58 protein-coding genes, 7 tRNA genes and 1 pseudogene (1 of these 66 only partly in view) are annotated in these 56,508 nt (G+C 48.8%); 24 read left to right on the top strand and 42 right to left on the bottom strand.

Annotation, left to right across the window (positions count from 1 at the left end; genetic code table 11):
* The 3 genes from dnaX to J3L11_RS07350 form a co-directional block, all read right to left on the bottom strand.
* Positions 1 to 120 carry the beginning of a DNA polymerase III subunit gamma/tau gene (dnaX, locus tag J3L11_RS07360; protein WP_207570612.1) on the bottom strand. 2,301 nt of this gene lie to the left of the window's left edge, so 120 of the gene's 2,421 nt are visible here — the first part of the coding sequence; it begins with the start codon at positions 118 to 120; the stop codon falls past the left edge of the window.
* A gap of 120 nt (positions 121 to 240) precedes the next feature.
* On the bottom strand, positions 241 to 792 hold the full coding sequence (apt, locus tag J3L11_RS07355) for an adenine phosphoribosyltransferase (protein WP_133038690.1): 552 nt from the start codon (positions 790 to 792) through the stop codon (positions 241 to 243).
* 156 nt (positions 793 to 948) lie between these two features.
* Complete coding sequence (locus J3L11_RS07350) at positions 949 to 1,344, bottom strand: YbaN family protein (protein WP_189617404.1); 396 nt, start codon at positions 1,342 to 1,344, stop codon at positions 949 to 951.
* Positions 1,345 to 1,498: 154 nt separating this feature from the next.
* On the opposite strand from J3L11_RS07350, the gene dusC reads away from it, so the two are divergent.
* Positions 1,499 to 2,431 carry a tRNA dihydrouridine(16) synthase DusC gene (gene dusC / locus J3L11_RS07345; protein WP_207570611.1) on the top strand — a complete coding sequence of 311 codons (933 nt, stop codon included), beginning with the start codon at positions 1,499 to 1,501 and terminating at the stop codon, positions 2,429 to 2,431.
* 138 nt (positions 2,432 to 2,569) lie between these two features.
* Positions 2,570 to 2,908 carry a TraR/DksA family transcriptional regulator gene (locus tag J3L11_RS07340; protein WP_133038687.1) on the top strand — a complete coding sequence of 113 codons (339 nt, stop codon included), beginning with the start codon at positions 2,570 to 2,572 and terminating at the stop codon, positions 2,906 to 2,908.
* 98 nt (positions 2,909 to 3,006) lie between these two features.
* On the opposite strand, the gene ndk is transcribed toward J3L11_RS07340, so the two are convergent.
* The 11 genes from ndk to trmJ all read right to left on the bottom strand — a co-directional run bounded on the left by ndk (position 3,007) and on the right by trmJ (position 11,042).
* Positions 3,007 to 3,438 carry a nucleoside-diphosphate kinase gene (ndk, locus tag J3L11_RS07335; protein WP_133038686.1) on the bottom strand — a complete coding sequence of 144 codons (432 nt, stop codon included), beginning with the start codon at positions 3,436 to 3,438 and terminating at the stop codon, positions 3,007 to 3,009.
* Between the two features lie 181 nt (positions 3,439 to 3,619).
* Positions 3,620 to 3,817 (bottom strand): Fe-S cluster assembly protein IscX, encoded by a 198-nt coding sequence (gene iscX, locus J3L11_RS07330; protein WP_133038685.1) that lies wholly within the window; start codon positions 3,815 to 3,817, stop codon positions 3,620 to 3,622.
* A 102-nt stretch (positions 3,818 to 3,919) separates the two neighbouring features.
* Positions 3,920 to 4,255, bottom strand: coding sequence for an ISC system 2Fe-2S type ferredoxin (gene fdx / locus J3L11_RS07325; protein ID WP_133038684.1), 336 nt, complete (start codon positions 4,253 to 4,255; stop codon positions 3,920 to 3,922).
* A gap of 8 nt (positions 4,256 to 4,263) precedes the next feature.
* Positions 4,264 to 6,123 carry a Fe-S protein assembly chaperone HscA gene (gene hscA / locus J3L11_RS07320; protein WP_207570610.1) on the bottom strand — a complete coding sequence of 620 codons (1,860 nt, stop codon included), beginning with the start codon at positions 6,121 to 6,123 and terminating at the stop codon, positions 4,264 to 4,266.
* 82 nt (positions 6,124 to 6,205) lie between these two features.
* Positions 6,206 to 6,730, bottom strand: coding sequence for a co-chaperone HscB (hscB, locus tag J3L11_RS07315; RefSeq protein WP_189617407.1), 525 nt, complete (start codon positions 6,728 to 6,730; stop codon positions 6,206 to 6,208).
* 26 nt (positions 6,731 to 6,756) lie between these two features.
* Positions 6,757 to 7,083: an iron-sulfur cluster assembly protein IscA gene (iscA, locus tag J3L11_RS07310; RefSeq protein WP_242695130.1), complete on the bottom strand. Its 327-nt coding sequence runs from the start codon at positions 7,081 to 7,083 to the stop codon at positions 6,757 to 6,759.
* Between the two features lie 14 nt (positions 7,084 to 7,097).
* Entirely contained in the window at positions 7,098 to 7,481 is a 384-nt protein-coding gene (iscU, locus tag J3L11_RS07305) for a Fe-S cluster assembly scaffold IscU (RefSeq protein WP_133038681.1), read from the bottom strand.
* 35 nt (positions 7,482 to 7,516) lie between these two features.
* Positions 7,517 to 8,731 carry an IscS subfamily cysteine desulfurase gene (locus tag J3L11_RS07300; protein WP_133038680.1) on the bottom strand — a complete coding sequence of 405 codons (1,215 nt, stop codon included), beginning with the start codon at positions 8,729 to 8,731 and terminating at the stop codon, positions 7,517 to 7,519.
* A gap of 84 nt (positions 8,732 to 8,815) precedes the next feature.
* Complete coding sequence (gene iscR / locus J3L11_RS07295; RefSeq protein ID WP_189617408.1) at positions 8,816 to 9,277, bottom strand: Fe-S cluster assembly transcriptional regulator IscR; 462 nt, start codon at positions 9,275 to 9,277, stop codon at positions 8,816 to 8,818.
* A 192-nt stretch (positions 9,278 to 9,469) separates the two neighbouring features.
* Complete coding sequence (cysE, locus tag J3L11_RS07290; RefSeq protein ID WP_189617409.1) at positions 9,470 to 10,291, bottom strand: serine O-acetyltransferase; 822 nt, start codon at positions 10,289 to 10,291, stop codon at positions 9,470 to 9,472.
* A 13-nt stretch (positions 10,292 to 10,304) separates the two neighbouring features.
* Positions 10,305 to 11,042: a tRNA (cytosine(32)/uridine(32)-2'-O)-methyltransferase TrmJ gene (trmJ, locus tag J3L11_RS07285; protein WP_189617410.1), complete on the bottom strand. Its 738-nt coding sequence runs from the start codon at positions 11,040 to 11,042 to the stop codon at positions 10,305 to 10,307.
* Positions 11,043 to 11,189: 147 nt separating this feature from the next.
* On the opposite strand from trmJ, the gene suhB reads away from it, so the two are divergent.
* The 5 genes from suhB (at position 11,190) to J3L11_RS07260 (ending at position 14,074) form a co-directional block, all read left to right on the top strand.
* Positions 11,190 to 11,990: an inositol-1-monophosphatase gene (gene suhB / locus J3L11_RS07280; protein WP_133038676.1), complete on the top strand. Its 801-nt coding sequence runs from the start codon at positions 11,190 to 11,192 to the stop codon at positions 11,988 to 11,990.
* A gap of 184 nt (positions 11,991 to 12,174) precedes the next feature.
* Entirely contained in the window at positions 12,175 to 12,579 is a 405-nt protein-coding gene (locus J3L11_RS07275) for a phosphate-starvation-inducible PsiE family protein (protein WP_189617411.1), read from the top strand.
* 125 nt (positions 12,580 to 12,704) lie between these two features.
* Complete coding sequence (locus J3L11_RS07270; protein ID WP_189617412.1) at positions 12,705 to 13,007, top strand: PilZ domain-containing protein; 303 nt, start codon at positions 12,705 to 12,707, stop codon at positions 13,005 to 13,007.
* A 70-nt stretch (positions 13,008 to 13,077) separates the two neighbouring features.
* Entirely contained in the window at positions 13,078 to 13,746 is a 669-nt protein-coding gene (locus J3L11_RS07265) for an AAA family ATPase (protein WP_189617413.1), read from the top strand.
* Positions 13,733 to 14,074 carry a replication protein RepA gene (locus tag J3L11_RS07260; protein ID WP_207570609.1) on the top strand — a complete coding sequence of 114 codons (342 nt, stop codon included), beginning with the start codon at positions 13,733 to 13,735 and terminating at the stop codon, positions 14,072 to 14,074. Before J3L11_RS07265 ends, J3L11_RS07260 begins: the two co-directional genes overlap by 14 nt.
* Before the next feature lie 8 nt (positions 14,075 to 14,082).
* Here the strand turns inward: J3L11_RS07260 and J3L11_RS07255 are convergent, their stop codons facing one another.
* The gene (locus J3L11_RS07255; RefSeq protein ID WP_189617415.1) at positions 14,083 to 14,325 is read right to left on the bottom strand and encodes a YecH family metal-binding protein; all 243 of its coding nucleotides are present in this window, start codon (positions 14,323 to 14,325) and stop codon (positions 14,083 to 14,085) included.
* Between the two features lie 148 nt (positions 14,326 to 14,473).
* On the opposite strand from J3L11_RS07255, the gene J3L11_RS07250 reads away from it, so the two are divergent.
* From J3L11_RS07250 to J3L11_RS07240, 3 genes are all read left to right on the top strand, one after another.
* A complete protein-coding gene (locus J3L11_RS07250) occupies positions 14,474 to 16,141 on the top strand; it encodes a sensor histidine kinase (protein WP_189617416.1) in 1,668 nt (555 codons plus the stop codon).
* Between the two features lie 2 nt (positions 16,142 to 16,143).
* Complete coding sequence (gene btsR, locus J3L11_RS07245) at positions 16,144 to 16,854, top strand: two-component system response regulator BtsR (protein ID WP_189617417.1); 711 nt, start codon at positions 16,144 to 16,146, stop codon at positions 16,852 to 16,854.
* 224 nt (positions 16,855 to 17,078) lie between these two features.
* Positions 17,079 to 18,524: a carbon starvation protein A gene (locus J3L11_RS07240; protein WP_189617418.1), complete on the top strand. Its 1,446-nt coding sequence runs from the start codon at positions 17,079 to 17,081 to the stop codon at positions 18,522 to 18,524.
* An 87-nt stretch (positions 18,525 to 18,611) separates the two neighbouring features.
* On the opposite strand, the gene J3L11_RS07235 is transcribed toward J3L11_RS07240, so the two are convergent.
* The 8 genes from J3L11_RS07235 to J3L11_RS07200 all read right to left on the bottom strand — a co-directional run bounded on the left by J3L11_RS07235 (position 18,612) and on the right by J3L11_RS07200 (position 25,889).
* Complete coding sequence (locus tag J3L11_RS07235; protein ID WP_207570608.1) at positions 18,612 to 19,526, bottom strand: siroheme synthase; 915 nt, start codon at positions 19,524 to 19,526, stop codon at positions 18,612 to 18,614.
* A gap of 80 nt (positions 19,527 to 19,606) precedes the next feature.
* Positions 19,607 to 19,924 carry a DUF2007 domain-containing protein gene (locus J3L11_RS07230; RefSeq protein WP_133038666.1) on the bottom strand — a complete coding sequence of 106 codons (318 nt, stop codon included), beginning with the start codon at positions 19,922 to 19,924 and terminating at the stop codon, positions 19,607 to 19,609.
* Positions 19,925 to 20,173: 249 nt separating this feature from the next.
* Positions 20,174 to 21,121 (bottom strand): protein translocase subunit SecF, encoded by a 948-nt coding sequence (gene secF, locus J3L11_RS07225; protein WP_133038665.1) that lies wholly within the window; start codon positions 21,119 to 21,121, stop codon positions 20,174 to 20,176.
* Between the two features lie 12 nt (positions 21,122 to 21,133).
* Positions 21,134 to 22,987 (bottom strand): protein translocase subunit SecD, encoded by a 1,854-nt coding sequence (gene secD, locus J3L11_RS07220; RefSeq protein ID WP_207570607.1) that lies wholly within the window; start codon positions 22,985 to 22,987, stop codon positions 21,134 to 21,136.
* 17 nt (positions 22,988 to 23,004) lie between these two features.
* On the bottom strand, positions 23,005 to 23,340 hold the full coding sequence (yajC, locus tag J3L11_RS07215; RefSeq protein ID WP_133038663.1) for a preprotein translocase subunit YajC: 336 nt from the start codon (positions 23,338 to 23,340) through the stop codon (positions 23,005 to 23,007).
* Positions 23,341 to 23,367: 27 nt separating this feature from the next.
* Entirely contained in the window at positions 23,368 to 24,492 is a 1,125-nt protein-coding gene (gene tgt / locus J3L11_RS07210) for a tRNA guanosine(34) transglycosylase Tgt (protein ID WP_133038662.1), read from the bottom strand.
* A 139-nt stretch (positions 24,493 to 24,631) separates the two neighbouring features.
* Positions 24,632 to 25,669: a tRNA preQ1(34) S-adenosylmethionine ribosyltransferase-isomerase QueA gene (gene queA / locus J3L11_RS07205; RefSeq protein WP_207570606.1), complete on the bottom strand. Its 1,038-nt coding sequence runs from the start codon at positions 25,667 to 25,669 to the stop codon at positions 24,632 to 24,634.
* A gap of 58 nt (positions 25,670 to 25,727) precedes the next feature.
* Positions 25,728 to 25,889, bottom strand: a complete 162-nt coding sequence (locus J3L11_RS07200) for a hypothetical protein (RefSeq protein ID WP_207570605.1) — start codon at positions 25,887 to 25,889, stop codon at positions 25,728 to 25,730.
* A gap of 133 nt (positions 25,890 to 26,022) precedes the next feature.
* On the opposite strand from J3L11_RS07200, the gene J3L11_RS07195 reads away from it, so the two are divergent.
* A complete protein-coding gene (locus tag J3L11_RS07195; RefSeq protein ID WP_189617426.1) occupies positions 26,023 to 26,619 on the top strand; it encodes an ACP phosphodiesterase in 597 nt (198 codons plus the stop codon).
* 45 nt (positions 26,620 to 26,664) lie between these two features.
* Positions 26,665 to 27,318: an RluA family pseudouridine synthase gene (locus tag J3L11_RS07190; RefSeq protein ID WP_207570604.1), complete on the top strand. Its 654-nt coding sequence runs from the start codon at positions 26,665 to 26,667 to the stop codon at positions 27,316 to 27,318.
* Between the two features lie 14 nt (positions 27,319 to 27,332).
* On the opposite strand, the gene J3L11_RS07185 is transcribed toward J3L11_RS07190, so the two are convergent.
* The 6 genes from J3L11_RS07185 to J3L11_RS07160 form a co-directional block, all read right to left on the bottom strand.
* On the bottom strand, positions 27,333 to 27,728 hold the full coding sequence (locus J3L11_RS07185) for a hypothetical protein (protein WP_189617428.1): 396 nt from the start codon (positions 27,726 to 27,728) through the stop codon (positions 27,333 to 27,335).
* A gap of 244 nt (positions 27,729 to 27,972) precedes the next feature.
* Positions 27,973 to 29,199, bottom strand: coding sequence for a serine/threonine transporter SstT (gene sstT / locus J3L11_RS07180; protein ID WP_207570603.1), 1,227 nt, complete (start codon positions 29,197 to 29,199; stop codon positions 27,973 to 27,975).
* A 124-nt stretch (positions 29,200 to 29,323) separates the two neighbouring features.
* Entirely contained in the window at positions 29,324 to 30,214 is an 891-nt protein-coding gene (locus tag J3L11_RS07175; protein ID WP_207570602.1) for a chemotaxis protein CheV, read from the bottom strand.
* Positions 30,215 to 30,317: 103 nt separating this feature from the next.
* Positions 30,318 to 30,761 carry a hypothetical protein gene (locus J3L11_RS07170; protein ID WP_207570601.1) on the bottom strand — a complete coding sequence of 148 codons (444 nt, stop codon included), beginning with the start codon at positions 30,759 to 30,761 and terminating at the stop codon, positions 30,318 to 30,320.
* 81 nt (positions 30,762 to 30,842) lie between these two features.
* Positions 30,843 to 31,364 carry a methylated-DNA--[protein]-cysteine S-methyltransferase gene (locus J3L11_RS07165; RefSeq protein ID WP_207570600.1) on the bottom strand — a complete coding sequence of 174 codons (522 nt, stop codon included), beginning with the start codon at positions 31,362 to 31,364 and terminating at the stop codon, positions 30,843 to 30,845.
* The gene (locus J3L11_RS07160) at positions 31,361 to 32,893 is read right to left on the bottom strand and encodes an AlkA N-terminal domain-containing protein (RefSeq protein WP_207570599.1); all 1,533 of its coding nucleotides are present in this window, start codon (positions 32,891 to 32,893) and stop codon (positions 31,361 to 31,363) included. Before J3L11_RS07160 ends, J3L11_RS07165 begins: the two co-directional genes overlap by 4 nt.
* 178 nt (positions 32,894 to 33,071) lie before the next feature.
* On the opposite strand from J3L11_RS07160, the gene J3L11_RS07155 reads away from it, so the two are divergent.
* On the top strand, positions 33,072 to 34,913 hold the full coding sequence (locus tag J3L11_RS07155; protein WP_278250721.1) for an ABC transporter ATP-binding protein: 1,842 nt from the start codon (positions 33,072 to 33,074) through the stop codon (positions 34,911 to 34,913).
* 350 nt (positions 34,914 to 35,263) lie between these two features.
* Entirely contained in the window at positions 35,264 to 36,892 is a 1,629-nt protein-coding gene (locus J3L11_RS07150; protein ID WP_207570598.1) for a methyl-accepting chemotaxis protein, read from the top strand.
* Positions 36,893 to 37,100: 208 nt separating this feature from the next.
* Here the strand turns inward: J3L11_RS07150 and J3L11_RS07145 are convergent.
* The 8 genes from J3L11_RS07145 to gltX form a co-directional block, all read right to left on the bottom strand.
* Positions 37,101 to 37,176: transfer RNA gene (locus tag J3L11_RS07145), tRNA-Ala, on the bottom strand.
* A 28-nt stretch (positions 37,177 to 37,204) separates the two neighbouring features.
* Positions 37,205 to 37,280, bottom strand: a tRNA-Glu gene (locus tag J3L11_RS07140).
* A gap of 61 nt (positions 37,281 to 37,341) precedes the next feature.
* A tRNA-Ala gene (locus tag J3L11_RS07135) sits at positions 37,342 to 37,417 on the bottom strand.
* A gap of 26 nt (positions 37,418 to 37,443) precedes the next feature.
* Positions 37,444 to 37,519, bottom strand: a tRNA-Glu gene (locus tag J3L11_RS07130).
* A gap of 86 nt (positions 37,520 to 37,605) precedes the next feature.
* A tRNA-Glu gene (locus J3L11_RS07125) sits at positions 37,606 to 37,681 on the bottom strand.
* 89 nt (positions 37,682 to 37,770) lie between these two features.
* Positions 37,771 to 37,846 (bottom strand) — tRNA-Glu (locus J3L11_RS07120).
* Between the two features lie 15 nt (positions 37,847 to 37,861).
* Positions 37,862 to 37,937: transfer RNA gene (locus tag J3L11_RS07115), tRNA-Ala, on the bottom strand.
* Positions 37,938 to 38,037: 100 nt separating this feature from the next.
* Positions 38,038 to 39,447, bottom strand: a complete 1,410-nt coding sequence (gltX, locus tag J3L11_RS07110) for a glutamate--tRNA ligase (protein ID WP_207570597.1) — start codon at positions 39,445 to 39,447, stop codon at positions 38,038 to 38,040.
* 393 nt (positions 39,448 to 39,840) lie between these two features.
* Here gltX and J3L11_RS07105 point away from each other — a divergent pair, with 393 nt between their 5' ends.
* The 5 genes from J3L11_RS07105 (at position 39,841) to J3L11_RS07085 (ending at position 46,198) form a co-directional block, all read left to right on the top strand.
* Entirely contained in the window at positions 39,841 to 40,869 is a 1,029-nt protein-coding gene (locus J3L11_RS07105) for a TRAP transporter substrate-binding protein (protein WP_207570596.1), read from the top strand.
* Between the two features lie 48 nt (positions 40,870 to 40,917).
* Positions 40,918 to 41,574, top strand: a complete 657-nt coding sequence (locus J3L11_RS07100) for a TRAP transporter small permease (protein ID WP_189617436.1) — start codon at positions 40,918 to 40,920, stop codon at positions 41,572 to 41,574.
* Positions 41,571 to 42,968, top strand: a complete 1,398-nt coding sequence (locus J3L11_RS07095; protein WP_189617437.1) for a TRAP transporter large permease subunit — start codon at positions 41,571 to 41,573, stop codon at positions 42,966 to 42,968. Before J3L11_RS07100 ends, J3L11_RS07095 begins: the two co-directional genes overlap by 4 nt.
* Before the next feature lie 69 nt (positions 42,969 to 43,037).
* Positions 43,038 to 44,837 carry an ATP-binding protein gene (locus J3L11_RS07090; protein ID WP_133038721.1) on the top strand — a complete coding sequence of 600 codons (1,800 nt, stop codon included), beginning with the start codon at positions 43,038 to 43,040 and terminating at the stop codon, positions 44,835 to 44,837.
* Entirely contained in the window at positions 44,834 to 46,198 is a 1,365-nt protein-coding gene (locus J3L11_RS07085) for a sigma-54 dependent transcriptional regulator (protein WP_133038647.1), read from the top strand. The genes J3L11_RS07090 and J3L11_RS07085 overlap by 4 nt, the downstream gene beginning before the upstream one ends.
* Here J3L11_RS07085 and J3L11_RS07080 read toward each other — a convergent pair.
* A complete protein-coding gene (locus J3L11_RS07080; RefSeq protein ID WP_207570595.1) occupies positions 46,182 to 47,435 on the bottom strand; it encodes an MFS transporter in 1,254 nt (417 codons plus the stop codon). The genes J3L11_RS07085 and J3L11_RS07080 overlap by 17 nt on opposite strands.
* 145 nt (positions 47,436 to 47,580) lie before the next feature.
* Between J3L11_RS07080 and J3L11_RS07075 the strand changes: the two genes are divergently transcribed.
* Positions 47,581 to 48,462 carry a LysR family transcriptional regulator gene (locus J3L11_RS07075; protein ID WP_133038645.1) on the top strand — a complete coding sequence of 294 codons (882 nt, stop codon included), beginning with the start codon at positions 47,581 to 47,583 and terminating at the stop codon, positions 48,460 to 48,462.
* 44 nt (positions 48,463 to 48,506) lie between these two features.
* Here the strand turns inward: J3L11_RS07075 and J3L11_RS07070 are convergent, their stop codons facing one another.
* The 3 genes from J3L11_RS07070 to tyrR form a co-directional block, all read right to left on the bottom strand.
* The gene (locus J3L11_RS07070; RefSeq protein ID WP_133038644.1) at positions 48,507 to 48,968 is read right to left on the bottom strand and encodes a hypothetical protein; all 462 of its coding nucleotides are present in this window, start codon (positions 48,966 to 48,968) and stop codon (positions 48,507 to 48,509) included.
* 10 nt (positions 48,969 to 48,978) lie between these two features.
* The gene (locus J3L11_RS07065) at positions 48,979 to 51,087 is read right to left on the bottom strand and encodes a S8 family serine peptidase (RefSeq protein WP_207570594.1); all 2,109 of its coding nucleotides are present in this window, start codon (positions 51,085 to 51,087) and stop codon (positions 48,979 to 48,981) included.
* A gap of 414 nt (positions 51,088 to 51,501) precedes the next feature.
* Positions 51,502 to 53,040 carry a transcriptional regulator TyrR gene (gene tyrR, locus J3L11_RS07060; RefSeq protein WP_207570593.1) on the bottom strand — a complete coding sequence of 513 codons (1,539 nt, stop codon included), beginning with the start codon at positions 53,038 to 53,040 and terminating at the stop codon, positions 51,502 to 51,504.
* 343 nt (positions 53,041 to 53,383) lie between these two features.
* On the opposite strand from tyrR, the gene galU reads away from it, so the two are divergent.
* From galU to J3L11_RS07040, 4 genes are all read left to right on the top strand, one after another.
* On the top strand, positions 53,384 to 54,292 hold the full coding sequence (galU, locus tag J3L11_RS07055) for a UTP--glucose-1-phosphate uridylyltransferase GalU (RefSeq protein ID WP_207570592.1): 909 nt from the start codon (positions 53,384 to 53,386) through the stop codon (positions 54,290 to 54,292).
* Positions 54,292 to 55,305 (top strand): UDP-glucose 4-epimerase GalE, encoded by a 1,014-nt coding sequence (gene galE, locus J3L11_RS07050; protein WP_207570591.1) that lies wholly within the window; start codon positions 54,292 to 54,294, stop codon positions 55,303 to 55,305. Before galU ends, galE begins: the two co-directional genes overlap by 1 nt.
* Positions 55,305 to 55,781, top strand: coding sequence for a ferredoxin-type protein NapF (napF, locus tag J3L11_RS07045; RefSeq protein ID WP_207570590.1), 477 nt, complete (start codon positions 55,305 to 55,307; stop codon positions 55,779 to 55,781). The genes galE and napF overlap by 1 nt, the downstream gene beginning before the upstream one ends.
* Before the next feature lie 125 nt (positions 55,782 to 55,906).
* A complete protein-coding gene (locus J3L11_RS07040) occupies positions 55,907 to 56,323 on the top strand; it encodes a polymer-forming cytoskeletal protein (RefSeq protein ID WP_207570589.1) in 417 nt (138 codons plus the stop codon).
* 24 nt (positions 56,324 to 56,347) lie between these two features.
* Here the strand turns inward: J3L11_RS07040 and J3L11_RS07035 are convergent.
* A pseudogene (locus J3L11_RS07035) lies at positions 56,348 to 56,508 on the bottom strand (IS630 family transposase); the annotation flags it as partial.

Here is a 56,508-nt window from a genome sequence, read left to right as displayed (position 1 = left end):
AGCATGATGCAGACGTTGCTGGCTCAACGCATTGGTCAGGGCGTGCAGTACGTGAGACTGCCCAACCACCTGTTCAAAACTGGCAGGTCGCCACTTACGGGCTAATACCTGATAGGACATGAAACTCCCCAGAATAGCTTTACATTCATATTACGGGAGCAAGCTCCACGGATCGCCAAACAATAACATGTGCCAATCTGACATGCTACCCAGGCGATCCGGGACCGGGAATAAAGAAGACTATTCTCCTTCAAATTCACACAGTTTCAGCACTTCTAATCCCTGTGACTGCAGGCGTTTTTCACCGCCAATATCTGGCAGGGAAATAACAAATGCGGCATGACTCACTTCCCCCCCAAGACGACGAATAAGCTTTACGGTAGCTTCAATAGTGCCGCCGGTGGCGAGTAGATCATCCACTACCAGTACCTTGTCCCCCGGCACAATCGCATCAACGTGCATTTCCAGCGTGTCGTGACCATATTCCAGTTCATAGGTTTCAGCAATGGTTTCACGTGGCAGCTTGCCAGGTTTGCGCACGGGGACAAACCCGACACCTAATTCCAGCGCCAACGGTGCGCCGAACAGAAAACCACGGGCTTCAGTACCGACAACTTTGGTAAAGCCAAGGCCTTGGTAATGCTCTAAAAATGCGCGGATAGTGGTCTGATAGGCAATCGGATCTTCCAGCAAACTGGTCACATCACGAAACAGGATCCCGGCTTTCGGGTAGTCAGGAATAGTTTTAATGCTTTGCTTAATCAGCGCTAAGCTGTCGGGGTTAATAGCCATAGTTTCAGTACTTAATTTCCCGGAATATACCGGCTTCATACAACAAAAAAGTCCACACCAAGGTGGACCGCGTTTCTAAATCCGGCTAAAGCTTAAGCCGCTTTGCAGTCAGTTGCAACAGCGATTATCCGATTGTGTGCCACATCGCAACATCGTCTACTCCGGGTCATAGACCGACGATTTTCCAGCATCGGCAACGACGGGAAGTCGCCATAAAAAAGCAACCAAGATCAAACAGATAATTGCAAGAAAAAGCTTGAGCCACAGCACAGACACCAGCCAAATACTCAAACTAAAACTAGCGATAGTCATCACCAATGCCCGGCGTTTTAAAGGCAAACGCAGTCCGCGCTGCTGATGCCAATCGCACAATGCCTGAGCAAACCATGGATGCTGATGCAACCAGCGATGCAGTTCCGGGCTGGAGCGGGCAAAACAAAACCCAGCCAGCAATACAAAAGGCACCGTTGGCAGCAGTGGCAATACGATTCCCGCCATGCCTAACAACAGACTAACGATTCCCAACCCCAGCAACACACTGCGTTTTATCATAGGTCACAAATAGCAATAGTTTTCATTTAACGGATATCTTAACAACAGTGTCTGAAGTAGCAAAGTGACTCGCCACTGCTTATGGAAAGCACTTCGGAAATCCGCCACAATCAGGTAGAATGCGCGCCTTTATCCGTATAGTGGAACAACCAACGTGAGAGTCATTCTGGCCCCAATGGAAGGGGTGGTCGATCATACGATGCGTGAACTTTTGTCCACCATTAATCCTTACGATTTAATGGTGACAGAATTTGTCCGCGTGGTGGATCAATTGTTACCAGAGAAAGTCTTTTTACGGATGTGTCCAGAACTGAATAATGCCGGATTTACCCAGAGCGGCACTCCGGTACGGGTACAGCTGTTAGGGCAGGAACCCGAGTGGATGGCCGAGAACGCCGTTCGCGCTATCAAGCTTGGCTCACATGGGGTTGATGCCAATTTTGGTTGCCCAGCGAAAATGGTTAACCGCAGTAAAGGCGGTGCTGTATTACTACAATATCCAGAGCAAATTTATCGTATAGTGAGGGCCATGCGCCAGGCCGTGCCCGCCGAGCACCCCGTCACCGCCAAAATCCGCTTAGGCTATGAAGACAAGAGTCTGTTTATGGAAAATGCGCTGGCAATTTATGAAGCCGGAGCCACTGAACTGGCGGTTCATGCCCGCAGTAAAGTGGATGGCTATCGCCCGCCAGCATACTGGGAATACATTACCGACATCCGCCAACGGTTGCCAATTCCTATCATCGCCAACGGCGAGATCTGGAACCGCGAAGATGCGCTGCGCTGCATGTCTCAAACAGGCTGCGACAGCGTTATGGTTGGCCGCGGCGCCATCACCCTGCCGAATCTGGCAGCGCATATTAAAAACAACGAGGCCCCTTATAGCTGGCAACAAACGCTGGCATTGCTGATGGAATATACCCGTCAGCAACAAAGTGTCCCCCGCAATGATTATTTCCCCGGGCGAGTCAAACAGTGGTTCAGTTATCTGAATCGCCAGTACAGCCAAGCCGATACGCTGTTTCGCGAACTGCGACTGCACAAAACCACTGATGCGGTTGTTGCCGTGTTGGCAAGCGCTGCCTGAACAGCACACTTTGTTGTTGTAAACCTTGCTTTTGATGGGTATCACGGGAAATCTAAAGCGGATTTGATCCGCATCATAGTTGACCCACCATTGCCAATTAGACTAATAGGTCCATAAGCAAGCAAAAGGCGGTAAAGAGTGAGTGGTTCCCTGATCAGACAACGATTGTCTGCAATTGAGAAGGATCTCAGAGTCGCAATCACTGAGCTTAACGCTGACTGGGCAGAATGGTCTATAGGCGAGATCATTGATGCCATGGTCGGTGCCGAGCTGTGCCATCATCCGCTGTATAATAGGCTCAATCGACTGGATGCTGCCCAGTGTCAGTTAGATCTCGGGCTGTATGGTTTATGTGCCGATTGTGAAAATGAGATAGAACCTGAAAGGTTGGCTATGGATCCGACTGAGCAGCGGTGTCAGCACTGCTCTGAGCAATATGCCCATGAGCATCGCCAGGAACTGCGGCTCAGCCATTAACTCAGGTCACCTATGGACAAACACAATCTTAAAATAAATGGTCATTGCTCCAACAATAAAAAAAGGCGCTTTAAGCGCCTTTTTTTATTTCGTAGCAATTAACGGGTACGTGGGCAAATTTCATCAGCAGCGAAGAAATAAGCAATTTCACGTTCGGCAGAAGCCAGAGCGTCTGAACCGTGAACCGCGTTTTCGTCAATACTATCAGCATAATCAGCACGCAGAGTACCACGAGCAGCCTGAGCTGGGTTAGTTGCCCCCATGATTTCACGATTCGCAGCCACGGCATTTTCGCCTTCCAGCACCTGCACCATGATTGGACCAGACGTCATGAAGCTTACCAGTGCGCCAAAGAAAGGACGTTCACTGTGTTCAGCATAGAAGCCTTCAGCCTGCTCTTTGGTCAGGTGTACCATCTTGGCCGCAACGATTTTCAGGCCAGCGCTTTCAAAACGGTTGTAAATAGCACCGATGTGGTTTTTGGCAACAGCATCAGGCTTGATAATAGAGAAAGTACGTTCAATCGCCATGACTAGGATCCTTAATCAGCGAGTTTCAAAATTCGCGCGGATTATACGCAATAACGGCGACAAATCCTAATCCAATCTCACAAACTACAAGGATTATGCGAGTTTGCGACTAAATCCACCAAAGCTAACGTGTTAAATGTGGCAGCAGAAGGATTAAAAAACCTTACGTCACGATTTTTCGTTACTTTTCATCCATCCAGCATTGCAGAATGGCTTCCAAGATCTGCTCATTACACCGCTGGGGATCATCATCAAAATCATCCAGCGCCAAAATCCACTCATAGAGGTCGGTAAAACGCACGTTCTGTGGTTCTACCTCAGGATAGGCTTCGAGCAATTCCAGAGCCACATCCAACGAGTCAACCCATTTCAAAGACATAGGGCCTCCAATTTCACTTATAACTATCTGATGACATTATAGCGTTGACGTTATTTGTCACATCAAAACAAAGCCGGTCTTAGACCGGCTGTGAGAATTTTATCAACCTTCGCTGACCTGATTCACCGTATATTTGGGAATTTCCACCACCAAATCGTCATCTGCGACCTTGGCCTGACAAGACAAACGACTTTCTGGTTCCAGTCCCCAGGCTTTATCGAGCATGTCGTCTTCTAGATCGTCACTCGGTTCTAGGTTATTGAAGCCTTCGCGCACAATCACATGACAGGTGGTACACGCACAAGATTTTTCGCAGGCGTGCTCTATCTGAATACCATTGCGCAAGGCCGCATCCAGGATTGATTCACCGGTTTTGGCTTCTACCACAGCACCATCAGGGCATAACTCCTCATGGGGCAAAAACACTATCTGAGGCATGATTTCACCTATATCTTGTCAACCGACTGACCTTTCAGTGCGGTCTTAATTGAATTATCCATCCTTCTGGCAGCAAAGTCCTGGGTTACTGCATCCACTTTCTCTATCGCTGTCTTGATATCATCGGCATTGTCACCGGTAGCCGCCACATCCAACGCCTTAATCGCGTTATCAATTAGTGCTCGCTCCTCAGCGGCAAGCAGGTTGCCATCCTGCTGCAAGGCAGAGTTTAGCGATTCAATTACCCGTGCCGCTTCTACTCGCTGCTCGGTGAGCATACGCAGTTCAATGTCAGCCTTAGCATATGTCATCGAGTCTTTGATCATGCCGGCAATCTCATTTTCAGAAAGCCCAAATGAAGGTTTCACCTGGATACTAGATTGCACGCCAGTGGACTTCTCCATAGCGGTCACACTCAGTAAACCATCGGCATCAACCTGGAATGTCACCCGGATATGCGCGGCGCCAGCGGCCATTGGCGGGATACCTTTTAACGTAAAGCGCGCCAGCGAGCGGCAATCAGCCACCAATTCGCGTTCACCTTGCACGACATGGATCGCCATCGCCGTCTGACCATCTTTAAATGTGGTGAATTCTTGGGCTCTGGCAACCGGAATAGTGGTGTTACGTGGTACTACCTTTTCCACCAACCCTCCCATGGTTTCAATACCCAACGACAAGGGGATCACATCCAGCAACAGCAATTCCGAATCGGGTTTATTGCCGACCAGGATATCGGCCTGAATCGCCGCACCAATGGCGACAACCCGGTCTGGGTCAATGCTGGTCAGCGGTGGTTTACCAAAAAACTCACCCACTTGTTCCCGCACCAACGGCACCCGAGTCGAGCCACCAACCATGACGGTTTCTAGCACATCGCTGGCATCAACCTTGGCATCTCGGAGCGCTTTACGGCAACTACTGATGGTCTTACGTACAAATGGCAGAATAAGCGCATCGAAATCGCTACGGGAGATGTCACACTGTAACTGTTGTTCTGCAACTTTTAATGCGGCAGTTACACTATCTGACTGACTCAGCGCTTCTTTCACACGCCGAGCCTCCATCAGCAACTGGCGCTCCTGTTGACGGTTGAGTTCAGTAACGCCCATCCGCTGCCGCAATGCCTCCGCTAGCAGATGGTCGAAATCATCACCACCAAGACGAGAGTCACCGCCAGTTGCCAACACTTCAAATACGCCGCGGTTCAGTCGCAGGATGGAGATATCGAAGGTACCACCACCAAGATCATAAACAGCAATAACACCTTCCTGCCCAGAATCCAGCCCATAAGCGATAGCGGCTGCAGTGGGTTCATTCAACAGCCGCAAAACTTTTATGCCTAGCAAATTGGCCGCATCTTTGGTCCCTTGGCGTTGAGCATCATCAAAATAGGCCGGGACGGTAATCACCACGCCTTCCAGTTCGCCCCCCAAGGTTGCTTCTGCGCGCGCAACTAAGGGCCGCAGGATCTCCGCTGACACTTGCACCGGATTCACTTTACCGGCACTGGTGACAAACACTGGCAAACCATTTTCGCTGGCTTCAAAATGATAGGGGAAACGCTGTTCACCTTGCTGTACGTCGACGAGTGAGCGTCCCATAAAGCGCTTGACTGAAACTATGGTATTTTCGGGATCCAGTGCTGAATTAGCCAAAGCGGCTTCGCCCACGGTCAAGCCGTCAGCGCCAAAATGCACTACCGAAGGCAGCGCATGTCGGCCAGCCTCGTCGGGTAACGTTGTGGCCTGGCCACTACGCACTGACGCCACCAATGAATTAGTGGTTCCCAAGTCAATGCCAGCCGCGAGTTTGTGTTGATGAGGTGCGGCCATCTGGCCGGGTTCAGCAATCTGCAAAAGTGCCATAATGTTCCATTCTTCGTTAAAAAAATGGCCCAATCATATTGAGCCAATTCAATGTGCTTCGTGCCAGAAAACCCGAGACGGACTAGTCGTACATAGCGTCCTGAATGCGCGTCAATTCATCTTGTAATTTTGCCATGAATTTCAGTTTTCTGACTTGATCTGCTGCCAACATTGCAGAGGATGCCTGGGTATCGACTAACTGTTTGCTCAGATTATCCAGCAGCTGTTGTCGATACTGGGTGAATTCAGCTTCCAGTGCTGCAATATCTGCGTCAATATTGTCACTATCACGCAATTCAGCCAAAGCTTCGCGCCATTCCAACTGCTGCATCAAAAAACCGCTATCTTTCATGGTGGTTGATTCATTGTCGATATCAACTCCCCGCAGCAACAGCATATGCTCAGCGCGACGGATAGGATCTTTCAGTGTTTGATAGCCATCATTCACTTGGGCCGTTTTTGATATTGCTAACAACTTCTGCTGCTCACCGGCGTTAGCAAATTTATCGGGGTGCACAGTTTTTTGCAGTTCCCGATAACGGTTAGACAATTCAGCAATATCAACATCAAAACGCTGAGGGATCTCAAACAGTTCGAAGTAGTTCATAAGCGTACTACGGTTACCGCGCTAGCTTACACAGTGAAGCTTTCGCCACAACCACACTCCCCTTTGGCATTCGGGTTATTGAACTTAAACCCTTCATTGAGACCTTCTTTGACAAAATCCAGCTCAATTCCCTGCAGATAAATCAAACTTTTGGCATCCACAATAATGTTGACACCATTCATCTCAAATACCTCATCGTCTTCGTTAAGTTCATCTACGAATTCGAGGACATAAGCCATACCACTGCAGCCAGAGGTTTTTAAGCCCAAACGCAGACCTATGCCCTTCCCACGATTTTGCAGAAAAGTACGTACTCTGTCCGCCGCTGCAGGCGTCATTGATATTGCAGCCATGTCAACTCCCGGCATTACTTCTGTTGCTTGGATTTATATTCTTCCAACGCCGCTTTGATAGCGTCTTCTGCCAGGATTGAACAGTGGATCTTCACCGGCGGTAATGCCAGTTCTTCAGCAATATCAGTATTCTTGATTGCGGCGGCTTCTTCTACAGACTTACCTTTCACCCATTCAGTGACCAGTGAGCTGGAGGCAATCGCGCTACCACAACCGTAAGTTTTGAATTTGGCATCTTCAATAATGCCATTGTCATTAATCTTCAGTTGCAGCTTCATTACATCACCGCAAGCTGGCGCCCCGACCATACCGGTCACAACGGAAGGATCATTCTTGTCGAACGTGCCTACGTTGCGAGGGTTTTCATAGTGGTCAATTACTTTTTCACTGTAAGCCATATTACCGCTCCAAATTCATCTGTTTGCTGGGAAAATTAGTGGGCTGCCCACTTCACCTGATTGAGGTCTACCCCATCCTTGAACATCTCCCACAAAGGAGACATCTCCCTCAGCTTGCCGATAGAACTCTTGATGGTTTCTATCGCATAATCAATCTCTTCTTCTGTGGTGTAACGGCCAATGGTAAAACGGATTGAACTGTGTGCCATTTCGTCATTCAACCCCAGAGCCCGCAACACATAGCTCGGTTCCAAGCTGGCAGAGGTACAGGCAGAACCTGAGGATACCGCCAAGTCTTTCAGCGCCATCATCAATGATTCACCTTCAACATAGGCGAAACTGACATTGAGGCTGCCACAAAAGCGGTGTTCCATATCCCCATTGACATACGTTTCCTCAATGTCTTTAATGCCGTTCCACAGCTTGTCGCGCAGATAGCGAATACGGCTGCTATCAGCGTCCATTTCTGCTTTAGCAATCGCAGCGGCTTCACCCAAGCCCACGATTTGATGTGTTGGCAAGGTGCCGCTACGCATACCACGTTCATGACCACCACCATGCATCTGGGCTTCCAGACGGATACGTGGTTTACGCCGCACATACAAGGCTCCAATCCCTTTAGGGCCATACATTTTGTGGCCGGAGATAGAGATCAGGTCAACCTTAGTCTGCTGCACATCCAGTGGCAACTTACCTGCCCCCTGGGCCGCATCAACGTGAAACACAACGCCTTTGCTGCGACACAGTTCACCGATAGCGTCGATATCTTGCACCACACCAATCTCATTATTAACGTGCATAATGCTCACCAGAATGGTGTCATCACGCATCGCGGCTTCAATACGTTCCAAGGGGATCAGACCGTTGCTGTCAGGATCGAGGTAAGTTACCTCAAAACCGTCACGTTCCAGATGACGGCAAGTATCTAGTACCGCCTTGTGTTCGGTCTTGCTGGTAATAATGTGTTTGCCTTTTTTCTGGTAAAAATACGCTACACCTTTGATTGCCAGATTGTCTGACTCGGTAGCACCAGAGGTAAACACGATTTCACGGGGATCGGCATTGATCAGATCCGCAACCTGATTACGGGCGATATCTACCGCCTCTTCAGCCTGCCAACCGTAACGGTGAGAACGGGATGCGGGATTTCCGAATACTCCGTCCATAGTCATGTACTGTGCCATTTTGGCAGCAACCCGAGGATCAACTGGGGTTGTTGCGGCATAATCCAAATAAATAGGAAGTTTCATTACACACTCCGTACTGCGCAGTCTCTGTCGAGGCTACATACAACGTACAATTATCATTATTTATGGCATTAAACAGAGCAGGCCTCAGGCACTGATCCTCTGTTCTTGATGCATCTGGTCTTGCTTGATGGAGATATATTGCACATCGCGCTTCTGCATCAATGCCGCAAGACTGATACCGTTTAAAAAATCAGAAATTTGTTTACTCAAATCTCCCCAAAGAGAATGAGTCAGACAACGTGAACCACTTTGACAGTTGGACTGCCCTTGGCAGCGAGTAGCATCAACCGATTCATCTACGGCATTCACTACCATACCGACAGAAATCTCGCTGGCTTCTAGTCCAAGACGATAACCCCCACCGGGACCGCGAACACTGGCAACTAGCCCTTGTTTTCTGAGTTTGGCAAAAAGTTGTTCAAGATAAGATAAAGAAATGCCCTGTCGCTCAGAGATATCTGCTAGAGGAACAGGTCCCTGAGCCGAGTGGATGGCAACATCCAGCATTGCAGTGACTGCGTAACGACCTTTAGATGTCAGTTTCATGGATACACCACAGCTCTTAATTGGAGATGGCTGAATTTCATCATACCCTAGTAATTTAGTCAACTATAAATCCGACTTTATCACTAGGGTGATGGCCCGATTTCTTTACGAATACCCTGACGGCTTGGTCGGATATTTAACATTTTTAGCCGTCAGGATTCAATGCTGTGAGTTCACATTTACCTATAAAAGTCAGATTTCCGGATCAAAAGCATCCAGTGCTTGTTGACGTTTCTCTGCAGCCGCCAACTCAGCCTCACAGAAATCCCCCACATCCAACTGTGGCAATCTTTCGGTACAGACAGCGCCACCCATCTTCTGAATGACCTGACACAGCTCAGCCACTTTAGAGTCCATCAAATGCATATGATCTAACATCTGCCCAATAGCATTTGCCACAGGATCGGGATTATCTGGCGACACCGCATAGGCATCAAAACCGTATTTCTTGGCCATGGCATTACGCCGTTCGCTCTTTTCTTTCGACTGTGGCGTAGCAACGGTGACCGCTCGCCCAGGAATACCAACAACCGTGGTATCTTTAGGGACATCTTTTACCACGACAGAGTTTGAGCCCACCCGTGCGCCATCATGCATCGTAATAGGGCCAAGCACTTTAGCCCCAGCGCCAATCACCACATTGTTACCCAAAGTTGGATGACGTTTGCCTGCTTTCCAGGTGGTTCCCCCTAAGGTGACACCATGATATAGCGTACAATCATCGCCAATTTCCGCCGTTTCACCAATCACCACGCCCATACCGTGGTCAATAAAGAAACGTCTGCCAATCACCGCACCGGGATGGATTTCAACCCCGGTCGCCCAACGCGCGAAAGTGGATAAACAACGCGCCAGAAAATAAAACTTAGCCATCCACAGCTTGTGACTGACACGGTGCATCCAGATGGCTTGCATGCCAGGGTAGTTGAGCAGGATTTCCAACGCACTGCGCGCGGCAGGATCGCGATGGTAGATGGATTGAATATCCTCTCTAATTCTTGATATCACACCCATTTGAGTTCCTCGGCTACTCTTTATTACCTGAGTTATCGACTATTTTCTTTTCAACCGACGTCAGGATACCGCGTAAGATATTCAGTTCCTGCGTTTCGATTTGCGCCTTGGCAAACAAACGCCGTAGTTTTTGCATCACCTGCCCAGGGTGATTCTTGATGATAAAGCCGGTTTCCTGCAAGGTACGCTGCAGATGTTCATAGAAACGTTCATGATCTTCAGCAGACGGATATGCAATGGGTTCCGCCGTCTGTGGCTGTAGTTGCTGTAAATGCGCCATCCGCGTTTCGTAGCACACTATCTGGACCGCCTGCGCCAAATTCAGCGAGCTATACTCTGGATTAGCGGGGATCAACAGATGATAATTACATTTCTGCAATTCTTCATTACTCAAACCATTACGCTCACGGCCAAAAACAATGGCTACTGCGCCATTCTGGCTCTGCACCGCTAGTTTTTCAGCGGCTTCCCGCGGTTCCAGCACCGGCCATTCCAACGTACGGCTGCGAGCACTGGTAGCCACCACTAGGCCACAGTCATGAATGGCTTCATCCAGCGTATCAACTTTGACCAATGTTTTAAGAATATCGGACGCTCCGGCCGCCAAGGCGATGGACTGCCCGTCAGGCTCGACCTGAGGGTCAACCAAATAAAGGGATGATAATCCCATCGTTTTCATGGCCCTGGCGACAGAACCGATATTTCCGGGATGAGTGGTCCCCACCAACACCACACGAATATTGCTGAGCATGAAATAGATGTCGAATCAAAAAAACAGGTGGCGGATATTACCATATCCCCCAATTTTTTAAGACAGAAAATTCGGCAGTTGCCATCTTGGCCTGGCAGAGTATAATGCGCCGGTTATTTTTCGTTCTTTTACATCCAGGGGATTGCAATGCATCCGATGCTCACTATTGGTGTGCGCGCCGCACGTGCCGCAGGCCAAGTTATAATGCGTGGTTTTTCTGAGTTGGACCGGATCCAGGTTGACGCCAAAGGTCTGAATGACTTTGTGTCTAATATTGATAAAGAAGCCGAAGCGGCAATTATTTATCAGATCCGTAAGTCATATCCAGACCACACTATCGTTGGTGAAGAAAACGGTGAAAACCGCGGTGAGAATCAGGACTATATTTGGATTGTGGATCCTTTGGATGGCACCAATAACTTTGTTAAAGGCCTGCCCCATTTCTCCGTTTCTATCGCCTTACAACACAAAGGCAAAACCGAAGTTGCTGTAGTTTACGACCCAGTACGTGATGAGCTGTTTAGTGCTGTTCGTGGTCAAGGCGCTAAGCTGAACGATTTCCGTTTGCGCGTTAACAACCCTGTTGATTTGAGTCATAGTCTGGTTGCGACCGGATTTCCATTCAAAGCACGCCAACATACCGAGACTTATCTGAAGCTGTTTGCTGAGACCTTTGCCATGTGTGCAGACATTCGCCGTGCTGGCTCGGCGGCGCTGGACCTGTGTTATGTTGCTGCTGGTCGTGTTGACGCCTTTTTTGAAATCGGTCTTAAACCCTGGGATATTGCTGCAGGCGATCTGATCGTGCGTGAAGCTGGTGGCACGGTCACTGACCTTTCAGGTGGTTATAAGTACTTAACATCTGGTCATGTCGTGGCAGGCGGGCCTAAAGCTACCACGTTGTTGGTAAAAAGTTTCCGCCCACTGCTGAGCGAAGCGCTCAAGTAAACCTGTCGCCCGCTAGTGCTTCGGAAAAGTCGCCGTAAGGCGGCTTTTTTTATCTGTGACAACAGATTATGCTTTCCACTATATTAACCATATGAAAATTTGTGAAGCATATCACGCACTTTCCCATGCCGCGCCACTTCGCTTTTGTCGATAATAGAGCCATTCAATTTTTATCGGAGTTTTCATGGAATTATATCGGAAGTATGGCTCCAGAAGTCTCAAGGCCATCGAGCATCTGGTGCTGCTATTGATTGCCATTGCCACCATAGTTGCAATTGGTCAGGAAGTCTTTCATCTGATTGATATGCGCTCAGTAGAGTTGGCGGATCTGCTGTTGCTGTTCATCTATCTGGAAGTGCTGGCAATGGTAGCCAATTATGCTGAGTCGGGTAAGTTGCCGGTACGAATGCCACTGTATATCGCGATTGTAGCATTAGCGCGATACCTGATTTTAGATATGAAAGCGATGGAAGACTGGCGTGTATTAGCCGTTTCCCTATCAACGCTGGTACTGGCGACCACCGTTGTGGTGATCCGCTGGGGGCAACTGAAAATGCCCTATCCAAAAAATCAAGATTATGACAACTAAGTCTAAGCCCGGCTACTTGTCGGGCTTTTTGATCACGCTTGTTTATTGTCTGATACTGGGTGAAAAACTGTTCTGTGCTATGTTTAACGGGCAGGGTCACATGACCATTACCACAGGAACCAATTATGGGTGCTGATAATGTTGAAAGCTTTAAGGAAAGAAGAACTTCGCTGCGAGTAGATCTCGAAGCAGAAGAAGTCCGGATTGGCTGGCAAGATAATGATGAAAAACTGTGTACCGATTCTGCAATCTGCGTTGATTTGTCCCGCAAAGGTCTGTTGTTCGAATATCGCCAGCCTTTTAAGGTCGGCGCCTTGATAGAGGTGACCTTTAACAGCGGTGGTGATGCCCAGAATACTGTCAAAGGACAAGTATGTCGTTGCACCAAGAGTGAGACCAGCCACCGCATCGCGCTGCAACTACTTTAGCAAACACACGATTTTTACCGACTGTTCTATACTTTACCAACTAAGTATCTAATGCTCTGGGAGAAAATCTATGATACTGCTCGTTGGCGGCGAAAAAGGAGGCAGTGGTAAAAGCTGCCTTGCGCAAAATATTGCGGTGCACATTACCCAGAAGTTCAACGCCAACGTGTTGATGGTCGATTGCGACCCCCAGAGAACCACCTCCGACTGGATCCAAGCGCGTAATAATGATACCGCGCTGCCTGCAATAAACTGCATCCAGCTCTACGGTAAAATACGCAATGATCTGTTAAGCCTTGACCAACGTTTCGATTACGTTATCGTCGATTGCGGTGGGCAAGACAACTTGGCGATGCGCGCCGCGATGTCGGTGGCCACCTATGTGGTGATCCCGTTGCGCCCCAAACGTCGAGATTTGAAAACGCTGCCCCATATGGAAGATATGCTGAGTACCTGTAAAATGGTTAATCCTAAAATGGTTGCCACTATAGTGCTAACGCAGTGCCCATCGCTGCCAACGCAGGCCAAGCGCATTCTTGAAGCCAAAGAGGTTGTGGAATCTTTCGGATTGCGAGTACTCAATGCGGTCACCTTTAGTCGCAATATATATGACGACAGTGAGGAAAAAGGCTCGTCAGTCTTAGAACTAGAACCGGATGGCAAAGCTGCGGAGGAGATCCGGGCAATTGCAGATGAACTGCTGGCCATTCCGCCGGAAAACTCTTATGAGCTTAACTGATTTAAAACGTAAGCAGCAGAAACAGAAACCCCAAAAAGTGTCTATCGAAGAATTTATCGAAGATGCTGTCAATTATGCCGAGGGCAAACCCAGCCAATTGCAGCAACCGGCTAAGCCTAAAAAAACAGCACCGCGAAAATTCCGTCATGCCACCTTTAGTCTCAGTGAGACTAGCATCCGTCAGCTTGACAATTTAGCTCAGTCCACCGGGATCGCAAAATCCCGGCTGCTTAGAATGTTTATTCACTACTACTTTGATTTGTCGGAACCGGAGCAACAAGAGCTGTTGGAGCAGCTGCAAGATCTAACACCACCATCCGCTCAATGAAATACTCATCAGTGATTGCAAATCAGGCTAGCGTCGGTGGTGAGCCCTTGGCTGCGATCAATAAATTTGCCTTTCTGCGCCAGAAACTGGAGCAGCGCCTCAGCATCCATGTCACTGGCACTACAAGTGTGAAAACGTGCATCAGCACCAAAACGCTGCGTCATCTGCAGTAGTAGTTCGCTCTTACTTAATCCCTGAGGGTATTCCAACAGCAATTGCAGTACTTCATGACCATGAATCGAGTCACTCATCTTTTCACTCCGATAAAAAGCATTAAAAATATATCTTATATCTACTTTTGTGCTGATTTCACTGATTTGGCGCAATAACGCTGGCAATATATGATTCCCGTCAGCAATATGGGAAAATTATCGCGTCCGTTAACTCTGCAGGTTTTCAATGTCACTTATTCTTGCCCTGACGCAACAGATGTGTCTGTACTTGGTAATTGTCTACCTCACCAGCAAGACACCGCTGTTTAAGCTATTTACTGAAAACTCCACGCGTTTACCGCACAAAATATTTATCTATCTGGTTTTTTCAGCGTTCTGCATCATGGCGACTTACTTTGGTGAACAAGCGCATGGTGCCATTGCCAATACCCGCGCCATGGGGGCGGTACTCGGTGGTCTGTTAGGCGGTCCCGCGACTGGTTTTCTGGTGGGGCTGACCGGAGGTCTGCACCGATACACTCTTGGCGGTTTTACCGATGTGGCCTGTGCCGTATCAACCACCATGGAAGGCCTGAGTGCCGGCATGATCAATTTATATCTGCGGCGGCACGGTAAAAGTGAACTGGTATTCAATCCGATGGTGGTCGGTCTGGTAACTTTCTATGCCGAGATGATGCAGATGTGCATTATTCTAATGATTGCCAATCCTTTCGAAGAAGCGCTGGAATTGGTGCGACAGATTGCGCCACCCATGTTAATTGTAAATTCCCTAGGTGCGGCGTCATTTATGAGCATGGTACGCGACCAGAAAACGATGTTCGACAAGATGTCGTCTACTTTTTCCACCAAAGCCCTTAAAATTGCCGAACGCAGCGTTGGCTTACTCAGCAAAGGTTTCAATGAAGCCTCTAGCACGCAAGTGGCGCAGATTGTCATTGAAGAAACTAATGTTGGAGCGGTGGCTATCACCGACCGTGAGAAACTCATGGCTTTTATCGGTATCGGTGCCGACCATCACTTACCGGGGACGCCGATATCCTCGCAAATCACTATGGATGCAATCCACCAGAACAAAGTCATGTTTGCCGATGGTGTAGAATTCCCCTATTCCTGCTCCATCTCACCTAATTGTAAGCTGGGCTCAAGTTTGGTGATCCCACTTCGCAGTGACAACGAAGTGATTGGCACCATCAAACTGTATGAACCTAAAAACAAGTTGTTTCTCAACATCAACCGGACACTGGGGGAAGGGATTGCCCGCTTGTTGTCGAACCAGATCCTATACGGCCGTTTTGAACAACAGCAGAATCTGCTGACACAGGCGGAACTCAAATTGCTGCAGGCGCAGGTCAACCCACACTTTTTGTTCAATGCCTTAAATACCATCAGCGCGATTATTCGTCGCAATCCGGACAAAGCCCGGCAGTTATTACAGCAACTCAGTCAATTCCTGCGCATCAACCTGAAACGCACCACCGGCATGGTGAGCCTTGGCGATGAACTGGAGCATATCGAATCTTACCTAACCATCGAAAAAGCCCGTTTTATCGACAAACTCAAAGTCAGTATTGATATTCCTCAAGAGCTCTACGCTGTGCAGGTTCCAGCGTTTACCTTGCAACCTATCATCGAAAATGCGGTAAAACACGGCACTTCGCACATGATGGAAACCGGAATTATCACCGTTAAAGCGATACAACAAGATAATGATCTTATCCTGGAAGTAACTGATAATGCTGGTTTATACCAACCACGATCTGATTCTGATGGTTTAGGGATGAATCTAGTTCACAAACGGATCCAAAACCTATATGGCGATGAATATGGGGTAACTGTTGAATATGAACCGGAAGTGTTTACCAAAGTTAACATCCATCTACCCAACAAGGTCTAACGATGATTAGCTGTTTGATTGTTGATGATGAGCCTTATGCCAGACAAGAATTGGCGGATTTACTGCTGCAAGCGGGTGATCTACAAATAGTCGGTCAGTGCAGCAATGCGCTAGAAGCCATGCAGGCAATTAGCAAACATAAACCCGATCTGTTGTTTTTGGATATCCAGATGCCGCGTATCAGCGGTATGGAACTTATCGCAATGTTAGACCCGGAAACCATGCCTAGAGTGGTGTTTGTGACCGCTTATGATGAGTTTGCCGTGCGCGCTTTTGATAATCATGCCTTTGATTATCTGCTGAAGCCGCTCGATGAAAAACGCCTCCGGCAGACATTGGAAAAAGTGCGGAAGGATTTACGTCCTAAGTCACTGGATGTTCTGATGCCACAGTATCTAGAACATTTGCCCTGTTTCAGCGCTAATCGACTGAAGATCATCGCAGTTAAAGATGTTGAATATGTGTTTAGCGATCTCAGCGGCATCCATGTTGCGACGGCAAAGGAGAAGGTGCATACCGAGCTGACACTGAAAGTACTGGAGGAAAAGACGCCCTTGTTACGCTGTCATCGCCAATATCTGGTGGCACCCTCGGCGATAGCGGAGATTGAAATATTGGAAACCGGGGCCGAAGTAACAACGCATAGTGGTGCCAAAGTCCCCGTCTCCAGACGTTTTCTTAAACCGCTCAAGCAGGCTTTCGGTTTCCAGTAATACAACAAGCAACAGCATCGCTGTTCATGTGGTAACGGTAAGTTACCACTTACCCCGATTATCGACCGCTCAACCCAGTATCTGACCGCTCAATTGTTACCAAAACCGCTTATCTGTATCAGTAACCGCTCAACCATCGCTTTTGACCGCTAACTCAAACTCAACTTGGCGTTGTTACGCAATTGTTTACACTTGCTACGATTCTAATTGGGGGAGACAAACCTATGTTGTGGTTCCTACTGTGTGTCGGCCTGCTGGTCGGCGGTTACTTTATCTACGGGACCTTCGTTGAGAAGGTGTTCGGTATTAACAAACAACGCCAAACTCCGGCTTATGCCCAGAACGATGGTGTTGACTATGTGCCAATGTCAAAAGGCAAAGTTTACTTGATCCAGCTTCTGAATATCGCAGGTGTTGGTCCAATCTTTGGCCCTATCTTGGGGGCGCTCTACGGCCCTGCCGCCATGTTATGGATTGTTATCGGCTGTATTTTTGCCGGGGCAGTACATGACTATTTCTCGGGTATGCTATCTGTCCGTAACAACGGCCAATCAGTACCAAACCTAGCAGGCAAATACCTAGGTAAGAATGCCAAAAACTTTATGAATATCTTCGCTCTGGTGCTATTGCTACTGGTCGGTGTGGTGTTCATTTCTGCTCCGGCAGGTCTGTTGGGTAAATTGACCGGTTGGAATGTCAGCATGTTCGTTGGCATCATTTTTGTGTACTACCTGATCGCCACCATCGTTCCCATTGACAAGATCATTGGCCGCCTGTACCCGTTCTTTGGTGCCTTGCTGATGTTCATGTCTGTCGGTCTGACTGCGGCAATTATCGTTTCTGACCAGCACACACTGTTGGCTGGCTTCGGTCCTGGCGACTTCCTGCAGAATCTGAACCCGAAAGACGCACCGCTGTGGCCAGCACTGTTCATCACGATTGCTTGTGGTGCGGTATCCGGCTTCCATGCCACTCAGTCACCGCTGATGGCTCGTTGTGTGGAAAATGAATCCAACGGTCGCTTTGTGTTCTACGGTGCCATGATCGGCGAAGGCATTATTGCCTTGATCTGGTGTGCAATTGCCCTGTCATTCTTTGATGGTGTACAAGGGCTGAGCGATGCGATGGCTGGCAACCCGGCTAACGTAGTGTACGGTGCCTCTACAGGTCTGTTGGGGGCGGTTGGTGGCTTCCTAGCAGTATTAGGGGTAATTATTCTGCCAATCACGTCTGGTGACACCGCCTTCCGCGCTGCACGTCTGATCCTGGCTGAATACTTCAACATGCCACAAACCAAAATCTCCAAACGTCTGGTACTGGCTATTCCGCTGTTCGTGCTGGGCGCCATCCTGACCCAAGTAGACTTTGGGGTTATCTGGCGCTACTTCGGTGTGGCTAACCAAGCAACTGCCGTGATGATGCTGTGGACTGCCTCAGCTTATCTGGTACGCCATAACAAGCTGCACTGGATCTGTACCATTCCAGCCATGTTTATGACTGATGTGGTGATCAGCTTCCTGCTGAACTCCAACACATTGGGTGCGGGGCTGCCGATGACAGTTTCCACCATTGCCGGTACTATCATGACCGTGTTAATCACCGGGCTGGTGATCTACATTGGCAAAGGCAAGGCGCAGGAACTGGCGGCGACTGAAGCTGAAGAAATTTAATAATAAATAAAAAACGCAACATGAAGACCAAAGAGCCAGTCCTTTAGGACTGGCTCTTTTATTATTGCAGAGACAAATCTGTGCATATCAAATAGCGCCGGGCTGCAGGTGTTTCGCAAACGGAAAAGCAGCTTTCAGACGCTGAATTTCTGCTGCATCCGTAATCCGCAATAACCATTGCCCTAATTCCCAGTTTGTCAGTAAATCACTGTCAGCGAGCGGCGTATAAACTCGTGAAGCATCTCGGCGCACCAATTCCAGAAGTTCAGGTGCCTCTACGCCATCCATTGCCACCAGATCCACCCTTTGCAACCAAGGTATTGCCGCAATCGGTAATAACTGAGAGTCCACATCGTGCTGCAGTAATAGCAATTCGCCGTGGCTATCAATTTCAGTAAAACATTGCTGATATCGAGTGCGGGTGAGACCGTCAAAACGCTCACCATTGATTTGCAAAAAGCGCTCCCAGAAACGTCGGCGCTGGTGAGGAGTTGGCAACTGTTGCTGAACATCTGCGCGTTTATCGGCAATAAAGTCCATCAGTGGTGCCAACGATGGCGGTAACAATACTTCTAGTTTGCCACGGATATCCTTAGCAAATACCGGCGCGGCACCATTGGTACTCACCGCTACGATGAGTCGGCCCCGATCCACCAGTGAAGGCGTGATAAAGTCGCAGTTGTCAGGATCATCTACCACATTGACCATCGCCCCTTCTGCTCGGGCCAACTCGGCTAACTGTTGGTTCAACAACCTATCGGCAGTGGCAATGTACACCAGATCAGCTTGTTGCAGATCGGCTGTAGTGACGGTACGACAGGACAGTGTGATACGGCCACTTTCGGCATATTCGGCAACATCCTCACACACGTTGGGTGCAATCACCTGAATGTCGGCCTCAGAACGAGCCAACAGATCCAGCTTGCGACTGGCGACTTCACCGGCACCAACCAGTAACACAGATAGATTCGAAGTATCGACAAATAGCGGGAAATAGCGCATCGGTCCGGATTCCAAAGCTGACGTTAGACGTTATCTGTCAGCATAAAACTGACAGATGTCACCGGATCGCAGTATTCAGGTCAGTTGTGACACTCACTGCGTTCGGCACTGCAATTCCAACACAGTTCGAAACTGGCGTCATTAAATTCGTGACATTGCAAACATTGCCATTGCGGCAGATCGGCATTTAACGTCGCTAACTGTGACTGAGCCTGCTCCTGTTGTGACTCCGGGATCCACAGCTCTACCGTCTGCATATCAACCGGTAACTCGCCAACACCGCCCATCAGCGCTTCACCACGTAACTCCACGGTTATACCACAGGCCTCCAGCATACCTTTCCATGTATGAGCCTGAAGCAAATTTCCGCCAGCAACTAGTATTTTACGTTCTTCCATGTGACTTCCTACCGCTAGACTCTACCCATCAGGTAAAGAAAAATCAGGAATAAATCGGATGGACAAAAATTAAGCTGTTCAAATTTTGTCAAGCGACATGCTACTGCCTGATAAAGCGGCTGTCGAGCGGTACTCAGTAAAAATTTACTTTTCATCAACATTTTGGGTCGAACACAGCAGCCCCGACAGATGTACAATAAAAAGAGCCACCCGATAGAGTGGCTCTTTCCAATTTAGCTATGGGCTTGATTAAGGCATGATAGAGGGCTGATCGGCGCCTTCTTTCTCGACCTGAACCGGCATCATATGTTCGCGGCAAATGCCTAGCTTGATTGCAAGGAAACTCGCCACATAGATAGAGGAATAAGTACCCACGGTAATCCCCATCAGCAATGAAGTTGCAAAACCATGGATCAGCGTACCGCCTTTCAAGAACAACGCAATTACCGTAATAATGGTCGTTCCGGTGGTAATGATGGTACGACTCATGGTCTGAGTGATGGAAGTATTTACCACCTCAGTCGGTGTTGCCTTACGCATTTTCAGGAAGTTTTCACGGATACGGTCAAACACCACAATAGTGTCGTTCAACGAGTAACCGACCACGGTCAACACCCCGGCCAATACTGTTAGGTCAAATTCTAACTGTAGGAATGAGAACAGCCCCAGTGTTACAGTCACGTCGTGCGCCAGTGCTGCCACCGCGCCCACCGACAACCGCCATTCGAAACGAAAAGTGACATAAAGCAGGATACAGATAAGAGCCACCAGCACCGCCAGTGCCCCCTGTTCTGCTAGCTCCTTACCTACCTGAGGGCCAACAAATTCGACACTCTTCTGCACCACTTGCGGATCCTGCGCCTTAGCAGCACCTATCACCAGTTTTACTTGATCATCACTCTTGACGCCTTCCTTAGTCTGCAACCGCACTACGACATCGCGGCTGGAACCAAAGTTCTGCACCACTGCACCAGAAATGATTTCATTATCCAATTTGTCACGCAGTAAATTCAGATCAGCAGGCTGACTAAACGTCAGCTGAATTGACGTACCACCAGTAAAATCCAAGCCCCAGTTAATGCCCTTGGTCGCCAGCGACACCAACGACAGCACCACCAGGATCAATGACATGATACTGATAGGTAATGCATGACGGAGAAAGTTGACTGAGCCTTTAAAAGATAAAATCTGCAACATGTCCACGATCTCCTATATAGACAGCTTTTTCAGGCGCTTACCGCCCCACAGGGCATTCACAATCGCACGAGTACCCACAATCGCGGTAAACATGGAGGTGGCGATACCTATCATCAGCGTCACTGCAAAGCCCTTGATGGCACCAGTGCCTACGGCAAACAGGATCAAGGCTGTAATGAAGGTCGTAATGTTCGCGTCAGCAATCGTCGAAAACGCATTACCATAACCTTCATGAATCGCCTGCTGAATAGAGCGACCTGCGCGTAATTCTTCACGAATACGCTCGTTAATCAGCACGTTACCGTCTACCGCCATACCGACTGTCAACACCATACCGGCGATACCTGGCAACGTTAGCACAGCACCAGGGATCATCGACATCACGCCCACCACCATCACCAGGTTAGCAGTCAACGCTAGGTTGGCTATCACCCCAAATGCGCGGTAGTAAACCATCATGAACAACAGCACCACCACCATGCCCCAAATCATCGCCTGTAGACCATTCTGAATGTTCTCGGCGCCTAGGCTTGGACCAATTGTACGTTCTTCTACGATGGACACTGGCGCAATCAAGGCGCCAGCGCGCAGCAGCAACGCCAGATTCTGTGCTTCACCATGTGTCAGTCCGGTAATCACAAAGTTGCGTCCCAGGCGCGCCTGAATGGTGGCGACTGAAATCACTTCCTCGACTTTGTTCATTTTCACTGAGCCATCAGGATTACGCTCACCGCTATCCTTATACTCAATGAACAGTGTCGCCATCGGCTTCCCGATGTTGTCTTTGGTCACATCAGAGAAAATGCTGCCGCCTTTGGCATCCAGATTGATGCTCACTTGAGGCCGACTGTACTGGTCAAATGAAGGTTGAGCACCGGTGATATGATCACCTGTCAGCATCACATCTTTGTACAGGACAACTTCCCCACCTTCACGACGTTTGTAAACTTCAGAACCCGCAGGAATACGCCCGGCTTTAGCGGCCGCCAAATCAGTTTTTTGATCCACCATGTGGAATTCAATAGAAGCGGTTGCTCCGAGAATTTCCTTAGCACGTGCGGTATCTTGCACCCCTGGCAATTCAACAATGATGCGCTCAGCGCCCTGACGCTGAACCACAGGTTCAGCCACCCCTAACTCGTTAACACGGTTACGGATAGTGGTGATGTTCTGGGTCAGTGCATCTTCTTTGATCTGTCGCAGGTAATGTTCACTCATCGTCGCTAACAGCACAAAGTTGTCACCGTCAGTGGTATCAGTAAACACCATTTCATTGTTGGAATGGGTTTTCAGGTATTGTTCCGCTTTTGCCAATGTTTCGGCATCACGGAAACGTACTTCAATACCCTTCGGAGTCGCTTTGGCTCCGGCGTAACGAATACTCTGTTCGCGCAGTTGGCTACGGAAATCCGCCACTTTAGCGTCTTCCATCTTGCGAATGGCTTCGCTCATATCCACTTCCATCAGGAAGTGCACACCGCCACGCAGGTCGAGACCGAGTTTCATTGGATTAGCGCCAAGTTTCTCCAGCCACGCTGGCGTTGCAGGGGCTAAGTTAAGGGCTACCGAAAAGTTTTCACCCAGCGTAGAAGCTATCGCTTCCTTCGCCAACAGTTGATCTTCAGCACTGTTGACCCGCACCAGTAACTGGCCGTTTTCCAGTTCTGAGCGCTTGATCTTAATACCTTTACTGAGCAACAGTTGTTCGACTTGAGTTTCAGTGGCAGGCGTCACGGCAGTACCGCGCGTTCCCACCACCTGCACCGCATGATCCTCACCAAAGAGGTTAGGCACAGCATAGAAAGCCCCCACGGCGATAATCACAATCACCAGCAGGTTCTTCCACATAGGATACTTATTTAACACGCCTCAGCTCCCTTGGCTTACAGCGACTGCATAGAGCCTTTAGGCAATACCGCCGCAATATAGTCTTTTTTAATGGTGATTTGAGTGTCGTCATTAAGACTAATGAGCACGTAATCATTGTCATCGGCAATCTTGGCAATCTTGCCAACTAAACCACCACTGGTCAGCACTTCATCGCCTTTGCCCAGAGAGGCCATCAGATTTTTGTGCTCTTTCACACGCTTTGACTGCGGACGGAAAATCATGAAATAGAAGATCAGTGCAAAAATCGCCAGCATAAACACCAGTTCCATGGTGCCGCCAGACTGAGGTGCGCCACCGGCTGCACTCGCGTAAGCATTTGAAATAAACATAGTTCTCTCTTCTTATTAACAGTGGATTCAATCAATTGCTTCAGGGACTTCGCGCCCCTGACGGCTATAGAATTCCCTTACAAAGGCGTCTAATGTACCTGTCTCGATAGCGCCACGCAAACCTTCCATCAATCTTTGGTAATAACGCAGATTGTGAATGGTATTGAGGCGGGCACCGAGCATCTCATTGCAACGGTCAAGATGGTGCAAATAAGCCCGTGAGTAATGCTTGCATGTATAACAATCGCACTCAGGATCCAATGGTGATGTGTCATCCCTGTGACGCGCATTACGAATTTTTATCACGCCATCGCTCGTAAACAGATGTCCATTGCGTGCGTTACGGGTGGGCATCACACAATCAAACATATCGACACCGCGGCGCACACCTTCCACCAAATCTTCCGGTTTGCCCACCCCCATCAAATAACGGGGTTTATCAGCTGGGATTTGTGGACAAATGTGTTCCAGAATGCGGTGCATATCGGCTTTAGGCTCACCGACTGCCAGACCGCCAATGGCATAGCCATCAAAGCCGATGTCCACCAGCCCTTTTAAACTCTCATCACGCAAAGTTTCGTAGATACTGCCTTGAATAATCCCAAACAGTGAGTTGGGGTTTTGTAAGCGATCAAATTCTTCGCGGGAACGCTTAGCCCAACGCAACGACATCTCCATCGACTTACGTGCTTCATCGGGTGTCGCCGGATAGGGCGTGCACTCATCAAATATCATGACGATATCAGACCCAAGCGCATGCTGAATTTGCATCGACTTTTCAGGGTCAAGGAAGATTTTTTCGCCATTGATGGGTGAGCGAAAATGCACGCCCTCTTCGGTAATTTTGCGAATATCGCCAAGACTAAATACCTGAAAGCCGCCGGAGTCGGTCAGGATCGGTCGTGGCCAGTTCATAAAGTCGTGCAAATCGCCATGCTTACGCATGATCGCTTCGCCAGGACGCAGCCACAAATGGAAGGTATTTCCCAGCAGAATATCGGCACCGGTTGCGCGGACTTCTTCAGGGGTCATCCCCTTGACCGTCCCGTAGGTGCCCACCGGCATAAACGCTGGCGTTTCTACAGTGCCACGTTCAAAAATCAAACGTCCACGGCGCGCTCGGCCGTCAGTGGTATCCAGTTCAAATTTCATTTATTACCTCGTCAGAGAAACAGTCCGACTTTGCTATGGCCAGTGGCCCCTTAAATAAAGAAGGCAAGCGGTAACGCGATGCGTCCCCTTGCCCATTACCTGTTACAGTTAGCTTGGCAGTATACCGTAAGCCCAATGCTTAGTTTACTTTTTTGGTCACAAACATGGCATCACCGTAACTGAAGAAACGATATTTCTGTGCCACAGCATGTTGGTATGCCGGCATCACATGCTCAAAGCCCGCAAAAGCACTGACCAGCATAATCAGGGTGGATTCCGGTAAATGGAAATTGGTCACCATAGCGTCAACCACTTTGAACTCAAAACCGGGATAGATAAAAATGTCAGTATCACCACAAAATGGCTGAATGTCGCCGCCATTGAACTTAGCGGCGCTCTCTAGTGAACGGACAGAAGTCGTTCCCACCGCAATCACCCGTTTACCGGCCGCTTTAGTGGCTCTGATGGCCGCTACGACATCGGCAGGAACATTGGCCCACTCTGAGTGCATATGGTGTTTCTGCACATCATCAACGCGCACTGGTTGGAAAGTGCCCGCGCCTACATGCAGTGTCACAAACGCTTGCTTGATGCCTTTAGCTGCCAATTTTTGCAGTAATGCTTGATCAAAGTGCAACCCGGCGGTAGGCGCAGCCACCGCACCAGGCGTTTTACTATAAACCGTCTGGTAGCGTTCTTTATCTGCATCTTCGTCTGGTCGGTCAATATAAGGGGGTAAGGGCATGTGTCCAACCGCTTCCAGCATCGACAATATGGTGTCATCCCCCTGCAATTCCAGCTCAAATAAGGCATCATGGCGAGCCAGCATTTTCAACAAATAGCCGCCATCCAGCTCGATTTCAGAACCCGGCTTAGGAGACTTGGAACTGCGCACGTGCGCCAACATGCGTTTATCATCCAGCATGCGTTCCAACAGAATTTCCAGTTTGCCGCCGCTGGCTTTATGGCCGTATACCCGCGCAGGCACTACACGGGTATTGTTGAATACCATTAAATCGCCTTCTTCAACTAAATCAAGGATATCAGTAAAATGAAGGTCATTGAGTGCACCATTATTGCCGTCCAGATGCAATAATCTGGATGCACTGCGTTCTGGCATAGGGAACTTAGCAATCAACTCTTCAGGAAGATCGAAAGCGAAATCTGCAACTCGCATTGGGAAGCCTCTGCATAGCGAAAAACGGCCGCTAGTCTAGGGGCTGGTCGGGACAAGATCAAGAATCCTTGGATTCCGACTCTGGCATCTCCTCTTGCTTATGTTCATCCATCATTGGCTGATTGGACAAAATTTGTTCAAACGGGATATCAACTTGCACCCGTTTACGTTGAGGTTGAGGGGTTTTACCGATAAATTTGCCGATCCAGTTCCACATCATCCTTGATCCTTAAAACCAACAGTCCTGACAAATAAGCGCGCACCATACCAGATACGCACACCAGCATCTGTGATGCTTTTCATACTCTGGTGCGACATAATAGTCCGATGATGAAAACCCGCAAGTACAAATTATGAACTTTTTGGCCCATCTGCACTTGGCAGATATTAGCGGAACCTCTCTAGCTGGTAATCTAGCGGGAGACTTTGCCAAAGGCAGCATTGCCGATCACCCGCAACACCTGCAACAAGGGATTTGGTTGCACCGCCAGATTGACCGTATCACCGATGAACACGAACTGACACGCGATCTGCGCCGACAATTTCCCAAAACACTACAGCGCGTGGCACCAGTGCTGATGGATCTGGCATTTGATCATATGCTGGCACGCTATTGGGAGGAATATCATCATCAAACCTTAGCCAGCTTTTGCGCTCATGCGTATCAACAGCTGGAACTGACAGCCCAATTACCTGAACGGCTGCAACGCCTAGTGCCGATGATGAAACAGGACAACTGGTTGTATTCCTATGCGGAACGTTCAGGGCTGGAAGCCGCCTTACAAGGTGTCAGCCGCCGAGTATCACAACCGCAGCTGTTTCAAGGTGCCGCCAAGGTCCTCAAGCAGTTGGATACTGAAGTCGAAATTGCGTTTCGTACCCTGTATCCACAACTGATGGCTTATAGCCGGATGCTGGCTCGCAAAACGCCAGAACAATACCTGTCCTGAACTGTGTAGTTTTTGGTAGAATGCCCACCCGTTCAAGGAGGCTTTATGCAAAAGTTCCACTACCAGCCACCCACATTGCCTTGGCTGGATATCCGTTATCGTGATCGTGACATTATTGTCATCAATAAACCTGTTGGCTTACTTTCCAATCCGGGAATGGCCGCAGAGACCCATGATTGCGCCCTCACCCGCCTGCAACAGTTATATCCAGAAACATTGCTGGTACACCGTCTCGATTGTGCAACCTCGGGGATCATGGTATTTGCGCGCAGTAAAAAAGCCGAATCCAATCTGAAAACCCAGTTTCAGGAACATCGCAACGATAAACTCTATATCGCCGAAATCAGTGGCATTTTGGAAAACGATGAGGGAACGGTAGATTTGCCGTTGGCAGCAGACAAACAACATCCACCACTGCAACAAGTCAACGAAGAGGGCCGTAAAGCGATAACTCATTATCGAGTGTTGGAACGTCGAGCCCACTCGACTTTGGTGACCTTACAGCCAGAGACTGGACGAACACACCAGCTCAGAGTCCATATGTTAGCCTTAGGTCATCCCATTCTTGGGGATGATTTTTATGGTGATGAACAGGTACAAAAAGCTCGGCCACGCCTGTGCTTGCATGCCGCCAGTTTGATATTCAATCACCCTTGGTCTGGCAAAGAGATGCACTTTGTCAGCATGGCCGGTTTCTAAATCGGCCTTAAGCGTTAAGCACTGAGCTTTTCAGCCTGGTAGCGACTGCCATTATCGCTGCAAAATACCAGCGAATCGCTTCCCTGTAGCAACAAATAGTCACCAAAGAGATTGCCTTCGGTCTCTTCCAGACGCAGGCCTTCTGCAGTCTCCGTTGCTGTCATTTCATCGAGGCTGTGACAACCATCACTAAACCAGGTTGCCATAAACCATTTACCGTTATCGCGAAACAGTTGTATTTCATCATTAAGATGCTGCCGCTGATCGCGCCAACACCCAATAAACTGGTGCTCACCGTGATGGACTTGTTGTAATCTACGGCGTTTTTCCAAAGCGGAAAGGCCGGAAAGTTTACTCAGTCCTTGCAGTTGCAAAGGTACTTTATTCTGGAGATCCAGCAGTAAACCCATAATACTTTTGCCCCCAAATGCAAAAAGTAATTAAAACGTAAAAACAAGATCAAACTATTTACAAACCAAGTAGTTAGTAAAAAATCTCTGATGCGTGCGCAGTGTAACCTATTGCACCAGCAAAAGTGTGATAAAAATCACACTCAGTTGTTTATTTCAGCAGTTGGTGAAGTGGCTCACAGCTTCCTGAAACATAAAATAAAGGCAGCCAGATGGCTGCCTTGGAAAGAGAGATTATGCACTGTTAGCGACGCTGTGGTTCCCGTTCAGCCCCCATGCACGCCGCCGCAGTAAATACCACATCGGTGGAGGAATTCAACGCAGTCTCCGCCGAATCCTGGACCACGCCAATAATCATCCCCACGGCAACTACCTGCATCGCAGTACTGTTATCAATCCCAAATAAACTGCATGCTAGGGGTATCAATAATAACGACCCTCCCGCCACCCCAGAGGCACCACAGGCCGAAACTGATGCGATAATACTCAACAGTATCGCTGTCGGCATATCTACCGGAATACCCAAGGTATTCACCGCCGCTAACGTCAGTACTGTAATGGTGATCGCCGCACCGCCCATATTGACCGTAGCGCCTAATGGGATTGACACTGAATAGGTGTCCTCATGCAGTTGCAACTTCTCACAAAGTGCCATATTTACCGGAATATTGGCGGCGCTGGAACGGGTGAAAAATGCAGTGACACCACTTTCGCGCAAACAGGTGAGCACCAAGGGGTACGGATTGCGACGGATTTTGTAATACACCAACAGCGGGTTGATCACCAAGGCAATAAACAGCATGGCACCCAACAGTACCGCTAACAGATGTGCATAACCGGCAAGCACACCAAAGCCAGTTTCGGCAACCGCAACGGCCACCAATCCAAAGACCCCGAACGGTGCCAAACGGATAACAAAACGCACCATCTGCGAGATGCTATGGGCGATGTCCCAGAACACCTGCTTACTGGCATCAGTGCCGTGGCGCAGTGCCAGACCGAGTCCGATAGCCCAGACCAAGATACCGATATAATTACCTGTCATCAGCGCGTTGACCGGATTATCGATCAAGCGAAACAGCAGCGTATGCAACACCTCTCCGATATCCTGTGGCGGTGTCAGTTGCTGCTGCGACAGTTGTAATTCCAGTGTGGAGGGAAACATAAAGCTGGCAGCAACGGCGGTCAGTGCCGCCGCGAAGGTTCCCACCAAATAGAGGATCACCACCGGGCGCATATTCGTTTGGGTATTTTTTTTCTGATTAGCAAGTGACGCCGCAACCAACACAAACACCAGGATCGGCGCGATGGCTTTCAACGCCCCAACAAACAAGTCACCAAGGAAAGCGATACTTTGAGCCCACTGAGGCGCCATAACAGCAAGCACAATGCCCGCCACAATACCGATAAAAATTTGCAATACCAAGCTACCCTGCAGTAGCCGTTTAAGAACAGAGGAGGAAGGGTTCATTATTTAACCTGTCGTTATTATTCATGATGGCCGATGCCATTGCAGCTACGTTTTTAACGGAGATGTCTCGGCTTGTCCAGCCATCACACGGCAAAAACGCCAATTCAGAGCAAATAACGATAAGTTAGCTTTCTGTCAGTAATTTAGCCCCACGTAACATGGCCTCCACCAACTCACGGGCATCAAATTTGGTCAGCGCTTCGTTTGCCCCCACCTGATGTGCCTGACTGACACTGATCTCGCTCGAAAGAGAAGTGTGTAAAATAATGTAGGCATGGCGCAACTGCGGATTATCGCGCACTTCAAATGCCAGCTCATAGCCGTCGAGTCCCGGCATTTCGATGTCACTCACCAGAATATCCACCGGTCGTTTATCTGCCGCCCCCTGTTCCATAATGGTCAAGGCTTCTTTACCGTTGGAGGTGACATCATAGGGGATATTGAGATTGTCCAGTGCATCGCACAGTTGCTTACGCGCCACCTTAGAATCATCTACCAATAAAATACGTAACGGCCGTAACTGTTCACGCTGAATGTCTGTCACCCCGGCGAGATTCTGTGATGCCAGCGGGAAGATTTTTGACAATAGCAATTCCAGATCCAGCAGTTGGATCAACTGGTTGTCATAGCGGGTGACGCCTGTGAGAAACGCGTTTTTCCCAAGATTAGATGGCGGTGATTCAATATCTCGCCAATTACACTCAACTATTTTCTCAATGCCACGCACCAAGAAACCTATCACCATTCGCTGGCAGTCGGTGATAATGATAAACGATGACGCCATTTCCTCTTTGCTGATCGGGGCATATCCCACGGCCGCCGCCATATCCACCACAGGGATCGTATGCCCACGGATAGCCGCGGCCCCCACCACGCACGCATGGGCATTAGGAAGCTGACTCAGCGGTTGGAATGGAACTAGCTCACGAATTTTCAAGGTTCCCATGGCAAATAACTGACGCTGAGACAAGCGGAATAGCAGCAGCCCCTGCGACTGGTTGGCCTTGCTTTTCATGTGTTCTCCGGAAATGAAAGACGGTGATTATTGCGTTTTAGCATAACACAGCCCCTAAAAACAGGCGCTCTAGCAGTAGGATCTCGTGCACAAGTTTGATTTTTTATCCTTGAAGACGATAAAGCACATCAAAAACAAATTGGTCCCAACCGTCATCAGCAAAAGCAGCATCGTAGATGGAGCGAACTTGCGCCACAGCGTGCACAGGTGCCGCTCCGTCACTCGCCAACAATTCTGCCATCATTACGCCCAGCAAACCAGCATCTGCCGCCGTCAGTAACAGCTTATGTCCGAGTTGCAATTGCTGCGCGGCAAAACTGAGGGCTTGCGGTAATAACTGTGCCAACTGTTGCAGTAATGCTTCGTCCGGCGTTAAGTGAATGGGTAATGGCAGTTGCAATGCCGCCACGCTGGCAGACACGGCGGTCGAAGAAGGCTGTAATTGCAGTAGTGCCAACAATTGATGCTCATGCATCAGCGCGGGTAACGCTACCTGCGGCGTCATCATTAACGATGCGACATTGTCATTTAACCAGATTAGTTCCACGTTTTTACCACAGAGCCACTGAAATATCGGCAACGACAATACCGCAATGTTTATTCGTAATCGGTGATATTCAGCAAAAATTTACGCTTCAGCGGCCTCCAATGCCAGTAATTGCTGTTTCATTGTCAGACCCCAGGCATAACCGGTCAAAGCCCCGTTTTTTCCTATTACGCGATGACAGGGAATAATAATTGCGATGTGATTAGCGCCGTTAGCACTGCCAACCGCCCGTGCGGCCTTAGGCTGCTGTATGCGTTGTGCCAACTCGCCATAACTGCAAGCCTCACCATAAGGGATCTGCAATAACTGAGACCAGACCCGTTGTTGAAACTGAGTGCCCGCGGGTGCCAGCGGTACGTTGAAGTCACGTCGTTTCCCCGCAAAATACTGTTGCAGTTGTTCAGCGGCTTGCTGTAAAAGCTGATGCGCCTGCCGCATCTGCGCTGATTCAGCCGTAACGGTGAGCGCCTTTTTCGCGGCAACGGGTCTAAGGTCAGTTAATCCCATACCACTTGCGGCTAACCACAATGGGCCACAGGGCGAGTCAATGGTCAGTTCCGCCAGCGGTGGTGATGGTGCCATAGTCAGTATCAGGTTATTCATGCTTCAATATTACTCCTACGGTTGTCGTTACAGGTGTCGTCTGCGACCGCTTGCTGCCAAAGATTTAACGTCAGATAGCTACCCCAAGGTGCTGCCATTGTGGCAATCTGCTGCAGAGCAACTTCAATCTTTACTGCTGGGTCCGGTAACAGTTGCAGTAACTGTTTTCTGACAACCAAATCACCACTTAGCAATATGTCAGGAGCAGAAAGACCACGCATAGCCGCATAGGCAACCGTCCACGGTCCGATACCTTTTAGTGTTAGCCAATCCGCTAATGGTCGCTCATCGGGCGACATAGGTGTGTCGGCAGTTTGCAGGTAACGAGCGAGCCGCAGCAAGGTCTGCTGGCGACTTTGTGGCATCGGCAATGTGGCACAAAGTTCATCGGTCAAGGCGGTAGGCTCCGGGAAAAATACACAATGCCGCCCATTTATCAGTAAGTTCTCTCCCGTTTGTTGCAGTAGTTGTCTCAGCAACTTGGTGGCTTGTTTCACGCTGACCTGCTGCCCCAATATTGCCCTAATACCCGCTTCAGCAACTGAGCCGCAACCTGGCAACCGCAATCCCGGTTGCAGTTGCAACTCTGGTAACCGATGCTGCAATGCTGACAATCTGCCGTGGATCACCGCAGGTTCAGCATCTAGATCCAGTATCTGCCTCAGACACTGCAACCACATCGGCAGCAAGGCCAAACTGTCTTCAGCAACCAGCGCCACTTCTACTCGGAATCTGTGCTGCTTGGGCTCATCCACCGCAAAAAACCAACCGCGAAGTTGTTGTTGCAACTGTCTCACTCTCAGTGTGCGACCATATCCTTGTTGGCCTTGATGTTCAAACCACTCCATGTCTGCAACTGAACGCCATTGCAAAAAGTGCCGCAGTTGCTGCCAGGCATAGGGAGGCCGGTAGCTTAGAAAAAGCGTGATGTGGGTTTGAGACGTTTCCGTTGATGAGCAATGCCGGATGGCTGTTGGTGGTAGTTGCAATCGCTGCTGAAAGACTTCATTGAAACGCCGTATGCTGTTAAACCCGCAAGCTAGCGCTATCTGCGTCACTGGCATGCTTGTCTCGTGCAACAGCTGTTTGGCAAACAGTAACCGACAATAAATAGCGTACTGCAGCGGTGAAGTGCCTAATGCGTCATTGAATAATTTACGCAACCAGCGGCTACTGATCCCCAATCGCTGAGCCAACTGCTCAACGGCCTGCGATGTATCACCATTGAGTGCGCCCTGCTCTATCAAACGCATGGCGCGTTCCAACGTCGTGCGCGTTCCACGCCAGGCGCTGGAACCAGGCGCACTCTCGGGACGACAACGTAAGCAAGGTCTTAAACCGGCCGCAGCCGCAGCGGCTGCGCTAGCAAAATACTGCACATTGCGTTCGCTAGCACTGACTGCCGGACACACTGGGCGGCAATAGATACCGGTGCTGTGTACCCCCACAAAAAAACGCCCATCAAAACGAGGATCACGGCTGAGGCGCGCCTGGCGGCAAATTGCAGGAGATAAGCAAGAAATACTCATAAGTTCGGCCAGAAGTCAGCAGTTATGTGCCAGATTACCCAACCGCGGCAAAGGTGACTAGCGGAAAACGGAACTCAATTGATGAGATTATTCATGACAAGGTGGCCGCCATCAGCTCATGCCGGTCTACCCATAAATAGGGTATGCTATGACCACTGACATTAATGAAGAAAACACTATGATCCAAAAGCTGTTTAGTATTTTTGAGGGCTGGACTAATCCGCTGCCAGATATCGATCCGCCGCAGCCGCCTAAAGGACTACTGGCGTTTTGTCGCCACTATACTCGCGGCTTTGAAAAACCGCTTATCATCATGTCGTTACTAACAGCATCACTGGCAGTGCTGGAAGTCTCACTGTTTGGCTTTATGGGACAACTGGTTGACTGGCTGGTGAGTAAAGATCCCAACACGTTACTGCAACAAGAAGGCAGCAAACTGCTCGGTATGACACTGATGGTGCTGGTACTGATCCCACTGTTAACGCTAGCCCATGCATTGATTGTGTACCAGAGCCTACTGGGTAATTATCCAATGTCGGTGCGTTGGTTAGCCCACAAATATTTACTTAAACAAAGTGTTGCCTTCTACCAAAACGATTTTGCCGGACGCATAGCAACCAAAGTGATGCAAACATCTCTGGCTATTCGCGAGACCGTAATGAAGCTGCTGGATGTGCTGGTGTATATCCTAGTGTATTTTACCTCAATGGTGGTGATGATGGCTCGCGCCGATTGGCGGCTAATGTTGCCGATGATGGTGTGGCTGCTATGTTATGTTTGTCTGCAGTGGTATTTTGTCCCACGACTGAAACGTGTTGCCAGCGAACAAGCCGATGCCCGCTCGACCATGACAGGTCGCATCGTCGACAGCTATACCAATATCGCCACAGTGAAGTTATTTGCGCATACCCATCAGGAAGCAGACTACGCCCGCAAAAGTATGAGCGGATTTCTCGACACTGTGTACCGCCAGATGCGCCTAGTCACCGGCATCAATGTCAGCGTGCAAGTGCTCAATTACCTGCTGGCATTTACCGTTGCCGCGTTATCGATTTGGTTGTGGATGGGTAGCGCCATCACCGTAGGGGCGATTGCCATTGCCGTCAGTCTGGCGTTGCGACTTAACGGGATGTCGCAGTGGATCATGTGGGAAGTCAGTGCGCTGTTTGAAAATATTGGTACCGTGACGGATGGCATGCACACACTGTCGCAGCCCACGAAAATAACTGATGCACCAGCCGCAACCCCCTTACTTGTCGCCAAAGGTGCTATCGACTTCAATCACGTCAATTTCCATTATGGTGAACAATGTGGGGTGCTGAACAATCTGGATTTGCATATCAGACCCGGCGAAAAGATCGGTCTGGTGGGCCGTTCTGGCGCGGGTAAATCCACAATGGTCAACCTGTTGATGCGATTCTATGATGTTGAAGATGGAAGCATCTGTATTGATGGACAGAATATTCGCGATGTCACCCAGGACTCATTACGCTCCAATATCGGTATGGTGACGCAGGATACCTCTTTGCTGCACCGCTCGATTCGGGAAAACATCCTCTATGGCCGCCCGGATGCTACCGAAGACGAGTTACTGCAAGCGATTGAAAAATCGCAGGCTCGGGAATTCATTACCACCCTCACTGATCCCAAGGGAAACTGCGGTCTTGATGCTCAGGTAGGGGAACGCGGCGTGAAACTATCCGGAGGTCAGCGCCAGCGTATCGCTATCGCTCGGGTATTGCTAAAAGACGCCCCTATCTTGATCTTAGATGAAGCCACTTCCGCACTGGACTCAGAAGTCGAAGCCGCCATTCAGGAAAGTCTCTATCAACTGATGGAAGGCAAGACGGTGATTGCCATTGCGCATCGGCTATCCACCATTGCGGCGATGGATCGGTTGATAGTATTGGATCAAGGGCGTGTAGTTGAACAGGGAACCCACCACCAACTGCTGCAACACAACGGCATTTATGCGCACTTGTGGGCCCATCAGACCGGTGGTTTCCTCGGGGTCGATTAGATTCAACCATACGACAGCTTGCAGACACATCATGACCTATGTTGGCGCAATAGCGCCTTATCCAAATAGCTAAAGTGAGCGCCCCAACAACCGCAGCGCCTGGGGCGCCCTCGCCGGAGAAGATAATCTCACGATAACAGCTAATATCGTTCGCCGACTCACAGAATTCATACCCTATGACACAGCATCAGTTGTCTGAAACGTACCGCACATAGCATATCAATTGTCCGGTCAAACACTGACTAACGGATGTGTACCAAGAGTTGCCAAAAATCTGCACAAACACCGTTGAAATTTTGCGCCTTTGCTACACTTTTCCCATCACAATTCCGCAAAAAAAAAAAGTCAACATGAATTGGCGTAAAATGAAAATTGCTTGGCGTGCTGGTGTAAGCTTCGGTTTGATTGCAATCATTATGATATTGATGGCTGTTTTTTCTGTGCAACAGATGAATCTGCTCAATAACGCGTCAACTGAAATCAACAAAAACTGGTTACCGAGTGTACGACAAAACTCGGCGTTGCTATACCTCACCCAAAAATTACGCGTCGCGGAATTTACCCACGTACAGCAGTCCAGAGAAGAAGATATGCGTGCGACCGAGCAGCAATTTGTCGCGATCATGCAAGATATCGAAAAGTCTGAAAAACAATATCAACAGCTGATCGATCCCAATTCTGATGAAGAAAAGCGACTATTTGAGCGTTATTCCCAGGCAAAACAACATTATCTAGCACAACATGATGAATTTTTAGTCATCTCAAAGCAAAACCTGACGCAGCAGGCCTTTTCCAAATTAATGGATATGGAGCCTACCGCCAAAGAACTTGAACAAGCGTTGCAGGCGATGATCGAATTCAACAATAAAGGCGCGGCTAACGCCAGTGACGCTGGCGATATGCGTTACGAGTTTGCCATGACCGCCATAGGCATTGTGCTGTTGCTCAGTTTTGCCGTCATGGGCGTGATCAGTGTGATATTTACTCGCAGCATTGTGCGACCACTGGCCGAAGCTGTCGCCGGTGCAGAAGCGGTAGCCGAAGGTAATCTTAATCATGTCATCAACGATGAAGGTTCTGATGAACCCGCCGCAGTGATGCGTGCCATGCAAAATATGCAGCAGCAATTGCGAGATACCATTAGCCAAATATCTAACGCATCGACAGCACTTTCCAATGCGGCTTTGTTGTTGAATCAACAAACCGATGCTAACCGACAAGAACTTAATATCCAAAATGGTGAAATTCAATCCGCCGCGACCGCAGTAACAGAAATGACCAGCGCGGTAGAAGAGGTTGCACTTAATGCGCAGTCCACCTCTGACGCGACAGAGAAAGCAGAATCGTCTGTGCAAGATGGTTTCGCCCAGGTTGCACAAACCACCGAACAGATAGTCGCAGTAGGTAAAGAGATCACCCGTTCAAATCAACTTTCCAGTGCTTTAGCACATAGGGTTGATGACATCAGTAAGGTGCTGGATGTTATTCGCGCGATTGCGGAGCAAACTAACTTGCTGGCCTTAAATGCCGCCATTGAGGCGGCACGGGCTGGCGATCAAGGCCGTGGATTTGCCGTAGTGGCTGATGAGGTGCGCACACTGGCGCTACGAACACAAAATTCCACCGAAGAGATTGAATCGAGCATCAGGTTAGTGCAGCAAGAATCTCGCCAAGCTGCAGACGCCATGCAAAAGAGCCATCAGCAAGCTCAGGCAATGGAGGAGAACGCTCGAGCGACACGAGGGAGTATTGAGATAATCGCCTCGCAGATTAAAGATATTAGTCAACGCACACTATTAATCGCTAGCGCCGCAGAAGAACAGGTAGCGGTCGCCAGAGAAGTAGACCAAAATCTCAATAATATTCAAAGTGCTTCGTCCACGATTACCGATGGGGCCAATAAAACGGCAACCGCCAGTAATGAATTACAGCAATTGGCGCAACGACTGAAAGATTTAGTCTGCCGTTTTCAGTTCTAGCTAATATCCCACTGAGGGGACGTGATGTGACGAGGATCAGTTAGCTGAAATCAACATACGCTAACTGCCATGCAGTTAGCGAGAGGATGCCACAAATAACGGTGAGGCAGAACTTCTCCCGAGTCTCGCGTTAGCGCTTAAGACCGACGAAACGATATTCAGAAAATTGCAGGCACAAAAAAACCGCCATTAGGCGGCTTTAATTAAGTGGTGGAGCTATGCGGGATCGAACCGCAGACCTCTTGCATGCCATGCAAGCGCTCTCCCAGCTGAGCTATAGCCCCAAATTCATATTCCCGATGGAAGTGAATTTGGCATCCCCTAGGGGATTCGAACCCCTGTTACCGCCGTGAAAGGGCGGTGTCCTAGGCCTCTAGACGAAGGGGACCTTGGAAAGTGTTTCTCTCCGCTACCGGAGCAGTTCATGCAACTGGCACAAACTGAATACTTGGTGGAGCTATGCGGGATCGAACCGCAGACCTCTTGCATGCCATGCAAGCGCTCTCCCAGCTGAGCTATAGCCCCGAAATTCGTATTCCGAATATCGGAATTGGCATCCCCTAGGGGATTCGAACCCCTGTTACCGCCGTGAAAGGGCGGTGTCCTAGGCCTCTAGACGAAGGGGACCCTGGCTGAAACTTTACTCTATTTCCTGAGGCGGTTAAACCTGCTGACTTTTTTATTCCATCGATATAAGGCTGTATCAATGAAATTGGCATCCCCTAGGGGATTCGAACCCCTGTTACCGCCGTGAAAGGGCGGTGTCCTAGGCCTCTAGACGAAGGGGACCCTGGACTGAAACTTTACTCTGTTTCTTGAGGCGGTATAAAACCTGCTGACTCTTTTATTCCATCGATATAAGGCTGTATCAATGAAATTGGCATCCCCTAGGGGATTCGAACCCCTGTTACCGCCGTGAAAGGGCGGTGTCCTAGGCCTCTAGACGAAGGGGACCCTGGACCAAGAAATTGGTGGAGCTATGCGGGATCGAACCGCAGACCTCTTGCATGCCATGCAAGCGCTCTCCCAGCTGAGCTATAACCCCGAATCTCTTGAACATTTGAGCATGCTACGACGAACTGTCACCCATGTCTCAAGTGCGAGGCGCATTCTATGCAGCACACCCAAATGTGTCAACGCATTTTTTAGGAATTTAATCTGGCTGCTACAAATTCAACCGCTTTGGAGATTCTTTGCTCGCAGCGCGCTTTTCCGATAAGAAACAGCGTAATATCTAATGATGGAGACTGACCAACACCAGTGACAGCCACTCGCAGTGGCATGCCCACTTTGCCCATACCAACATCCAGTTCCGCAGCCGTTTCTTCAATCGCCTGATGCACCGCTTCCTGGGTCCATTCCGGTAATGCTGCCAGCTTTTGTTGCACCAGTTTTAACGGCTCTAACGCTACACCACGCAAATGCTTTTTAGCGGCGGTTTCTTCAAACTCCGCAAAATCTTCATAGAAGTAGCGGCTATGTTCAGCCATCTCTTTTAATGTCTTGCTGCGTTCCGCCAATGCAGTCACTACCGCTGACAACGTTGGACCGTTGCTGGTATCAATCTGCTGATCCTGCATATGCCATTGCAGATAACCCGCCACATATTCAGGGTCTAAAGACTTGATGTAATGCTGGTTCAGCCACTGCAGTTTTTCGGTGTTAAAGGCAGATGCCGCCTTGTTGATGTCGTCCAATTTGAAATACTGCACCATCTCATCGAGAGAGAAAATTTCCTGGTCACCATGAGACCAACCCAAACGTACCAGATAGTTCAGCAGTGCTTCAGGCAGATAGCCATCGTCACGATACTGCATCACACTAACCGCGCCATGACGTTTTGATAACTTGGCACCGTCATCACCGAGGATCATCGACACATGGGCATATTCAGGAATGGGGGCTCCCAACGCTTTTAGAATATTGATCTGTTTCGGGGTGTTGTTGATATGGTCTTCACCACGGATAACGCAAGTGATCCCCATATCCCAGTCGTCCACCACCACACAGAAGTTATACGTCGGTGTACCATCGCTGCGAGCGATGATCAGGTCATCTAATTCTTCGTTGGCGATTTCAATGCGGCCACGAACGTGGTCATCAAACACTACGCTGCCGTCTTGGGGCATTTTAAAGCGGATGACGTAAGGCTCATCGGTGTCGCGGGGCGCAGCATCACGACAGCAGCCATCATATTTCTGGCGTTCACCTTTAGCGGCCTGCCCTTCTCGCAACGCCTCAAGACGTTCTTTTGAGCAGTAACACTTATAGGCTTTACCCTCTTCCAGCAGTTTTGCAATCACTTCATTGTAACGGTCAAAACGCTTGGTCTGGTAATAAGGGCCTTCGTCCCAATTCAGGCCAAGCCATTCCATACCTTCAAGAATGGCATCCACTGCTGCCTGAGTTGAACGCTCCAGATCCGTATCCTCAATACGCAGTACAAACTCACCTTTATTGGCCCGGGCGTGAAGCCAGGAATAAAGAGCTGTACGGGCACCGCCCACATGTAAATAGCCGGTTGGGCTAGGAGCAAAACGCGTCTTGATGGTCATAATCGAACACAAACCTTATTGAGTAAGGAGCCTGTTCACAGGCGAGTGAAAAAAGAGCGTCTATTCTAACAGCCCTAGACATTAGGGGGAAAGAGTAAAGCATCACCTTGCATAATCGCCGCCGTTGATGTCTTCGCTGGCACCAATAGGCGGAAATCCACCCATCTTCACTTTAAATGTGAGCCATTTCTCACACACCTAACATTTACGCGTGATCCATATCAAACAATCTACACTTGAATAACCAATAGGTTACGTAAAAGTAAACAAATTGGCGCACAACTTGCCTTTAGTCAGGGCAACCATTGGGAAATAAAGCTGTTTTCCCGGGTCCAGATACGTATTTATGGGGCTCGTATCTGCAAAAACTTATAATTCAGAAGGATTAAAACGATGACTATAAAAAGTACCAAGCACCTCAATAATTGGTCTCAGCCATTAAAGACACTGGCCAAGCTGGCGTTATTAGGCAGCGTTATGACCGCCAGCTTCCTAGCGGTGGCTGAGCCAGTAGAAATCAAGTTTTCCCACGTAGTTGCAGAAAATACACCTAAAGGCCAGGCAGCACTCAAATTCAAAGAATTGGTGGAGCAGCGGTTGCCGGGTGAATACAAAGTCAGTGTTTTCCCTAACTCACAGCTCTTCGGCGATAACAACGAACTGGCAGCGTTGCTGCTCAATGATGTGCAGTTTGTGGCACCGTCGTTATCCAAATTTGAACGTTATACCAAAAAACTGCAGTTGTTCGATCTGCCCTTCCTGTTTAAAGATATGGATGCGGTAGAACGTTTCCAGCAAAGTGATGAAGGCCAGAAATTACTGAGTTCCATGAAACGCAAAGGCATTGTGGGCATTGGTTACCTGCATAACGGCATGAAGCAGTTTTCTGCGAACGAACCGCTGTTATTACCGAAAGATGCTTCCGGTAAGAAATTCCGTGTAATGGCGTCCGATGTACTGGCGGCGCAATTTGAAACCCTCAATGCGATGGCGGTGAAAAAACCGTTCTCTGAAGTGTTTACGCTGTTACAAACCCGAGCCATCGATGGTCAAGAAAACACTTGGTCCAATATCTATTCGAAGAAGTTCTATGAAGTGCAATCCTATATCACCGAGAGTAACCACGGGGTACTGGATTATATGGTCGTCACTTCCGATACCTTCTGGAAAAGCTTGCCAGCAGACAAACGCAAAGTGATCAAAGAGTGTCTGGATGAAGCTATTGCTTACGGTAACAAAATGGCGGCCGACAAAAATGCGGAAGATCGCCAAGCGATTATCGACTCAAAAGAATCCAAAGTGGTTGAGTTGACACCTGCGCAACGTCAGGCATGGGTCGATGCGATGAAACCTGTGTGGAAAAAATTCGAAGATCAGATCGGTAAAGAAACGATTGCAGCCGCTGAATCAGCCAACCAGTAAAGTTGTCCGGGGGCAAAACTTGCCCCCTTTTCCCACTGGGGACGGATTATGTTATCGCGAATTTTTGCCTACTTCGAAGAGGGCTTTCTCAACGTACTGATTTCTGCCATGACCATTTTGGTCTTTGTGGAAGTGATTGCCCGCTTCTTCTTTAACGTTGGTTTTCTGTGGATGCAGGAGCTGACACTGACAATTGCTGGCTGGTTTGTACTGTTTGGCATGTCTTACGGTGTCAAAGTGGGAGCCCACATTGGGGTTGATGCTTTTGTTAAAAACCTGCCACAAAAAACCCGTAAATATACCGCACTGGTGGCCGTCGCCATCTGCTTGGTGTACTGCAGCCTGTTCCTGATTGGCAGTTGGGATTACCTCAAACAGATGTATACCACTGGCGTGCCCATGGAAGATATCAGTTTTCCCCATGCCTGGATGGCTGGTCTCGACGCTGACAAGGTGTGGGATACCTGGCGCATCGATGTAGAAGACCCGCGCGTGCCACTGTGGATGTCACAAAGTATTCTATTGTTTGGTTTTGCCATGTTGACCTGGCGCTTTATCGAGCTGTTTATTGCCATTATTCGTAACCAATCTTTAGGGTTCAGTTTTCACGATGAAGCCAAGGAAAGCATGCAGTTAGCGGATGATGCAACTGACAACGGTAATGCCCCTGACCATAACCATTCAGATCCGCAGGTGAAGCCATGACAATTGCCACGCTGTTTATCACATTGTTTCTCTGCATGCTGCTTGGAATGCCAATTGCGATTGCGCTGGGTTTTTCCAGCATGCTGACCATCCTGTTATTTTCCAATGACTCGCTGGCCTCAATTGCATTGAAACTGTACGCATCGACTTCAGAACACTATACCCTGTTGGCGATCCCGTTCTTTATTTTATCGTCTGCGTTCTTATCAACCGGTGGTGTTGCTAGGCGCATTATCGACTTTGCCATGGACAGTGTCGGCCATATTCGTGGTGGTCTAGCGATGGCTTCGGTAATGGCTTGTATGCTGTTTGCCGCCGTTTCCGGTTCATCTCCGGCTACCGTTGCCGCCATCGGCTCAATAGTGATCGTGGGCATGGTACGCGCGGGTTATCCAGAGAAATTCGCCGCAGGGGTTATTACTACTTCGGGGACGCTCGGGATCCTCATTCCGCCATCCATCGTGATGTTGGTATATGCCGCCGCCACGGAAGTTTCTGCAGCCAGAATGTTCATGGCAGGATTAATTCCTGGCTTGATGATGGGCGGTTTGCTGATGATCGCCATTTATATCACGGCGAGGATCAAAGGGTTACCCTCACAGCCCTTCCCGGGTTTTGGCAAACTATCGATTTCCTTGGCCAAGGCCATGGGCGGCTTAATGCTGATTGTCATCGTCCTGGGTTCTATCTATGGCGGTGTTGCCAGCCCAACCGAAGCCGCCGCTGTCGCTTGTATCTACGCTTACCTGGTCGCCGTATTTGGCTATCGCGACATCGGACCGCTGAAGAACGTGGCGTGGCGTAATCCTGGAGAAGCCCTACCTGTCGCGATTGTGCGAAACTTGTGGCATATGCTGCTTGGCTTGCTCAAAACTCCCGCGGATAAAGAGATACGCACAGTGGTCCGTGACGGCGCTAAAGTATCCATAATGCTGTTGTTTATCATCGGTAACGCGATGCTGTTTGCCCATGTGCTGACCACTGAACGCATCCCCCATCACATTGCCGAAACTATCGTGAGTTGGGGCCTACCTGCCTGGGGATTTCTGATCATCGTTAACCTGTTGCTACTGGCGGCTGGTAACTTTATGGAGCCATCGGCCATTTTGCTGATCATGGCACCAATTCTGTTCCCGATAGCCGTCAAACTGGGGATTGATCCGATCCACTTAGGGATCATCATGGTCGTCAACATGGAGATTGGGATGCTGACGCCGCCAGTGGGGCTCAACCTATTTGTGACGTCGGGAATTACCAACCGCAGTATCGGCTGGGTGATTAAGGCCTGTCTGCCGTGGTTACTATTACTACTGGGCTTCTTAATCATTATCACATACGTACCGCAGGTATCCTTGGTACTGCCAGAATTTCTTGACAGCCTGCGTAACCCTTAGCCCTTGAAAAATCATGAAGTATCGGCGAGTCTAGGCCAGACTCGCCGTGATTCAGGGCAATGGCCGGAAATGCAAACGCAATCTTCCACGCGTAAACGTCTGCTGATCAGCATCTTGTTGATTAGCGGGCTATTTATAACTCTTAGACTGACTTACTGGTACCATCTGGAGCAAGGGTTTTCCCGCGCATTACCGTTGGCTAGCCGACAACTCGAAGAAGTGATCAACTTCATCGATGGTGCCTTGATCCGCTATGAGAGTATTCCGCATGTGCTGTCAACTAACCCACTGTTGGCCAAGGCTTTACGCCACAGTGATGATCATACGGAAATTCAGCACATCAATCGCTATTTTGAAGAGATTCAACATGTCACCGAAGCCTCAGACATCTATTTACTCAACAAAAACGGTGATGCCGTTGCTGCTAGTAACTGGCAGAAACCCTATTCCTTCATTGGTCAAAACTATGCTTTTCGACCCTACTACACCGAAGCAGTAGCGGGTCGTTTAGGCAGCTACTATGCCGTGGGAACATCGTCAGATACCCGTGGTTTTTACTTTTCTTACCCTATTCAGGAAAAAGCCGAAATCCTGGGGGTTATTGTTGTGAAAGTGGATATTGCCGATATCGAAGCGCAACTCACCGGTCTGGCAAAGTCGGGCCAATATGAACTTGCTATCAGTGGTGATGATCAGGTGATCTTTGTTGCCAGCATAGAAAGTTGGCGCCTAAAATCGCTGGTACCACTGGATGACAACAGTCAGCAGATTATCTACAAAAGCCGCCGCTATGCTAACCGTATTATCAGTGCGCTCACGCTTAAACCGCCCTATGCACCATTTGAGCATTCAGAAAAAACACCGATCTATCAAATTCCCAATGACAGCGGCAAAGCACAGTATATAGATACGCGCAGCGAAATGACCAAAGCCGGCTGGAATGTCCATGTGATGACCCCCGTGAAGCCACTGTATACATCGCTGCCACCACTGTTAATGCTATCCGCTTGTCTGTACCTGCTGGCGGCGTTGGGGTTACTTTTCAGCCTCGAACGCCGCAAAAATATGCGGCGGATGCAGCAAGCCCAACAACTACTGGAACAACGAGTACAGGAGCGTACCCGCGAATTACAAGATGCCAATGACAAGTTGCAGGAAACACGGGACGAATTAGTACAAGCTGCCAAACTGACCGTTATTGGCAGTCTTTCTGCCAGTATCAACCATGAGATCAACCAACCGCTGGCGGCGCTGCGTAGCTATGCGCAAAACACGCAAACCCTGTTGACCCGCAATATGCAGGAGAAAGCGCAGGAGAATCTTGCCACTATTATCAGTCTGGCAGACAGACTGGCGGAAATTGTCGCGCAATTTAAAAGCTTTACCCGCAAGACTAAAGGACAAGACAAACTCACTGATTTGCGAGTGGCCGTCGAAGATGCCCTCACCATCGTCACCCCGGAAATTGAAAAACAGCAAGTTCAGCTACAGTTACAACTACCCGATGCCCCATTACGCTTTTTTGGTGATAAAGTACGGTTACAACAGGTACTGGTGAACCTGATAAGTAATGCGATAACGGCCATGCAGCATTCGCCAACGCGACAACTCACCATTACCATTAGTGCCGGAGAACAGCTTTGCATCCAAATCCGTGATTCCGGCCCCGGAGTAAATGAAAGTCAAATGGAAAAGATTTTTGAGCCCTATTTCACCACCTCTCAACGCCAGGGACTGGGCCTGGGGCTGTCGATCTCACGACGAATTGTTGAATCCATGAACGGCAGCATAACCGTTGCCAATGCTATCGATGGGGGGGCCGAGTTCAAGATCCTACTGCCGTTGTGTCCGGCGGAGGAAAACGTATGAGTCATGATGCTTATACCGTCCTTATCCTAGATGACGAGCCCCATATTGGTACTGTGCTAACCCAGTTGTTTGAATTGGAAGGTATTACGGCCAAAGCCACCACGCAACCGCAGGAGATCTTGAAATCACTCGATCGCAACTGGATGGGCGTGGTCATCACCGATGTCAACATGCCAGGGATGGATGGCATCAGCGTTATGCAGCAAATAAAACAGCAAGATGCTGATATTCCGGTGATTCTAATTACCGGGTTTGGTGACATTGCCATGGCCGTCAGCGCGGTAAAACAAGGCGCTTATGATTTTCTAGAAAAGCCATTTAACAATGAACATATTCTGGACATCGTGCAACGCGCACTGGAAAAACGTGCGTTGACGTTAGAAAATCGCAAACTGAAACAGGAGTTGCAATCACAAAGCCTGCCGGGGCCGAGGATTCTAGGTAACAGTCCGGGGATCCGGCAGATGCGCCATGTTATTCATCAGGTGTTGGACACCCCAGCTGATATTCTGGTGCATGGCGAAACTGGTACAGGGAAAGAACTGGTTGCCCGCTATTTACATGATCACAGCCCACGCAATGCCGCTAATTTTGTGGCCATCAACTGTGGTGCCATTCCAGAAACGATTATCGAAAGTGAGTTATTTGGCGCTGAAGCAGGTGCCTTTACTGGTGCAGACAAAACCCGTATTGGCAAATTCGAGTATGCCAACGGCGGCACCCTGTTTCTCGACGAAATCGAAAGCACGCCGATGTCATTACAGGTCAAATTGCTGCGAGTGTTAGAAGACCGAAAAGTAGTGCGTCTGGGTTCCAACAAAAGCATCGAGCTGGACATTCGCATCATTGCCGCCACCAAAGTTGATCTTAAGGCGCTGTGTGACAAGGGCGAATTCCGCCATGATCTGTTCTATCGACTGAATTTAGTCACCATTGAAATTCCTCCATTGAGGGAGCGGCGCGAGGATATTTCACTACTGTTCCTGCATTTCGCACGGATAGCCTCAGCCAGATACCACAAAGAGGTGATCGCATTAGATACCGCTCATGCGGCAAGACTGAGTACCTATGACTGGCCCGGCAATGTACGGGAACTGCGCAATCTGGCAGAACGTTACGTACTGTTGGGAAGCGATGCGGCATTCGGTGCTATGAGTAGTGATGAACGACTGCACAGCGGCATGTCGCTGACACAGCGAGTGGAATTTTTCGAACGGCTGTTAATTGAGGACGCGCTCAATCACAACAAGGGCTCTATCAAGCACACCATGGAGCAACTGGAACTGCCCCGCAAAACCCTTTATGACAAGATGCGTAAATATGGGCTTGAGCGAAAAGACTTCATCAATGATGAACTTTAGCCAACTGCGGCGGTGAGCTAAGGCTGTGTCGCTGCGCACTACCGAGCCGCCAGACCGCAACAGCAATCACCACGAGCAATAACAGGGAGCCCACAACAATCCCCTGCCAAGCACTATGATGCCAGAACATCATCAGATAAGGGCCGCCCATTGCCGCGCCAAAATAATAAAAACACAAATATAGTGATGTTGCCTTAGCTCGATGGCGGTTCGCGCGCATCGCCACAAAAGAGTTGCAACAGCTGTGAGTCACAAAAAAACCACAACTACTGAGCAAAAAGCCAATACAGATAGTGACCTGGTTTTCCAGCAACGTCAGCAAAGTCCCCGCCAGCATCAGCACTAATGACATCTTAAATAACGGCAACTGCCCGTGACGGGTTATCCACCTAGCAGTGAAGTAAGACGCGATAGTCCCGCTGGAATAACATAAAAAGATCAGCGTCGCCTGGAAACGACTCCAGTAATAAGGTTCCGCCATCAACCGTAACTGGATAAAGCTGTACTGATTCACCATCATCATAAAAGTCACACCACCGATGATGTAAGCAAGCCGCATCTGGTTGTCCTGTAAATGCCGCAGAAATCCGCGCAAATCAATACGTCCTTCCTGTCGGAACTGCCAGCGTCGCATCCGATGCTCTCGTTTTGCTGCACTGCGGGCACTGGGTAACAGCCAGTTAGTGACTGCTACCCCCAGCAAACTCACCAGTAGTAACACCCACATGGCACTTTGCCAGTCAAAGTATTGTGACAATACGCCACCCAGCAAACGGCCGACGATACCACCGAAGCTATTGGCGGTGATGTAAACCGCCGCGGCTTTCAGCATGGTCTGCGGCTGCAGTTGCTCTTTAAAATAGGCCATAGCAATAGCCGGCAACGATGCCAACAAAACGCCTTGCAGCAACCGCACCGCCACCAACCCATCAAAACTGCGGATATAGATCAATAACAAGTTGGACAAAGCTAGCGCCCACAAGCTCCAGACAATAGGTTTATGACGCCCAATACGGTCCGAAACTACGGCATAGATCAGCAGCGAAAACGCCAAGGTAAAACTGGTCACGGACAATACCAACGTCGAGCGCGCCGCCGACACCTGAAACCGTTCAGCAATCAGCGGCAGCATCCCTTGCATCATGTATAAGTTGATGTAAATGACGATGGAAGCCACACATAACGCCCAAATTAAGCGATTATCGCGGGACATGCGTGCCAGCGCGTTTTCACCCATGATGTGACACACCTCAAACTTTTATTGAATTCACATAAGACTAGCATGCCCACACACATAACAATAATAGATAAAATATATGACATCCATTGATTTTTGTTATGCTAAATCACAAGTATTCCTCTATAAAAAATGGATACCGTGGATGGATATTAAACAGCTAAAACATCTTGATGCCTTGGTGCGCTATGGCAGTTTTACCCGGGCAGCCGAAAAGCTCAGCATGGCACAACCAGCACTCAGCCAAAGTATCAAACGCCTTGAACAATCGCTGGGGGTTACGCTGGTTGATCGCAGTCAACGCAAGCAGGATAGCGGTTTAAAGCTCACAGCAGAGGGCGAAACGCTGCACCAACATGCGGTGCTTATTCTGAAACAGGTGCAGCAGGCTGAAAGTCATATTCGCTCAATGGCACAGTTGTCCCTCGGCGAAGTACGGGTCGCTGTACCAGGCATGTTAGGCTCCTTCTACCTACCCAGCCGCCTGATGGCATTTCGCCATAAATACCCTGGACTGAAACTATCGCTATTTGAAGGGGGAACTCGTGATGCACTGCGCATGCTGGAACAGCAAGAAGTTGATATAGCCATTATTACCGCACAAGATCTCAAGCCAGAATTTGATTCAAAGCTACTGATCAACGAACAAATGGTGGTTGCCACATCACTAGATCATCCATTGGCAGAGCAAACCAGTGTCACGCTCGAACAATTCTTCCAGCATGAATTGGTGATGTTCAAACGTGGTTACTATCATCGGGAGTGGATCCTGCAACAAGCGGAGGAACTGGGGCTGAACCCCAAAATTGCCTTTGAAACCAATCTTATCAATCTTATCAAACAGGTGGTTAATCAGGGCTATGCCATCACCACCGTGCTGGAAATGGTGATCACCGCCAAAGACGGTATCCTCGCGTTGCCCTTTTCACCACCTGTCTATCTGGAACTACATATTGCCTGGAAAAAACAACGTCCATTAAGTCAGGCAGATCAAGCGTTTGTTGCATTTCTGCTGGAAAACAAATAGGCCTTGGGAATCCCAAGGCCTATCTCAATAATTGATATTAGCAACTACATAGGGACTTGCTTATCTGTGGCATGGTCCAGTTTTGCTCTGATGACTTGACTGTCTTGTGTCACCTGTTGGATCAGAGATAACAAATCAGCATCTGATTTCGCTGCTAGCAATACTAAGTTGTCAGCACCTTGCCAATCCAACCGCAAGCCATAACGTTCCGCAAATGAAGAAACATTCACCGATGGCTGTAGCTTAACCACCAACTTGCCAGTCAGAACAGCTAAGGGCGCGCCGCTCGCGGTTACTAGCTGCTCGCCTTTACTCAGACGAGAAGCTTTTTGGACACCTGTTTTGCTCTTCACATAGTAATGACCGTTATAAGCGCTATCCATAAATTCCGCTTTTAGGCCAGGCTTTAATGTTTTACTTCCCATCGCTGCCTCAGGTAACTTGGCTGCCAATGCCGCAGTTGAAAGCAACCCAAGTCCGATAATCATCATATTCGATATTTTCATCTCTCACTCCTTAAGAGGCTGAAGCCACTTTATGTCCGTGGAACCGAATGGACCATCCCTTCAGCACGCCTTGAGACTCGTTAGGAATATCAACGTATTGAACTGGATATAGAATAAAACTGTAATCTCCGCTATTAACGTCAATCACTTTCAGCGTCCACGTTCCTTTCGTACTCTCACCATAAAAGGCGTTGGACAGCATAGGTGTATTTTCAAATCCAGGCACATAATCAGTAGGATCGCTAGGATCCATAACACCCTGATATACCATGCCATTGTATGGTGTCATCACGACGCTGCGGGTACCTGAAGGTGAAATCAACTCTACCGCCAGATCCGGCAATCGGAGATGATCTGCACTGACTTCTATCTGAACGGCCTCGATCACCATATCATCAGCAATCTCAATGCCATCAGATGCTCCCGAAACACTCGCGTCTGGAATAGATTTCTCTAAGTTTTCGTGAGACTGCCAATCAGTGATGATATAACTACCTAAATCTTGAGTATAATTTTTGGCAGCTGCTACAGCGGCACTTACGTCCACGCGGCCAAATCCGTAAAAGTTATGGAAATGGAACCCCGCAGCATTTTTTATCCAGCTCGGAATTGCATCGTACTCTACCGCCGAGTCACCAGAGCCGACAGGCACTTCGACAGGGGCGATATCAGGCTGAATTTCTGTAGCTGTTGAAGCCAAGATATAACGCACATCACGCCAGCTCAGTGAGGGATTGGCACTCATAATCATGGCAACAGCCCCTGATGTATTCGGTGCTGCAGATGAGGTTCCATTCATTTCAGAGGTATAATCACACGTTAAATTGAGCGGGTGCTGGCCGCCAGCAAAGGGGGTAGCAGGTCTATCGTCGGTAACAGTCCATCCTTTATCACAACCTGCACGGTCAGTGGTGACAATAGCAGGATCATCATCACCATATTCCCCTCCAGGGGCTGTCACAAATACGTTAGACCCAACAGAAGAATAGCTAGATAACTCACCTTTAGCATTCACCGCAGATACCACTAAATTAAACACGTTAGCATTATCGGTCGACATGTTAGCGTTATGGAAGGGCAGTCCTAAATTGGCCTTCTCATTCCCGCTGACATCAAAATAATCGCCCGGTAACCAATAATATCCAGACCAGCTATAATAGTTATAACCGTTGCCTGCAGACTTCACAAAAATACTGCCTTTTCCATCAGCACTATTTTGCGCAATATCACCGTATACATCGTTCTCATCTTCATCGAATGTATGAGGAAATGGCACATTGTAGCCGTAGCTTTGATTGAACACCCGAGCATAATCACTGTAAGCACTCGCGCCATGAGACTTAGCAAAATTCTCAAAGGTCTGCACACTACTTACGGCTCCGGTTGGATCTGAGTCGAGAAAGTTAAATCCAATCACTTTTGCCTCAGGAGCAACCCCACGTCCACCAATGCCATTCCATCCGGCAGCAGCTATAATGCCGCTCACTGCGGTGCCATGAGCTGCGCCGTCAGAAAAAGGTGTAGGATCAACAGTTCCGGTAATCAAGTTATAGGAGCCACCGGACACAATATTAGGAGCTAGGTCTGGATGACTGATTTCCACACCATCATCGACAACAGCTACAACGACACCTTGGCCTTTGACGCCAGAGGCAATAGCATCCGCCACATTAATGTCTTCACCTGCGATACCACGATTTGCAGCAAAAGCATTTTGGCCGTTATTCTTCAGATGCCATTGATATGCATATAAAGGATCGCCGCCAGTGATATTAATGGTGAGGGTAGAAATTGACTCATACTGACCATCGCTGACTTTAAACCGCACAACTTCGGTGCCTTCCATTGCATCACTGCGATAGGTAAAAGCGCCACTGGACGGATTAGTGATGGTAAGCGTCCCTAGCTTAACGTCTGCAGGATCAACTAAAGAAAAACTAAGACCACCTTCAGCATCAGAGCCTTCTAGCTGCCCAGACAAATCCATAGATTGGGCGACATCATAGGCAACATCAGTACTTTGTGGTGGTGTATTGACGGTCTCAGGGGTTTTATTATCGCTTCCGCATCCCGCTAATATTGCAGCAGTAACGCTAAGCGCGATTAATGACTTGCGCATACTTCAGTTTCCTTCTGGTAATAAGTCACCTATGGAATAAAACATCCATGAGGTGCAATGTTGGCTTATTATTACTCCATGGTTCTTGTTATCTGTTATTGTTGGATATATTGAAAACAAGAAAGAAACATTTTTAACACAAAAAAACAAAACAGCAACACAACAAGTCAATAGCTTGCCTAAAAAACAACCTTTATAAATTGAAATTATGACGTCTATTTAACTCACTGTATAAACAATTAGCATTGATTACCGCTTAAAGAACTGAAATAAAAAAGAAAAAATATAAAATAATATATGCAGCAACAGAAACAAAAAGTTACATATTAGCCTTTTCTACATCAAGGTAAAACAGCATTCGAAAGATGACACCTCGATTGTGAGTCGCCGTTTCACATATATAACGTCCTACGATTAAGGTTCTTTATTAATACCGTAATCTCGCAGTTTATTAGCTATGGCCGTATGAGATACACCCAGTTTTTTCGCCAATTGCCGTGTGGATGGGTAGGCAGGATATAAACGCCGCAGTAAATTCGCTTCATACTGCTTCATTGCCTGTTCTAGCGTGCCTTCAAACTGCTGATCAAAATATCCTTGCCCTTCATCATAACTAGGCAACTTTAACTGCTCGACCGAGAGTTCCCCTGCCCCATCCCACATGGATACGGCGCGGAAGATGGCATTTTTAAGTTGCCGCACGTTGCCCGGCCAAGCATAAGATTGCATGAAACTGCGGCATTTTGCGGAAATCCGCCTTACCGGACATGACAACTGCGCGCAATAATGTGCTAGAAACATCTCGGCGAGCGGCAGAATATCGACTTTCCGCTCCCTCAGCGCGGGTAAATGAAACGCCAGTACATGGATACGATAGTATAGATCTTCCCGGAATTGTCCCTGTTGACAGCGGGCGGCGAGATCTTCCTGTGTTGAACAGATAATTCGGACATCAGGCCGGATATCCTCTTCCCCGCCAACCCGGCGGAAACTGCCATCTTGTAATAACCGCAGTAACTTCACCTGTGCTGCTGCCGACATTTCAGCAACTTCATCAAGAAACACAGTTCCGCCTTGTGCTTCTTCAAAGAAACCTCGCTTCATCAACTTACCGTGACTGACGTAGCCAAACAGTTCATCTTCCACCGCACTGTCGGGAATGGCAGCGCAGTTGATGGCCACAAATGATTTTTCACGGCGCATACTGGCATCATGGCAGGCTCTTGCCATCATCTCTTTGCCAGTGCCGGTTTCTCCGGTGATCAGTAGCGGCGCATCCAACTGCGCCATCCGTTCGGCCTGTTTCAAGACTTGCTGCATCCGTTCACTCACCGCCAAGACATTAGCAAAGCCCTTGTTTTGACTTTGAAGCGCATTGAACTGTTGGCCGACCCGTGCCGGACTTTTTAATGTGACCACTGCCCCGGCACGAATTTCACTTCCTTCGCCATCAGGTAGCATCACGGGCAGCATCTCTGCCAAATATTCACTATTACCGATACGCACCCTGGCCGCCTGGGGTAACAGCTGAGGTTCGCTGAGCCAACGCCCAAAATTGAATCCCTGAACCCAATGATTCAATGATTCATCCAGAACTTCGTGAAGCTGCATTCCTAGCATGAACTGGGCAGCATCATTGGCGATACGGATTCGGCCTTTGGCGTCTAGCGAAAATACGCCATCAGGCAATGTCTTAAGCAGCGTTTGCAACGCATAATGTTCCTGCTCAGACGGCATAAAGGCGACGGTTCTGACATCATATACCGCCTCAATTTTGCGGATCTGCGGCATTAGGGCACTTAGTACATCGAATGGCACATCAGCAAATTGCAGAAAGAAAAAGCCCTTATTGCTGGCATCAATTGACATCAGATTGATGCCGTAGGTTTCCAGCACACTTAAAATATCCTTGGCCAAACCGACTCTGTCCTGACAACTGATTTCCAGACGCATAACGACTGCTGTCCCTTTTTATGTTTTGTATGTGCTTGTGGGATTCTGTGCATATAAGCCATACGGCGCTCAAATGCGGATACTAAGTTAGAGGGTTCTGAACAAGGTGGCAAGTCTTCTTTACAGTGTATTGATAAATAACCGATGTATGTCTTATTTACGTGGCAGTTTTCCCTACACCGTTTTCTGTTAACAATTTTATCTCGATGCAGAGGACTGGTTAATCTCTGGTTACTCAAGTTAAAAGCCGCACAATCCCCTCGTGATTCACGTAGCATTTATCCGCTGTTTGTTTACAATGAATACCTTTCAGATGGCCTATCAAAAAAGGAAAAGGATGCCTATGAAATCAAGTATTATTCGTAAAGCAGTTATCCCTGTTGCCGGCCTGGGCACGCGTATGCTGCCGGCAACCAAAGCGATTCCTAAAGAGATGTTACCCGTGGTTGATCGGCCGTTAATTCAATATGTGGTTAACGAAGCCATCGAAGCAGGTATCAAAGAGATTGTTCTGGTAACCCATGCGAGTAAAAACTCCATTGAAAACCACTTTGACACTAGTTTTGAGTTGGAAGCCCAGCTCGAACGGCGTGTTAAACGTCAGTTGTTGAATGAAGTTCAGTCTATTTGCCCCAAAGATGTCACCATTATCAGTGTACGCCAGGCTGAAGCCAAAGGGCTTGGTCACGCCATCCTGTGCGCCAAACCAGTGGTGGGAGATAATCCCTTTGCAGTATTGCTGCCTGATGTGCTGATTGATGAAGCCAGTTGCAACCTCAAGCAGGACAATCTAGCGGCAATGGTCAAACTCTATGGCGAAACCGCCAATGGCCAGATCATGGTAGAAGGTGTGCCTGCGGATATGGTCGATCAATATGGTATTGCCGATGTCAACGGTCAGGACATAAAACCAGGGGGTTCGGTACCACTGGCAGAATTGATTGAGAAACCTGGCATTGACGAAGCGCCTTCTAATCTGGCGGTCGTTGGACGTTATGTATTACCTGCAGAAATTTGGTCGTTATTGGCCAAAACACCCAGTGGTGCCGGTGGAGAAATCCAGTTGACAGACGCCATTGCTATGTTGATGCAACAGCAGCAAGTTAATGCCTACTACATGCTGGGGAAAAGTCATGACTGCGGTAATAAACTAGGCTATATGCAGGCAATTATTGAACATGCGGTACGCCACCGTGAACTCGGTAAAGATTTTGTCTGCTATCTGAAACAATTCGTGAAGGGACTGGATTAATGAACGTGCTGGTCACCGGCGGTGCAGGTTATATTGGTAGTCACACCTTGGTAGAGCTGTTAAATGCAGGCATAAATGCCGTCGTCGTTGATAACCTCTGCAACTCCTCTGTGGAATCATTACACCGGGTGGAGCAATTAACTGGTAAAACGGTGCAGTTTTATCAAGGTGATATTCTCAACAAACCGCTGATGCAGAAGATTTTCGCCGACCATCAGTTTGACGCAGTTATCCATTTTGCCGGGCTGAAGGCGGTCGGCGAATCAGTCGCCAAGCCATTGAAATATTACCAAAATAATGTCTGCGGTACGTTAGTGCTTTGTGAAGTGATGCAGGAAGCTGGGGTGCGCAATCTGGTTTTCAGTTCTTCAGCAACTGTTTATGGCGACCCCGCCAGCCTACCAATCCGAGAAGATTTTCCCACCAGCGCCACCAACCCCTATGGGCAGTCGAAATTGATGGTCGAAAATATTCTGGCAGACCTTCAACGAGCGAACCCTCAATGGAACATCGCTCGCCTTCGTTACTTTAATCCAGTTGGTGCCCATGAGAGTGGCTTGATTGGTGAAGATCCCAATGACATTCCTAACAATCTGATGCCCTATATCGCCCAGGTTGCCATCGGTAAGCGCGACAAACTCAGTATATTTGGCAACGACTACCCAACAGCTGATGGTACGGGGGTCAGAGACTATATCCACGTAGTTGATCTGGCGCTAGGTCATGTCAAAGCATTGCAAAAACTGCAAACTCGCCCAGGATTGGTGACTTACAATCTCGGAACCGGACAAGGTTACAGCGTACTGGATATGCTACATGCTTTCGAAAAGGCCTGTGACAAATCGATTCCTTACCAGATAGCCCCCCGCCGCCCCGGCGATGTGGCCGCCTGTTATGCCGATCCAACGTATGCCTTACAGGAACTCGGCTGGCAAGCGACCCACACATTGCAGGATATGGTGGATTCCAGTTGGCGTTGGCAGTCACTCAACCCAAATGGATACCAAAGTTAATGGTTGATCCATCGCGCCGGCGTTTATTTACCGCACATTCCGCAGCGGTAACTAAGCTTCGCGCGCCATGGAGTGTCCCGGAAGCCGACTTTACGGACAATTGCAGCCGTTGTGGTAAGTGTGTTGACGTTTGTGAGACTGGCGTACTGATCAAAGGGGCGGCGGGATTTCCAGAAATTGACTTCCAACAGGCCGAGTGCAGTTTTTGTGGTCAATGCGCCGTAGTCTGTCCAGAACCTGTCTTTAGCAATACCGCGCTGAAACCGTGGCAACTGACAGTTACATTTCAGCAATACTGTCTGACTTATCAAGGCGTCGCCTGTCAAAGCTGTAAGGACTTTTGCGATGCATCCGCCATCAGTTTTATCCCTCAAAGCGGAGGTATCGCAACGCCACAACTGGCAACGGCGCAATGCACAGGCTGTGGCGCTTGTGTGGCCGCTTGTCCGGTAAACGCTATTACCATTAGTAATTAATGATTAACCAATAATTATCGAACTAGTGACTTTTTCTGTCAGGCGTCAAATCTTTGTGGTTTTGCTTAACCCATTTTCCCTATACCATCAACAGCGATGTCAATCACGGTTAAAGGATTCCCGCGATGTTTGGTAAAAATAAGAAAATGGGTGAAATAACTTATATTGCCTCAGGCTGCAATATTACCGGTGAAACAGAATTCACCGGGAATGCACTGATAGGTGGTTCAGTGTTTGGAAAAGTGCACTCTGAACAACAGATCACTATCGAATCTGAAGGATTAATTAATGGCGAGCTTTGCTGCCATGAATTAAAGGTATCTGGCGTATTTAAGGGCAACTTAAAATGTGAACGTCTGGTGATTACGGGCACCGGCAGCGTCGAAGGTGAAGTTGCCAGCAAGAGTATGGAAATCTTTGACGGAGGCCAATTTGTCGGGGTGAGAGTCAAGGATGAAGTAAATCTGCTACAAAAGCTTAATAACAAGAATAATACAAATAAAAACAACACATTAAGCGAAATCGAATTACAACCACAATAATCTAAATAGCTGATCCGAATACTGCTACATTTTCGCGATGCCGTGTCCGTTGCCGGGAAAAGGCGAAACGGTTTCCATAAAATGCCATACCTTGCCAAGAAGTTCCCGCATGTTTCGGCAACTGTGATTACGGGTTACCGTTTCATGTAGTGCCAACCATAAGCGCTCTATCTTGTTGACCCAAG

The organism is Shewanella sp. 4t3-1-2LB, from assembly GCF_017368415.1.
GTDB lineage: Bacteria > Pseudomonadota > Gammaproteobacteria > Enterobacterales > Shewanellaceae > Shewanella > Shewanella fodinae.
This window is presented reverse-complemented; position numbering and strand designations above follow the sequence as displayed.

Excerpts from the sequence above, each read along its gene's own strand:
- apt (WP_133038690.1), bottom strand. The coding sequence starts at position 792 with ATGGCTATTAACCCCGACAGCTTAGCGCTGATTAAGCAAAGCATTAAA.
- J3L11_RS07350 (WP_189617404.1), bottom strand. The coding sequence starts at position 1,344 with ATGATAAAACGCAGTGTGTTGCTGGGGTTGGGAATCGTTAGTCTGTTG.
- ndk (WP_133038686.1), bottom strand. The coding sequence starts at position 3,438 with ATGGCGATTGAACGTACTTTCTCTATTATCAAGCCTGATGCTGTTGCC.
- iscX (WP_133038685.1), bottom strand. The coding sequence starts at position 3,817 with ATGTCTTTGAAATGGGTTGACTCGTTGGATGTGGCTCTGGAATTGCTC.
- fdx (WP_133038684.1), bottom strand. The coding sequence starts at position 4,255 with ATGCCTCAGATAGTGTTTTTGCCCCATGAGGAGTTATGCCCTGATGGT.
- hscA (WP_207570610.1), bottom strand. The coding sequence starts at position 6,123 with ATGGCACTTTTGCAGATTGCTGAACCCGGCCAGATGGCCGCACCTCAT.
- hscB (WP_189617407.1), bottom strand. The coding sequence starts at position 6,730 with ATGAACTACTTCGAACTGTTTGAGATCCCTCAGCGTTTTGATGTTGAT.
- iscA (WP_242695130.1), bottom strand. The coding sequence starts at position 7,083 with ATGGCTGCAATATCAATGACGCCTGCAGCGGCGGACAGAGTACGTACT.
- iscU (WP_133038681.1), bottom strand. The coding sequence starts at position 7,481 with ATGGCTTACAGTGAAAAAGTAATTGACCACTATGAAAACCCTCGCAAC.
- J3L11_RS07300 (WP_133038680.1), bottom strand. The coding sequence starts at position 8,731 with ATGAAACTTCCTATTTATTTGGATTATGCCGCAACAACCCCAGTTGAT.
- iscR (WP_189617408.1), bottom strand. The coding sequence starts at position 9,277 with ATGAAACTGACATCTAAAGGTCGTTACGCAGTCACTGCAATGCTGGAT.
- cysE (WP_189617409.1), bottom strand. The coding sequence starts at position 10,291 with ATGGGTGTGATATCAAGAATTAGAGAGGATATTCAATCCATCTACCAT.
- trmJ (WP_189617410.1), bottom strand. The coding sequence starts at position 11,042 with ATGCTCAGCAATATTCGTGTGGTGTTGGTGGGGACCACTCATCCCGGA.
- suhB (WP_133038676.1), top strand. The coding sequence starts at position 11,190 with ATGCATCCGATGCTCACTATTGGTGTGCGCGCCGCACGTGCCGCAGGC.
- J3L11_RS07275 (WP_189617411.1), top strand. The coding sequence starts at position 12,175 with ATGGAATTATATCGGAAGTATGGCTCCAGAAGTCTCAAGGCCATCGAG.
- J3L11_RS07270 (WP_189617412.1), top strand. The coding sequence starts at position 12,705 with ATGGGTGCTGATAATGTTGAAAGCTTTAAGGAAAGAAGAACTTCGCTG.
- J3L11_RS07265 (WP_189617413.1), top strand. The coding sequence starts at position 13,078 with ATGATACTGCTCGTTGGCGGCGAAAAAGGAGGCAGTGGTAAAAGCTGC.
- J3L11_RS07260 (WP_207570609.1), top strand. The coding sequence starts at position 13,733 with ATGAGCTTAACTGATTTAAAACGTAAGCAGCAGAAACAGAAACCCCAA.
- J3L11_RS07255 (WP_189617415.1), bottom strand. The coding sequence starts at position 14,325 with ATGAGTGACTCGATTCATGGTCATGAAGTACTGCAATTGCTGTTGGAA.
- J3L11_RS07250 (WP_189617416.1), top strand. The coding sequence starts at position 14,474 with ATGTCACTTATTCTTGCCCTGACGCAACAGATGTGTCTGTACTTGGTA.
- btsR (WP_189617417.1), top strand. The coding sequence starts at position 16,144 with ATGATTAGCTGTTTGATTGTTGATGATGAGCCTTATGCCAGACAAGAA.
- J3L11_RS07240 (WP_189617418.1), top strand. The coding sequence starts at position 17,079 with ATGTTGTGGTTCCTACTGTGTGTCGGCCTGCTGGTCGGCGGTTACTTT.
- J3L11_RS07235 (WP_207570608.1), bottom strand. The coding sequence starts at position 19,526 with ATGCGCTATTTCCCGCTATTTGTCGATACTTCGAATCTATCTGTGTTA.
- J3L11_RS07230 (WP_133038666.1), bottom strand. The coding sequence starts at position 19,924 with ATGGAAGAACGTAAAATACTAGTTGCTGGCGGAAATTTGCTTCAGGCT.
- secF (WP_133038665.1), bottom strand. The coding sequence starts at position 21,121 with ATGTTGCAGATTTTATCTTTTAAAGGCTCAGTCAACTTTCTCCGTCAT.
- yajC (WP_133038663.1), bottom strand. The coding sequence starts at position 23,340 with ATGTTTATTTCAAATGCTTACGCGAGTGCAGCCGGTGGCGCACCTCAG.
- tgt (WP_133038662.1), bottom strand. The coding sequence starts at position 24,492 with ATGAAATTTGAACTGGATACCACTGACGGCCGAGCGCGCCGTGGACGT.
- queA (WP_207570606.1), bottom strand. The coding sequence starts at position 25,669 with ATGCGAGTTGCAGATTTCGCTTTCGATCTTCCTGAAGAGTTGATTGCT.
- J3L11_RS07200 (WP_207570605.1), bottom strand. The coding sequence starts at position 25,889 with ATGATGTGGAACTGGATCGGCAAATTTATCGGTAAAACCCCTCAACCT.
- J3L11_RS07195 (WP_189617426.1), top strand. The coding sequence starts at position 26,023 with ATGAACTTTTTGGCCCATCTGCACTTGGCAGATATTAGCGGAACCTCT.
- J3L11_RS07190 (WP_207570604.1), top strand. The coding sequence starts at position 26,665 with ATGCAAAAGTTCCACTACCAGCCACCCACATTGCCTTGGCTGGATATC.
- J3L11_RS07185 (WP_189617428.1), bottom strand. The coding sequence starts at position 27,728 with ATGGGTTTACTGCTGGATCTCCAGAATAAAGTACCTTTGCAACTGCAA.
- sstT (WP_207570603.1), bottom strand. The coding sequence starts at position 29,199 with ATGAACCCTTCCTCCTCTGTTCTTAAACGGCTACTGCAGGGTAGCTTG.
- J3L11_RS07175 (WP_207570602.1), bottom strand. The coding sequence starts at position 30,214 with ATGAAAAGCAAGGCCAACCAGTCGCAGGGGCTGCTGCTATTCCGCTTG.
- J3L11_RS07165 (WP_207570600.1), bottom strand. The coding sequence starts at position 31,364 with ATGAATAACCTGATACTGACTATGGCACCATCACCACCGCTGGCGGAA.
- J3L11_RS07160 (WP_207570599.1), bottom strand. The coding sequence starts at position 32,893 with ATGAGTATTTCTTGCTTATCTCCTGCAATTTGCCGCCAGGCGCGCCTC.
- J3L11_RS07155 (WP_278250721.1), top strand. The coding sequence starts at position 33,072 with ATGATCCAAAAGCTGTTTAGTATTTTTGAGGGCTGGACTAATCCGCTG.
- J3L11_RS07150 (WP_207570598.1), top strand. The coding sequence starts at position 35,264 with ATGAATTGGCGTAAAATGAAAATTGCTTGGCGTGCTGGTGTAAGCTTC.
- gltX (WP_207570597.1), bottom strand. The coding sequence starts at position 39,447 with ATGACCATCAAGACGCGTTTTGCTCCTAGCCCAACCGGCTATTTACAT.
- J3L11_RS07105 (WP_207570596.1), top strand. The coding sequence starts at position 39,841 with ATGACTATAAAAAGTACCAAGCACCTCAATAATTGGTCTCAGCCATTA.
- J3L11_RS07100 (WP_189617436.1), top strand. The coding sequence starts at position 40,918 with ATGTTATCGCGAATTTTTGCCTACTTCGAAGAGGGCTTTCTCAACGTA.
- J3L11_RS07095 (WP_189617437.1), top strand. The coding sequence starts at position 41,571 with ATGACAATTGCCACGCTGTTTATCACATTGTTTCTCTGCATGCTGCTT.
- J3L11_RS07090 (WP_133038721.1), top strand. The coding sequence starts at position 43,038 with ATGCAAACGCAATCTTCCACGCGTAAACGTCTGCTGATCAGCATCTTG.
- J3L11_RS07085 (WP_133038647.1), top strand. The coding sequence starts at position 44,834 with ATGAGTCATGATGCTTATACCGTCCTTATCCTAGATGACGAGCCCCAT.
- J3L11_RS07080 (WP_207570595.1), bottom strand. The coding sequence starts at position 47,435 with ATGGGTGAAAACGCGCTGGCACGCATGTCCCGCGATAATCGCTTAATT.
- J3L11_RS07075 (WP_133038645.1), top strand. The coding sequence starts at position 47,581 with ATGGATATTAAACAGCTAAAACATCTTGATGCCTTGGTGCGCTATGGC.
- J3L11_RS07070 (WP_133038644.1), bottom strand. The coding sequence starts at position 48,968 with ATGAAAATATCGAATATGATGATTATCGGACTTGGGTTGCTTTCAACT.
- J3L11_RS07065 (WP_207570594.1), bottom strand. The coding sequence starts at position 51,087 with ATGCGCAAGTCATTAATCGCGCTTAGCGTTACTGCTGCAATATTAGCG.
- tyrR (WP_207570593.1), bottom strand. The coding sequence starts at position 53,040 with ATGCGTCTGGAAATCAGTTGTCAGGACAGAGTCGGTTTGGCCAAGGAT.
- galU (WP_207570592.1), top strand. The coding sequence starts at position 53,384 with ATGAAATCAAGTATTATTCGTAAAGCAGTTATCCCTGTTGCCGGCCTG.
- galE (WP_207570591.1), top strand. The coding sequence starts at position 54,292 with ATGAACGTGCTGGTCACCGGCGGTGCAGGTTATATTGGTAGTCACACC.
- napF (WP_207570590.1), top strand. The coding sequence starts at position 55,305 with ATGGTTGATCCATCGCGCCGGCGTTTATTTACCGCACATTCCGCAGCG.
- J3L11_RS07040 (WP_207570589.1), top strand. The coding sequence starts at position 55,907 with ATGTTTGGTAAAAATAAGAAAATGGGTGAAATAACTTATATTGCCTCA.